Consider the following 56,532-nt stretch of genomic DNA (forward strand, 5'->3'; position numbering starts at 1 on the left):
CACGCAGTATGGCGGGGGGGCTGGCTGGCTGGCGCCGATGATCCGGGATTTTGATGCGCAAGCGGTGCAGGATTGGGCGCGCGGGCTGGGCGCTGAGCTGTTTACCGGCTCGACTGGCCGGGTGTTTCCCAAGGTGATGAAAGCCTCGCCGCTGCTGCGCGCCTGGCTGGCGCGGCTGGAAGGATACGGTGCCGAAGTTCGCACCCGCTGGCGCTGGACGGGCTGGGACGGAGCGGAACTGGCCTTTGATACGCCCGAGGGGGTGCAGCGGATTGAAGCGGCCGCGGTTGTGCTGGCTCTGGGCGGCGCCAGCTGGGCACGGCTGGGCTCAGACGGGGCCTGGGCACCGCTGTTGAAGGACCAGAATGTGGAAACGGCTCCGTTCAAGCCGGCCAACGCGGGTCTGCTGGTGGAGTGGTCCAGCCATATGCAGCCGCAGTTCGGCCAGCCCTTGAAAGGCATTGCACTGCACGCCGGAAGCCTGACGTCGCGCGGCGAAGCGGTGATCTCGGAACGTGGCCTGGAAGGCGGCGGCGTCTATGCCGTCTGTGCAGAGGTACGGGACGGGCAGAACCTGAAGATAGATCTGCTGCCGGATCTGGAGGAAGCCGAAGTTGCCCGCCGCCTGTCCCGGCCGCGCGGCAAGGCGAGCTTTTCCAATCATCTGCGCAAGGTCTTGAAGCTGGGCGCTGCACGCACTGGTCTGCTGCAGGAGTTCGGACGTCCCTTGCCGCAGGAGCCAGAGACCTTGGCGAAGCTGATCAAAGCACTGCCGGTGAAACATGCCGGCTTGCGCCCGATGGATGAGGCCATTTCGACTGCTGGCGGCATATGCCGGACTGCGCTGGACAACGGGCTGATGCTGAAGCAGCTGCCCGGCACTTACTGTGCCGGGGAAATGCTGGATTGGGAAGCGCCGACGGGCGGCTACCTGCTGACCGCTTGCCTGGCAACCGGGCGCTGGGCCGGGCGGGCGGCTGCGGATTACTTGGCGAGTGCCGCGACCCGCTGAAACGCTTCGCGCTCGCGCATCCGCTTGCCGTAGTCCTGAATTTTCTCTCCTTCGACCGGGAACTTGGCGCTGCGCGCCCAGTTCAGGCAATGGGTGCAGATGATATCAGCAATGGTGAACTCCTCGCCCATCAGGAAAGGACCGGCCATCTTGGCCTCCAGCCGGGCCAGGTTATGGGCAAACTCCCATTTCAGGCTGCCTTTCACTTCCGGCACCCGCTGGTCTTCGGGCAGGATGAAACTGTGGCGGGCGGCAGCCCAGAGGACGGCATCGACCTCGTCCAGCAGCAGATGTGTCATCGCGTCCTGCTTGGCGCGGGCCACAGTGCCGGCGGGTGCCGTCAGCGCTCCGTGCTTGTCGGCCAGGTAGGTGAGGATAGCCGTCGAATCGGTGATGGTCTCGCCTTCGGTCTGCAGCACCGGCACCTTGCCCGAGACATTCAGCGCCTGCACCTCCGGGCTGCGGGGGCCGTGCTGCTGCAGCTTGTAAGGTTCCCCAAGCTCTTCAAGCGCCCAGAGCACCCGGAAGGTGCGGGTGAGCGGGATGCCGGTGACCGTATACATCATCTCTCTCCTGTTGTTCTCTGCAAAGATGGGCAGCTTGGGAGAGGGTATCAAGCAGGACGATGGGTTGCGGGGTCAGCGGGCGCGGCTCAGCATGGCGAGACGGATCAGGGCGCGTTCCATCAGCGCCAATGCCGGCGCGGTTTGGCCGGCCGAGCGCAGCGCAAGATCGGTGTCGGTGATGATCGTCAGCGCGGTTTCCAGCCGGTTTGCGCCCCAGTTCTGCGCCTGCCGCAGCATCCGGTCGCGGCGTTTGCCGTAAAGCGGCGGGCGCAGCTGGCCGATGCCCTGGGCCGGGCCGCCAGGCGCTGCGGCGATTGTATAGAGCGTGCGGAAGTGCCGGGTGGCGCCGATGCAGAGCGTCACCGCATTGGTACCTTGCGCCTGCAGGCGGCGGATCAGCGGGCCGATTTCAGCGCTGCGCCCCTCGGCAACCACGTTCAGCACATCATCCAGCGCGGCTTCGGTCGATTGCGGCGCAACTGCGCCGATGTCGTCCAGCGACAGCGGGCTGCTGTCGCCATGCTTGTACAGCGCCAGTTTTTCGATCATGCGGGAGAAATCGCCCGGGCCAATGTCATTGGCGATGTCCGTCAGTGCCGACATGCTGTCGCCGGGCACGTCGCGGATGCCGGCCTCGCCCAGGATGCGTTCGATCTCGGCCCGCGAGGGCGGGTCGTCGTAGATCCCCGCCGCATAGGCATTGTTGTGGCCTTCAAAGGCCTTGCGCAGTTTCGAGGAGGCCTTCAGTTGTCCGGCGGTGACCACGATCTGGGCATCGCCTGGCTGCCATTCCTCCAGCGCCGCGGTGATGGCCGGGGTGGCAGTATCATTGGCGCCTTCGACAAAGACCGCCCGGACACCGGGGAAGAACCCTACCGCTTTTACAGCATCCAGCAGTTGCGCCGGATCCTTGCGCAGGTCGCCGCCGGGCATCCGGCTGAGACGCATTTCTTCTTCAGCGCCGGGGCCAAGCAAGGCAGCGAGCACTTGCTGCCGCTTCAGCGACACCCGCATGGCGTCGGCGCCATAGATCAGAATGCCGGTTTTGCCCGGATCAGGCTTGGCGAAATAGCCGTCCGCCTCGCGCGGGGAGAGCTTCATTCGGCCGGAGCGGAGAGATCCGCGGTTGCCAGGATCTGCGCGGTGATCTGATCGGCCAGAATCACCATCAGCCGCTCATGCGCATCCCGCTCGCCTGCCAGGGTCTCCACGGTGGAGCCGGTGGCGGAGTAGCCGGTGAAGTTCTGCACAGTGCCGCTGGAGGCGACCTTGCCATCTGACAGGCGGGTCAGCGAGTAGCCGGCCGTGCCGATCACCGAATAGCGGGTGATCTCGTTGTCAGCTGTAATGGCCTGGCCTTCTTCTTGCGTGCGCAGGGTCAGGTCGAGCTTGTAGGCTGCGCTGCCGCCGCGGCCCAGGCGCTGCTCCAAGTTTTGCACCAGAAAGTAGGCGTCGGTGCCGCTGGCTGTCTTGATCTCTTCCGGCGCCTGCACCTCGATCCGGCCGTGCAGCGCGGTGCCGGTGCCGCCAGGAGCGTACACCGGGGTAAAGCCGCAGGCCGCTGCCAGCAGGGGCAGGGCCAGCAGCAGGCTTCTGCGATTAAGCAACAACATTCACAATCCGGCCCGGCACCACGATCACCTTTTTCGGAGCGCCGCCATTCAGCGCCTTTTGCACAGCTTCGTGCGCCAGGGCGAGTTTTTCAACCTCTGCCTTGTCCAGATCCTTGGCGACTTCGATTTCGCCGCGGCGCTTGCCGTTGATCTGGATCGGCAGGGTGACGGTGTTCTCAACCAGCATCGCCTCATCCGCAACCGGCCAGGGGGCGGTGGCGACCAGGCCATCGCCGCCCTGATGGCTCCAGATGTCTTCGGCCAGGTGCGGGGTCATCGGCGCCATCAGCTGGGCCAGTGTCATGATCGCCTGCTTCTGCACCTTGGCGCCGGCCTTGGATTTGGCGAGCGTGTTGGTGAAGGCGTAAAGCTTGGCAATCGCCGCGTTGAAGCCAAAGGAATCGACGCCCAGGGTCACGTCGCGGATGCACTTGTGCATCTCGCGCAGCAGATCCTCGTCGCCTTGGCCTGCCGCTTCCGGATCCATCTCGCCGATCCGGTCGCAGAGGTTCCAGACCCGGTTCAGGTGTTTATAGGCGGCCTCGGCCCCTGCTGCGGTCCATTCCACGTCGCGCTCGGGCGGCGAATCGGACAGCACGAACCAGCGTGCGGTGTCGGCGCCGAAGGACGAGATAATGTGCAGCGGGTCCACCACATTGTTTTTGGACTTGGACATTTTGGCGGAGGGGATAATCTGAATTTCGCGCCCAAAGTCGTGGGCTTCGTCATCGGCCTCTGCCATTCTGGTCCAAAGATCGCTGAGTGCGCCGGTGTCTGATGGGTCAATTTCTTCCTTTTCAGCCCAAACTTTTGCGACGGCTTTCTTTTTGCCATCTCCATCATGAAACTCGATGACTTCTTCGGGGTAGAGGAAGACGTCCCGGAGAGCGTTTTTCCAGTCAATTGGTTTGCCGGATGCCGCTCCTGGGTAGTTATCTGCAAGTTTCAACTTGTAGATCGCGTGGGTCACCATGCCCTGGGTGAACAGCGCATCGAAGGGTTCCGAGGATTTCTCGGGCAGGTGGCCGCAGATCTGCATCGCGCGGGCAAAGAAGCGCGAATAGAGCAGGTGCAGAATCGCATGCTCGATGCCGCCGATGTACTGGTCGACGTTCATCCAGTATTCAGCCTCGGCCATGTCGGTCGGGGTTTCGGCGCGCGGAGCGGTGAAACGGGCGAAGTACCAGGACGAATCGACGAAAGTGTCCATGGTGTCGGTTTCGCGCTGCGCAGGCTTGCCGCAGGAGGGGCAGGCGCAGTTGCGCCATGTTGGATGGCGGTCCAGCGGGTTGCCCGGCACCGAGAAGTCGATGGCCTTGCCGTCTTCGTCATAGGGCAGGGCGATCGGCAGATTCTCTTTCTTCTCGGGAACCACGCCGCAGTCTTCACAATGCACCACGGGAATCGGACAGCCCCAATAGCGCTGGCGGGAGAGGCCCCAGTCGCGCAGGCGGTATTTGGTGACGCCCTGGCCCCAGCCGGCCTTTTCCGCAAAATCGACGGTGGCGTTGATCGCTTCTTCGCCGGTGGCCTCGGTCAGCCCGGCAAAGTGATCAACCCAGCGGACTTTCTCGGTTTTCGGCGGCACAAAGGCTTCGTTTGCCACTGGAGAATCATTGTCCAGAGCAAAGAAGGTGTCGGTAACCGGCAGGTCATACTTGCGGCAGAAGTCGAGGTCGCGCTGGTCATGCGCCGGGCAGGCGAAGATTGCGCCGGTGCCGTAGTCCATCAGGATGAAGTTGGCGATCCAGACCGGCAGCTCCCACTCGGGGTTCAGCGGGTGCTTCACCCGGATGCCGGTGTCGTAACCCAGCTTCTCGGCGGTCTCGATGGCTTCCTCGGTGGTACCGCCCTTGCGGCACTCGGCAACAAAGGCTGCAACCTCTTCCGATTCGGCTTCCAAGCCTTTTGCAATCGGGTGGTCGGGCGAAATGCCGACAAAAGACGCACCCATCAAAGTATCTGGGCGGGTGGTGTAGACCTCAATCGGCTCGCCGCCATCGGTGCGCTCAAACGAGAACTGCAGGCCGCGCGACTTGCCGATCCAGTTTTCCTGCATCAAGCGGACCTTGGCCGGCCAGTTCTCCAGCGTATCCAGTGCCGACAGCAGCTCCTCGGACATATCCGAGATCTTGAAGAACCACTGGGTCAGCTCGCGCCGCTCGACCAAGGCGCCGGAGCGCCAGCCGCGGCCGTTTTCAACCTGCTCGTTGGCCAGAACGGTCATGTCGACCGGGTCCCAGTTCACCACTGCGTTCTTGCGGTAGACCAGACCTTTTTCCAGGAAATCGAGAAACAGCGCCTGCTGCTGGCCGTAATACTCCGGGTCGCAAGTGGCAAACATCCGGGACCAATCGAGCGACAGGCCCAGCGGCTTCATCTGTTCGACCATGGTGTCGATGTTGGAGTAGGTCCAGTCCTTCGGATGCCCGCCCGAAGCCATCGCTGCGTTTTCTGCAGGCATGCCGAAGGCGTCAAAACCCATTGGGTGCAGCACGTTATGGCCGGTGGACAGCTTGTAGCGCGCGATCACGTCACCCATGGTGTAGTTGCGCACATGGCCCATGTGCAGCTTGCCCGACGGGTAAGGGAACATCTCCAGCACATAATACTTCGGCTTGTCGCCGGTGCGCTTGGCCTGGAAAATCCCGGCCTTGTCCCAGGCTTCCTGCCATTTAGCTTCGATTTCCGTGGCGGAGTAACGCGACATCAGAGCGGTCCTTTGCATGAAAACGCCGGGCGTGGGGCCCGGCGCTTCTGATAATGGGGTTTGGCTGGCGATTCCAGAGGGCAGCGGGTCAGAACTTCTTGTCTGCAATCCGCAGCTGCCGCGCGCGGGAGAGAATCGCATCTTCAACCGCGCGGGTGGTGCTGGCGCTGACGGGGCCGCCCTTGGATTGCAGCGAAACGTTCAGCGAGCGCGCATCCAGCGCCGGGTCCTTGATATGAACAGTGGCACGGTAGGAGCGGCCGCCGCCGGGCGGGGTGCCGTATCCGGTCACGATGACACCAGTGAAGGGGTCGACCGATTGCACTGGCAGGAAGTTCAGCACGTCCAGACTCGCTGTCCAGAGGTAGCGGTTGACCTGCACGTTCTGGTCCGGTTTGCCCCGGAATGCATCCCATATGGAGGATGGGTTGGTGCCTGCAGCGATTGTATCCCGGTCCTGACGGTCCTTGCCGAGCTGCGTGCCCGGCAACGTCTCTCTGTTGCCGCCGCATGCTGCGAGGCTGAGGCACAAAGCACCGATCAAAGTTGCCTGCAGGGTCTTTGTCTTAGTCATAACCGCTCCCGGAGCCAATTTCTGCGCGAACACCTATCGCAAGCGGCGCAGGCGGAGCAAGAGGCTAGGCTGCTATAGTGTCAATGCAAGGGCGGATTGCCGGGTGATTGCATGTGTTTCGCAGCTTGCGAATGCGGTTTCGGCGGAAGGCAGCGCGCGGACTGTGGCAAAGCTGCACCATCCCGGGGCGCATCGTTTCGCCTGACTTTCCCAAGGCTTGCCAAAACGGGGGTGAAAGAGCGAAACCCCTTGGCATACCCACGCCGGATTCCCCGGTTTGGGCTGAGGAATAGAAAACCGAGGGAAAAACTATGAAAAAGGTTCTCTTCGCGACCACCGCGCTGATCGCCACCGCAGGCATGGCCGCGGCTGAGGTCAAGATCTCCGGCTACGGCCGCTTTGGCCTGGACTATAACGACGCCAACGAAACCGTTGTCGGCCGTGACGAAGTCAACATCACCAGCCGTCTGCGCATCCAGTTCGACATGTCGGCTGAAACCGACGGCGGCGTGACCGTTGGTGCGCGTATCCGTGCACAGGCCGAAAGCCGTGATGGCGTTCCGGGCACCACCTTCGTGACCCCGACCGGCACCACCGGTTCCGGCGCACGCTTCTCCGGTGCTCAGTTCCACGTTGCCTATGGCGGCCTGCGTGTGAACGTCGGCAACATCTGGGGCGCAATCGACTCCATCCCGGGCCTGTACCTGGAAACCCGCGCTGCTGGCGTTGGCATCGACGGTGCCGGCTTCCAGTCGCTGGTTACCCAAACCGGCAACAACAGCTTTGACTGGGATACCTTCACCTCGGCAAACAACGGCCGTAACGGCATCGAAGCTCTGTACTCCGCAGGCGGCTTCTCGGGCCACCTGTCCTACTCGCAGTCCAACGGCGGCACCGTTGCCGGCTCCGCAAACGGCACCGAGCGTACCGGCGTGCACGTTGCTTACACCTTCGGTGACTGGACCGCAGCTCTGGGCTACCAGGACTCCAACGTGGTTGGCGAAGACAAGATCCTTGTGACCGTTCAGGGTGACCTGGGTCAGTTCGGCGTTCGCCTGGCCTATGCCAACAACCAGGACTCCGCTACCGTTGCAGGCGGCGCGCTGGACGACACCGACAAGCTCGGCCTGTACGGCACCGTTGAACTGGGCGCAGCTTCCAAACTGGTTGCTTATGTCACCAACGAAGACAACCCGGACCTGACCACTGGTGCAAACACCGTTGGCAGCACCGACGGCACCGGCTACGGCATCCACTACTCCTACGACCTGGGTGGCGGCGTGTCCTTCGAAGCTGGCGCACGCGAAGCTTCCAACGACAACACCACCGTTCAGGCAGGCCTGTACTTCAGCTTCTAAGCTGAAGCACGCCTAGCGTGACTTCGGGGCGGGTTCCTTCGGGACCCGCCCTTTTCTTTTGTGGCTTAACATTTCCCGGCAAACAGTGTTTTTTGCGGCCAAACAGAGATGAGGCCCCACCCCATGCCGCTTGAAGAGATCACATCCAGGATTGCCAAGGCTGAACAGAAGGCCGACCGCGCTGCCGGCAGTGTGCAGTTGATTGCCGTGTCCAAAGTGCAGCCGAATGAGCGCGTCGAGGCAGTGCTGCAGCAGGGCCACCGCTGTTTTGGCGAGAACAAAGTGCAGGAAGCGGCAGGGAAATGGCCGGGTTTCAAGGAGCAGTTTTCCGGTGTGGATCTGCATCTGATCGGGCCATTGCAAACCAACAAGGCGCGCCAGGCAATGGAGCTGTTTGACAGCATCCATTCAGTGGACCGTCCCAAGCTGGCTAACACTTTGGCCCGGCTGGCTCAGGAGCTGGGCAAGTGCCCGGATCTGTTTGTCCAGGTGAACACTGGCGAGGAAGAGCAGAAGGCAGGCGTGATGCCTGCAGAAGCGGATGGCTTCATCGCCGAGTGCCGCAGCTTGGATTTGCCGCTGAAGGGGCTGATGTGCATCCCGCCGGTGGAAGAGGAGGCCAGCCTGCATTTTGCGCTTCTGGCCAAGATCGCCGAACGCAACGGGCTGGAGGGCCTGTCGATGGGCATGAGCGGCGATTTCGAGAAGGCTATCGCGCTTGGCGCCACCCATGTTCGGGTCGGCTCAGCGATCTTTGGTGCCCGGACGTATTGAGGCGCAAAAGTTTTGTGAAAACTTTTGCCAAGACTTTTCACAAAAGTCTTGGTCCCGTCAGGTCCGGGCTAGTGGCGGAACAATGACCTTTGTTCCCGGCTGAACCCTTGCAGCGAGCCAATGCAGATCGGTGCGGGCAAAGGCGATGCAGCCCTCGGTTGGAAAACCGGGGCGGCGCCATTGATGGATGAAGATGGCAGATCCATTGCCGGGGACAGCGTTCGGCCAGTTCCAGTCCATGATCAGGACCAGATCATAGAGCGGATCCGCGCGGCGCAGTTTCTCATGACTGAAACCGTAAGGCGCACGGACATGCCGGTTGTAGTTCGCATCGTTTGCATCATCCGACCAAAGGTCCCTGGGACCAATAGGCATCGCCCAAGGCGCGGGTGAGGGCAGCCGGTCCGGCCGGTAAAGCATTCCGCCAATACGGTGCACACCGATCGGCGTGGCGCCATCGCCTTCCCGCTTTTGAGCAGACAGCCCGCCTTTGCCGATGGTGCAGGGCAGAATGCGCCCCATGAAACGGACCCCGCGCGGCGTCAGGACCAGATCGGATGGGGCCATTACAGCATATGCCCGGACTTGCGGGCCTTGGTGGCCAGGTAGTGCTGGTTGTGCGCGTTCTCGCCCACTTTCAGAGCCACGCGCTCTGCCACCTTGACCCCGGTCTTTTCCATCATCGCAATCTTGTTCGGATTGTTGGTCAGCAGCCGCACCTGAGAGAAACCCATCTTTTTCAGGATGGCGGCCCCCAGCCGGAAGTCGCGTTCGTCATCCTCGAACCCGAGCCGGTGGTTGGCCTCCACCGTGTCGAACCCCTGATCCTGCAGCGAATAGGCCCGCATCTTGTTGGCAAGGCCGATACCGCGGCCTTCCTGGTTCAGATAGAGCAGCACGCCCGCGCCTTCTTCGCCCATCTGCGCCAGCGCGCCGCGCAGCTGCGGACCGCAATCGCATTTGAGGGAGCCGAGCACATCACCGGTGAAACAAGCCGAATGCAGCCGCGCCAGCACCGGCTTAGAGCGGTCGGGGCGGCCGATTTCCACAGCATAGTGCTCTTCGGCACCGTCTTCGGGGCGGTAAATGTGCAGCCGGCCAGCCTCGGCTGCATCCATCGGCAGCCGGGCCGCGGCAACGGGGTGCAGCGGGGAACTTTCGCTAAGTAAAGGTTCAGCAGCAAGCCGCGAAAGGGTGGTGAGGCCGTGAGCCGCGGCAAAACCGGCCGCATCGCCGATGGGCACAAGTGCTGCGGCCGGCAGCAGCCGGGCGGATTTCACCAAAGCGATCGCCAGCCTGTGCAGATCGGCAGAACCGCCGCGCAGGCTGGACAGCGGGCCCTTCATCGGCGTGTTCAGGTCGTCAGAGGGATCAGCCAGTGCTTGGATCCATTGCAGCCCTTCGGAGACCGGAACCTCGATGCGGGCGATGTCCTCGTCATAGACCCGCGCCTTCAGCGTTTCCGCCCGCCGTGCGGTCAGTGCCAGCGACAGGCTGCCCAAGGCGCGCATGTCGGCAAGGCGCTCGCTGTTCAGGGCCTCTACGCTGATCGCCAGCGCAGCGTCTTGCCCGCTGGTCAGAACAACCGGCAGGCCCATGCGCAGATCAACCCGGGCGCGGGCCAGCAATTCGATCATCGTGGGCATCAGGCTCATGCGGGGAATCCGGTGTTATTTTGTAACAAAGGCTCGCTGTCTTTACGCCTTAATGCAACGGATGTGAAACATTTTCCATGCCATGGACACGTCGGCGTGAGAGTTTTGCAGCAAATCTTGCCGGCGGCGTGAAGGATACGCATGTGTGGTCAGGAGAACAGGAGGGCGAGCCGATGGCGCAACTGAAGAAAATTCTGCTTGTTGATGATGATGAGGACCTGCGCGAGGCCTTGAGCGAGCAGCTGGTGATGACCGAGGACTTTGATGTCTTCGAGGCCGAAAACGGCCAAAGTGCAATGGAGCGCGCCAAGGAAGCCCTTTATGATCTGATCATTCTGGATGTGGGCCTGCCGGATACCGATGGCCGCGAGCTGTGCCGCCTGATGCGCAAACAGGGCGTGAAGGCGCCGATCCTGATGCTGACCGGCCATGACAGCGACGCGGACACCATCCTGGGCCTGGATGCAGGCGCCAATGATTATGTGTCCAAACCATTCAAGTTCCCGGTCCTGCTGGCCCGCATCCGTGCCCAGCTGCGCCAGCACGAGCAATCGGAAGATGCGGTCTTTGCACTGGGGCCCTATACGTTCAAGCCGTCGATGAAGCTGCTGATCACGGAAGACGACCGCAAGATCCGGCTGACCGAGAAGGAAACCAATATCCTCAAGTTCCTCTACCGCTCCAGCGACGGTGTGGTGCCGCGAGACGTGCTGCTGCATGAGGTTTGGGGCTACAACGCAGGCGTCACAACGCACACGCTGGAAACCCACATCTACCGCCTGCGGCAGAAGATCGAGCCCGATCCGTCGAATGCGCGCCTGCTGGTGACGGAATCAGGCGGATACCGTCTGGTTGTCTGAGGTATTGAGCTGTTGACGCAGATCAAAGACGCAACTGGATTGCATCTTTAGTCTGCAGATGATCCCGCGCATATCCGGGTTACGGTATGCACCTCCCTGTTGGACTTGGCCGGGCCGTGCGCCCGGCCTCTTTTCTTTGTGCTTTGCGGCACGGAAAGTTGTGCGCCGGGCTGCGCAATCACCTCTGGCCCTTCCCTGCCCGGACAGGCAGTATCGCGCGGGAAACCCGGAACTCATGATGAGGCGCGCGATGCCATTTACCCTTGCCACCTGGAATATCAACTCGGTCCGCCTGCGTGAGCCGATCGTACAGAAGCTTTTGCAGGAGGAAGGCCCGGATGTGCTGTGCCTGCAGGAGTGCAAGAGCCCGGTGGACAAGATCCCGATGGAGGGATTCGCGGCACTTGGCTACGGCCACATGATTGCGCGCGGGCAGAAAGGCTACAACGGCGTTGCGATCCTGTCGCGGCTGCCGATCGAGGATATCGGGGACAAGGATTTTGCCGGCCTTGGGCACGCGCGCCATGTAGCGGGACGGCTGGAAAACGGTACAGTCATCCATAACTTCTATGTGCCTGCAGGCGGCGACGTGCCGGACCGGGAACAGAACGAGAAATTCGGGCAGAAACTCGACTACCTTACAGACATGCGCGACTGGTTCAAGGCGGAGAAGCCGGAGAAATCGATCCTTGTTGGCGATTTGAATATCGCACCGCGGGAGGATGACGTCTGGGACCACAAGAAGCTGCTGAAAGTGGTGAGCCATACGCCCATCGAGGTGGAGCATTTTGCTGAAGTGATGGAGGCAGGCGGCTGGTCCGACGTGACCAGGAACGACATCCCCGACGGCCGCCTTTACAGCTGGTGGAGCTACCGGGCCAAGGATTGGGATGCTGCCGACAAGGGCCGCCGTCTGGACCATGTCTGGGCCACCCCGGACATCAGGAATGCGGCGCATTCCAGCCGGGTCTTGCGCGATGCCCGCGGCTGGGAGAAGCCCAGCGACCATGCTCCGGTATTCGCAACCTTCGATCTCTGACGGCAGGCGGGCGCTCCCGCCTGATCCCGGGCATCCAGGGATGCCCGACTCAGTTGGGCATGGCACTGCGCTGGCGCGCAGTGCTAGCACGCCGCGCCTCAGCGCGGCGCTCGGCCCAACGCCGCAAGGGGGCTGGCGCAGCCAGGACACGCTGCCGGGGGCGGGAGCGTTCCGCCTAGCGCAGCCAGCTTTTGTAGTCCGGGTGCTGGTCCTGCATGTCCTGATAGAGCCACACCATCCGATCGACGAACCAGAGCTTGCCGCCAATCATCATTGCCAGCCCGCAAAGGGTGAAGCCCGGGTTAAGCTGCCAAAGACCGAAAAGCCAGGGCAGCACACCCAAGCCAGAGACCCAGGCCAGTCCTTTGGCCCAGCGGATGTGATGCGCGGGAATCGGCACCTGCCGGCGATTCAGGAAGATCCTTTCTCCGAAGGTGCCGCGGGAGGCCCAGTTATCTGTACTCGCCGGCAGTCCAAAGGCGCGCGGATTCCACCAGGTCCAGGCCAGGACAAGCGCAATAGGCAGCAGCGCTCCCCAGCCCAGCCAGACGCGGGACCAGACAGCCAGCGTCATCAGCGGCAGCACCGTCATCCGGCTGAACACGCTCCAGGGGCTGGCATGGCGCGACCAGGCGGCTTCATCCATGCGCATGAGCCGTTCGGAGGCAGCAAAGAGATCGAACCGGCGGCGGGCCATGGGCAAACTCCTCTCTTGGTTTCCGGCGCGCAGGATTCCATATAGGGGGCAAGTTCCAAGCGGAGAACAATCTGATGAGCGAAATTCTTGGCAGCGCCGCGCCGGCGGGCGACCTGATCAAAGACGTGACCGAAGCCACTTTCATGCAGGACGTTGTCGAAGCGTCGATGCAGGCGCCGGTGATCGTAGACTTCTGGGCCCCCTGGTGCGGTCCCTGTAAAACGCTGGGCCCGATGCTGGAAGCGGCCGTCGCCAAAGCCAAGGGTGCGGCCACCATGGCCAAGATCAATGTGGACGAGAACCAGCGCCTGGCGCAGGCCCTGGCGCAGCAGGGGCTGCCGCTGCAGTCGATCCCGACTGTTGTTGCCTTTGTTCAGGGCCGTCCGGTCGACATGTTCCAGGGCGCGTTGCCCGCGTCTGAAATCGATGCGTTCCTGAAGAAGGTGATCGAAGCCGCGGGCGGCTCTGCCGACGGCGGGCTGGGCGAGGCATTGGAAGCGGCAGAGCAGATGCTGGCCGAAGGTGCGGTTGCGGATGCTGCTCAGACCTTTGCTGCGATCCTGGGAGAGGACGGTCAGAACGCTGCGGCCTATGGCGGTCTGGCGCGGGCGCACATCGCGCTGGGCGACCTTGACCAGGCGGAAGCTGTCCTGAACGGAGCGCCTGCAGAAATTGCCGAAGCGGCGGAAATCGAAGCGGCTTTTGCTCAGATTGAGCTGGCCCGCCAGGCCGAGAATGCCGGTCCTGTGGCCGAACTGCGGGCGGCTGTCGAGGCCAGCCCGGACGACCACCAGGCCCGTTTCGACCTGGCTCAGGCGCTGCACGCCGCCGGCGATGCCGAAGCCGCCGTAAGTGAATTGCTGGAGCTGTTCCGGCGCGACCGTGAGTGGAACGATTGCGCCGCCAAGACGCAGCTGTTCACCATCTTCGATGCGCTTAAGCCCAACGATCCGGTAGTGCTGAACGGGCGGCGCAAGCTGAGCTCGTTGATATTTGCCTAAGACCGGGGCAGCACTACACTCTGTCCCATGATCCAGGCTGCCGAACTGCCGGACACGATTGCCGTGTTCCCTCTGCCCGGGGCGCTATTGCTGCCCCGCTCGCGGCTGCCGCTGCATATCTTCGAGCCGCGCTATTTGCAGATGCTTGAGGACACGCTGAAAACACGGCAGCGGCTGATCGGCATGGTGCAGCCCTGTCCGAACCCGCATGGCACGGAAGAGGAACTGCACAGCATTGGCTGCGCCGGGCGGGTTACCCAGTTTTCCGAGACCGAGGACGGCAGATATCTGATCACCCTTTCCGGCGTGTCCCGCTTCCGGGTCACCCGCGAAGCCAGCGGCTTTACGCCGTACCGGCGCTGCGACGTCAGCTGGGCCGGGTTTGACAGGGATCTGGGCCGGTCGGAGGCAGATGAGACACTCGACCGTCCGTCGTTTTTGGATCTGCTCGAACGGTTCTTTTCGGCCCGCAGCCTGTCCACCGACTGGGAAGCGCTGAAAGAGGCGGAGGACGAGCTGCTGATCAACTCGCTGGCAATGCTGCTGGAGTTCGACCCGGAAGACAAACAGGCCTTGCTCGAAGCACCTTGCCTTGCGACAAGGCGGGAAACGCTTGTCACTTTGATTGAATTCGCCCTGCGCGGCGGATCCCAGGAGGAAACCCTGCAATGAGCGAAACACAGGCGCCTGCCTTCGACCGGCGGATGCTGGAAGCCTTGGTCTGCCCGCTGACGCAGACGGTGCTGGAATATGACCCGCAGGCGCAGGAGCTGATCTCCCGCGCCGCCAATATCGCCTTCCCGATCCGCAACGGCATCCCGGTGATGCTGGTGGACGAAGCCCGCGAGCTGGACTGAGGCTTTTTTCAGCTGCAGCGTGCCTCCTTCCAGAGGCGGAGCGCTCCCGTGCCCTCAGGTGCACCGGCTGCGCCGGCACCCCTTGCAGGCTTGGGCCTGGCGCCGCGCCAAGGCGCGGCGCAGCTGCGCTCCACAGCAACGCCGCGGGTATCCTCGCGGAATGTCTGCTGCTGCGGTGCTAATTCTCCTGCCGTTGAAGAGCCAATGCTGTGCCTGCGTTTTGCACTGGGGCACCGCGTGGCAGCGCGGTGCCGGGCCCAACTGTGCAGGGACATCCAGGGGATGTTCCGAAGCAGGCGGGAGAGGCCCGGCTTCAGATCGGGCGGCCTTGCAGCAGCCGCGGCATGTCGCCGGTTAGCCCGGCCGCCTCGCGGACAAAGCCGCGGCGCAGGCCAGGAAGCGCGCCTGCAAGCCCCATGCCAATGTCCCGGCCCAGCCGCAAGAGCGGGTTGTCGTTGGAGAACAGGCGGTTGAACACATCGGTCGCCGCCACCAGGGACGCGGTGTCGAAGCGGCGCCATTGCTGATAGCGCTCCATCACCAGAAGCGAGCCGATATCCTCACCGCGGCGGGTGGCTCCGGTGATCACTTCGGCAAGCGCTCCGACGTCGCGCAGGCCGGCGTTCAGGCCTTGGCCCGCAATCGGATGCATTCCGTGCGCCGCGTCTCCGATCAAAGCCATGCGGTCGCCGATGAAGCTGTTGGCGATGGTCAGGTTCAGCGGGTAAGTGAAGCGTTTGCCTGCCAGAGATATCTCTCCCAGGAAATCGCCAAACCGCGGGCGCAGGGCCTGGATGTAACCGTCGTCGTCCAATGCATGGATCGCTTTGGCTGTCCCGGTCCGCTCGCTCCACACAATGGAGGACCGGTTGCCCGGCAGCGGCAGGATCGCTAGCGGCCCCGGCGGCATGAAGAACTGATGCGCGATGCCGTGATGCGGCTTTTCATGGTCGATGGCGCAAACCAGCGCGGTCTGGCCATAGTTCCAGCCGGTGCGCTTGATGCCCGCCCGCTGGGCAGTGCCGCTGCGCCGCCCGTCCGAGCCGACCAGAACCTGGCCGCGCAGCTCGCCGCCGTCATCCAGCGTGGCGGTCACGCCGGTTGCATCCGGCGTCTGCGCCACCACGGTGCGGCCTGATACCAGCGTGACGCCGGGCGCATCTTCCATCGCCTGCAGAAAGGCGCGGCGCAGATAGCGGTCCTCGACCATGTATCCCATCGGGCCTTCTTCCAGTTCGGCATGGTCGAAATGGATGAAGAAAGGCGAGGGACCCTGGCCGGCATGGCCGTCAGTGACCTTGATCTCCAGCATGGCCTGCGCGTTGTCTCCAACGTGCTGCCAGACGCCGATTTGCTGCAGCAGCCGCTGTGAGGCCAGCGCCAGTGCATAGCCCCGCCCGTCAAATGCCTCGTCTGCCAGCTTGTCCGGTGTGAGCGAGTCGACCACGGTGACGCTGTGCCCGGTCTGCGCCAGGGCCAGGGCAAGAGCCGGGCCGTTCAGCCCGCCGCCCACGATCAGGATATCGGACGCGTTTTTCATGCCCCGCAATATGCGCCTGCTGGCAGGATTGTCCATGCCGGAAGCGCGGGATTGTACCTGTGTCTTACTGCCGCTACCGTCGGCGGCAACGGCTTACGGGGAGAGGGTTCATGCAAGACTGGCTGACAATGACGGCCGCCGATCTGGGGCGGGGGATCGAGGCGGGTGAAATCAGCCCTGTGGCGCTGACCCGCTGCTATCTGGATGCAATAGACGCCCATCCGCTGAAAGACCGGATCTACACCCAAGTCACGCATGACCGGGCCCTGGCCGAGGCGGAAGCTGCTGAGGCGCGCGCCGGTCTGGGACTGCGCCGCTCGCTGCTGGACGGGGTGCCCATCAGCTGGAAAGACCTGTTCGACAGTGCAGGCACGGCAACCGAATCCGGTTCGGACCTGCTGAAGGGCCGGGTTCCGGAACAGGACGCAACAGTGCTGCGCAACGCTACGCTCATGGGCACCGTCTGCCTTGGGAAGACCCATATGAGCGAGCTGGCGTTCTCCGGCCTCGGCTTCAACCCGGTCAAGGAAACCCCGCCTTGCGTCAACGATCAGGACGCCGCGCCGGGCGGGTCGTCCTCCGGGGCTGCAGCCTCGGTGGCTTACGGGCTGGCAGCGGCGGGCATTGGCTCGGACACTGGCGGTTCGGTCCGCATCCCGTCGTCCTGGAATGATCTGGTGGGGCTCAAGACCACCTCTGGCCGGGTCACCCTGGAAGGCGTGGTGCCGCTGTGCCTGAAGTTCGACACAATCGGCCCGCTGGCGCGCTCCGTCGAGGACGCGGGTCTGCTGCTGGGCGTCTTGGAAGGCACCTCCGGCCCGGATCTGCGCAGCCCGGCCTCACTCAAAGGGCGCCGTTTCGCCGATCTGCAGACCGTGGCGCAGAATGATCTGAACCCGAAAATAGCGGCAGCTTACCAGGAGACGCTTCAAAAGCTGAAAGATGCCGGCGCCGAAATCGTGCCGCTGGACGTGCCCGCGCTGGAGGAGGCGATGGGCCTCAGCCCGATTCTCTACACCACCGAAGCTTACGGGTTGTGGAAGGATGTGATCGAAGCTTCCCCGCAGCTGATGTATGCAGAAATCCTGGAGCGCTTCCGCTCCGGCGCCCAGTTCAGCGGCTCGGACTACGTCGCTGCCTGGGGCAAGCTGGAGCAATGCCGGATGGCTTGGGATCAGGCGGTGGCAGGCTTTGATGCAGTCCTCAGCCCGGTCTCCCCGATCCTGCCGCCGAACATGGAGCGGCTGCAAAGCGACCACGACTATTATGTCCAGTCCAACCTGCTGGCGCTGCGCAACACCCGGATTGGCAATCTGATGGGGCTCTGCGGGCTGTCGCTGCCGACCGGCACGCCAAGCTGCGGCCTGCAGGTGCTGGGCCAGCCGGATTGCGAAGAGGCGCTGCTGCGCACCGGCGCGGCGATCGAGGCCGCCTTGGCCTGAAGACTGGGCCCGAAGACTTGGCCTGAAAGCCACATTCGGCCCGCCGGGCCACTCACCGGGTGGACGCATCCGCCCGCCCTCTGTAACCTAAGGCGCAAACGGGGCGCCAATGATCCCGTGACCGAGGCATAAGACATGGATTTTCCTGAGCGGTTTTCGAACCTGCCAGCCTACGCATTCCCGCGCCTGCGGGCGCTGTTGGACCATCACACTCCCGGCGGGGATGTGGTGCATATGACCATTGGCGAGCCGAAACATGCGTTTCCGGCCTGGGTCACCGATGTCATCACCGAAAACGCCGCCGGATTTAATCAGTACCCGAACAACGACGGCACGCCTGAGCTGCGCGGTGCTATCTCAGACTGGATCAGCCGCCGCTATGGCGTGACCACAGACCCCGAGACCCAGATCATGGCGCTGAATGGCACCCGCGAGGGGCTTTACAACGCGGCCATGGCTTTGTGCCCGGAGCAGAAGAACGGGCAAAAGCCGGTGGTGCTGATCCCGAACCCCTTCTACCAGGTCTATATGGTGGCCACGCTCTCGGTCGCGGCTGAGCCGGTGTTTGTGCCGGCAACCGCCGCCACTGGCCACCTGCCGGACTATGAAAACCTGCCTGAGGAAGTGCTGAACCGCACCGCTGTGGCCTATATCTGTTCGCCCGCCAACCCGCAGGGGGCGGTGGCCTCGCGCGACTACTGGACCCGGCTGATCCAACTGGCGGAAAAGTACGATTTCCGCATCTTCGCGGATGAATGCTACTCCGAGATCTACCGCGACGAGGCGCCCGTCGGCGCGCTGACCGTGGCGCAGGAGCTGGGTGCGGACCCCGAACGCGTGGTGCTGTTCAACTCGCTGTCCAAGCGGTCGAACCTGCCGGGCCTGCGTTCCGGCCTGATAGCCGCCGGTGCTGGCACCATCAAACGCGTCAAACAGCTGCGCGCCTATTCCGGCGCCCCGCTGCCGGCTCCGCTGCAGGCGGCTGCGGCCAAGGTCTGGGCGGATGAGGCGCATGTGGTCGAGAACCGTGCGCTCTATCAGCAGAAATACACCATCGCCGACGAGGTCTTTGCCGGCCTCAACGGCTATATGGCGCCCGAGGCGGGTTTCTTCCTGTGGCTTCCGGTGGAAAACGGCGAGCAGGCCGCGCTGAAGCTGTGGCAGGAGACCGGCGTGCGTGTGCTGCCCGGCGCCTACCTGGCGCAGGGCGAACCGGGGCAGAACCCGGGCGAGACATACATAAGGGTGGCGCTGGTCGCCCCTGCCGAGGACACCCGCAAGGCGCTGAGCACGCTGCGCGGATGCCTCTACTGAATTCTGCTGCGCGGCCCCATGAGCAGGGCGGGCCGCACAGCCAAAACCAATAATCGGGCGCGCAGACCTGCGGTGAACAGCGGGCAGCGCCGTAAGATACGGAACTGAGGTAGGCATGGCATTTCAAACCCGCAGCCGCGATCCGCTGCTCGACAGCAACATGCAGGCGGCCATTGAGAAACGCGGCAAGGAATTGATCGGGCTCGCATTGATCCTGGCAGGGCTGGCGGTCGCCGCCATGCTGGGCTCCTACACGCCTGAGGACCCGAACTGGACTGTCTCCACCGATGCGCCGGTGCAGAACTGGCTGGGCCGGCCCGGCGCCTCTGTATCTTTCATTCTGATCACCCTGTTCGGCAAGGCCAGCTGGGCACTGCCGCTGTTCCTGTCCGCCTGGGGTGTGCGCTTTGTTCTGCACCGGGGCGAAGACCGGGTGGTCTGGCCGCTGCTCTTGTCGGTGCCGTGGCTGCTGGTGGTGGCGCTGCACATGGAAACCCTGAACGCCAGCAGCAGCTGGCAGCAGAACTACGACTTCGGCCTCGGTGGCATGGTCGGCTATACCTTCCTGGGTGCGCTGCTCGCGCTGCTGCCAGTCAGCCTGCATTTCATGGTCAAGATCATGTCCCTGCTCAGCGCCGCCGGCATGCTGGCGCTTGGCTGCGCCGTGCTGGGCTTCACCTGGCCTGAGGTGAAGAAGGGCCTGCACAAGGTGATGGTCGGGCTGATCCTGGCCTATGGCGCTGTCGCGGGCTTGCTGGGCCGCGGAGCTTCGAACGGTTTGCAGGCAGCCCTCACCTACCGCAAGGAACGTGCCGCCCGGGCAGAAGCGGCGGAGGAATACGCAGATGCCGCGGCTGAACCGGAGATGTTTGAAGACTACCCGGACGGTGACTGTGCGGATGAAACCGTTCAGGAGGAGCCTGAAGCCCCCGCTAAGGGCGGCCTGCTGTCGCGGGTGCCTGGTCTGATCCGCCGCACCGCACCGGAAGCCGAGGCAGAAGATCCATACGCGGCCGAGACGCAAGCGTTTGAAGCAGAAGAGCTTCAGGAAGACGGGTCCACTCCCGAAGATCGCGTGTCGCAGAAAATCGCCAATGCGGTGCGTATCCGCCGCGCTGCTGAGGTGCCGCCGGAAGAAGATCCCAACCTGCCGCTCACCAAGGGCCGCGGACAGCGTCCGGCGCCGTTGATCTTCAACCCTGCAGCGGCAGACGACGGCCTGCCGCCGGAGCCGCCGCTGACGGCTGCGCAGATGCCTGCAGCCCCGCTGCCGGAAGAGCCGCCGCTGACCTGGCAGGTGCCGGAAGAGGATGCTTCTGAGCCGGAAGCTCCGGTGCCTGCCGCGCAGACCGGCGTTGAAACAGAAGACTTCGCAGCGGGTCATGGCATGATCACCCCGGACCGCGTGCCGTCCGAAGCACTGCCGGATACTGCTGAGCCTGCCGCTCCGGCCGTTGCCGCATCTGCCGCTCCGGCCGCCGCTGCGCCTGCGGCTCCAGGCCCGCGCCTGACGGTGGACCTGCCCGTGGCAGAGCCGCGCAAGGCGGTGGTTGAAAAACCGGCCCGCAAGGCCGTGCAGCCGTCCGCCCGTGCCAAGGCAGAGGCCCAGCCCAAGCTGGCCTTTGAAGACAGCAGCAGCGATTTTGAACTGCCGCCGCTCAATCTGCTGACCAACCCGATGAGCATTGAGCGCCACCACCTCAGCGATGAGGCGCTGGAGGAAAACGCGCGGATGCTGGAAACCGTGCTGGACGACTATGGCGTAAAGGGTGAGATCGTCTCGGTCCGCCCGGGCCCTGTTGTCACCATGTATGAGCTGGAACCGGCGCCGGGCCTCAAGGCGTCCCGCGTGATCGGCCTGGCCGACGACATTGCCCGTTCCATGTCGGCGCTGTCTGCGCGGGTCTCGACTGTGCCCGGCCGCACTGTGATCGGCATCGAACTGCCGAATGAGAACCGCGAGAAGGTGGTGCTGCGCGAAATCCTGTCTTCGCGCGATTTCGGCGACGGCAACCACGCGCTGCCGCTGGCGCTGGGCAAGGACATCGGCGGTGACGCCATGGTCGCAAACCTTGCCAAGATGCCCCACCTGCTGATCGCGGGCACCACCGGCTCGGGTAAGTCGGTGGCGATCAACACGATGATCCTGTCGCTCTTGTACAAGCTGACCCCGGACGAGTGCCGCCTGATCATGATCGACCCCAAGATGCTGGAACTGAGCGTCTATGACGGTATCCCGCATCTTCTGTCACCGGTTGTGACCGACCCGAAAAAGGCGGTTGTCGCCCTGAAATGGGTGGTGGGCGAGATGGAAGACCGCTACCGCAAGATGTCCAAGATGGGCGTGCGCAACATCGCAGGCTACAACGGCCGGGTGAAGGAAGCGCTGGCCAAGGGCGAGCTGTTCTCGCGCACTGTTCAGACCGGGTTTGACGACGACACCGGCGAACCGGTGTTTGAGACCGAAGAGTTCGAACCCAAGGCGCTGCCCTATATCGTTGTGATCGTCGACGAGATGGCCGACCTGATGATGGTTGCGGGCAAGGAGATCGAAGCCTGCATCCAGCGCCTGGCGCAGATGGCGCGGGCCTCGGGCATTCACCTGATCATGGCCACCCAGCGCCCCTCGGTGGATGTGATCACCGGCACCATCAAGGCCAACTTCCCGACCCGGATCTCCTTCCAGGTGACGTCCAAGGTCGACAGCCGCACCATCCTGGGCGAAATGGGCGCCGAGCAGCTCTTGGGCATGGGCGACATGCTGTACATGGCAGGCGGTGCCAAGATCACCCGCTGCCACGGGCCTTTCTGCTCGGACGAAGAGGTCGAGGAGGTGGTGAACCACCTCAAGCAATTCGGCCCGCCGGATTATGTAGGCGGCGTGGTGGATGGGCCGGAAGACGAGAAAGCCGGCGACATCGACGCGGTATTGGGGCTGAACACCGGCGGCAATACCAATGGCGAAGATGCGCTCTATGACCAGGCGGTGGCGATCGTGATCAAGGACCGCAAGTGCTCGACCTCTTACATCCAGCGCAAGCTGGCCATCGGCTACAACAAGGCCGCGCGGCTGGTGGAGCAGATGGAGGATGAAGGTGTGGTTTCCGCTGCCAACCATGTCGGCAAGCGGGAAATTCTGGTTCCCGAACAATAAGCTGACGGAATACTGCCGATGCCGGAACCTTGAAGGTTCCGGCATCTTCACTTCTGCAGCAGCATACCTATGTTGGACCCATGAAACGGATAGCACTTGCCCTTGCGCTGACCCTTGCCGCGCCCGCTTCCTGGGCAGCGGAACAGCTGAGCCTTAACGAGATCTCCCGCTATTTGAACGGGATCTCCACGGCGTCATCGCCTTTCACCCAGATCAACGACGATGGCAGCCTGTCCACCGGCAAGCTGTACATGCACCGGCCGGGCCGGATGCGGTTTGAATATGACGGAAAGGGCGGCGGCACCGTGGTTGCCGGCAGCGGCGCAGTGGAGATCCACGATCCCAAATCGAACCAGCCGCCTGAAACCTATCCGCTGAGGCGGACGCCGCTTTCAATCATCCTGGCCCGCAATGTGGATCTTGGACGCGCAAATATGGTGGTGGGGCATAGCTTTGACGGCACCTCGACCATCGTGCGGGCTCAGGACCCGGAGCACCCGGACTATGGCAGCATTGAGCTGATGTTCACCGGCGATCCCGTCGAGCTGCGTAAATGGGTGATTCATGACAGCGCCGGCGGCCAGACAACGGTCATTCTCGGCGCCATGGAGACCGGCCAGCGCCTCTCCTCCAGCCTGTTCGAGACGGGTGGCGGCGGAACCTCCCGCTAGGAACAATGGATGCAGGCTCCCGCGCCAGCAGGTGCAGCTGCTGGCGCAGCCTGCCCCTTGGCAGCCTTGGGCCCCGCGCCGGGCTGGCGCCCGCCGCGGCAGCTTTCAGTCTTCAGTAAGTAGCGTGTTGGCACGCAGCAGTGCACAGGGCAAAGAGCACCTTCGGTGCAGTTGTACTGCAGCCGCACCGCGCGTCAGCGCGGTGCGCGGCCCAACGGCCGAAGGCCTTTCGCTGGAAAGGCCTTGAGGCGGGCGGGAGTGTCCGGCCTAAAAGCCCCTCAGCGGAACTTGCGGCAGGTGGCGAGCTGCGCCTGATAGGTCTGGGAGCGCGACTGGACCTGGCCGGCAACCCGCAGCAGCCAGGATTTCGAGCGGTAGCTGCCCCGCGCGTAGCCGGTGTGGCCTTCGTGATAGGCCAAGTACTGATTGCGCGCGTCATAGAGCGGAATGCCGTTCTTCTCGTAACTCTTGCGCATGTACCAGCCCATGAAATCGGCGGCATCGCCGATCCGGTCGCGCTTGGCCCGCCGCCGCCCGGTGTCGCGGCGGTAATCGTCCCAAGTGCCGTCCAGGGCCTGGCTGTAGCCATAGGCGCTGGACTGCCGCCCGATCGGGATCACCCCCAGCACGAACTGGTGCGGCGTGCGGGCATCGCCGCGGAACCGGCTTTCGTGGTAGATCGTTGCCATCTGCACATGCACCGGCACCCCCCAGCGGCGCTGGGTGGCGCGGAAGGCCTTCAGGTATTCCGGCCGCTCCTTGATGATGCTGCACGCATTATCCAGATTGCGCGGCGGCGCCTTGTGCCCGCCTCCGCAAGACGCAACCGCCAAGAGGAGAACGAGGGCGCTGATGAGTCTGCTCATTGCCTCTGCCCATTATCTTGTTTTGGCCAAGTTTAGCGGATTGGAGCGCGTGTGGAAATCACAATTCCAGAAGCTGGCTCAGCAGCAGCGGCAGCAGGACTGCGGACATCAGAGTGGAAACCACCACCAGGCCCGCCACGGCACTGGAATCGGCCTCAAACTTCTCTGCCAGCAGGTAAGCGGTCACAGCAACCGGCGTTGCCAGCTGCAGGATCAGCACGCCGGAAGCAACAGGGTCCAGCCCGAACGCCATCGCCAGCCCCCAGCCCGCGGCGGTGCAGACCAGGAACTTCACCAGTGAAAACGCAACGGCGGTTCCGGTCTTTCCAGGTGTCAGCCTTGCAACGGCCGTGCCCAGGGTGATCAGCATCAGCGGCACTGCCATCTGCCCGGTCAGCTCCAGCGCGTTGGTCAGAAACCGGGGTGTTTCCCAATCCTGCCACAGGAACAGCCCGCCCAAGAGAGTCGCCCAGACCATCGGCTCCCGGACCGCCTTGCTGCCGGCACTGCGGCCCGCCACCAGATAGATGCCATAGGTGAACGACAGGATGGCCGACACGGCCAGCATGACCACGGCATAGCCAAGACCGGCCTCGCCGAAGGCAAACAGAGACAGGGGAATGCCCAGGTTGCCGGTATTGCCGAATACAAACGGCGCCAGATAGGTCTGCCGGTTCAGCCGCCCTATACGGCACAGCACTTCACCCGCAACCGCCAGCATCAGATGGCCCGCCAGGGCGGCCAGCATGAAGGTGCCGAGCGCGCCCTTGTCCAGCTCGGTGTTCATCAGCGCGGTGAAGATCAGGCAGGGTACTGCCAGTGTCATTGCCAGCCGGGTCACGAACTGGGTGCGGTATTCAAATCCCAGCTTCACCCAGATAAAACCGGCCGAAGCCAGCAGGAACACCGGAGCGGTGATTTCGAGCACTGTCAAAGCGAGGTTCACAGTCTGTTTCCCTGAAAATTTGCGTCAAGAGTTGGACAATCCCTGCGCGAGCGCGCTATTTAAACAGGACGGGGGCTGCAAGACCATGTTGAGAACACGAGCAAAATACAATCTTGGACAGGTCGTCCGCCACCGGAAGCATCCCTTCCGCGGCGTGGTGTTCGACGTCGACCCCGAGTTTGCCAATACCGAGGAATGGTATGAAGCCATTCCCGAGGACAGCCGGCCTGTGAAAGACCAGCCGTTCTACCATCTTCTGGCGGAAAACGACCAATCCTACTACGTGGCCTATGTCTCGGAGCAGAATCTGGTCGCCGACTATTCCGGAGAGCCCATCGGCCATCCGGATGTGCCTGAAATGTTTGGCAATTTCGATGGCGGCGCCTATGCGCTGCATTACCAGCTGAACTGATCGCCGCACCTGTCCTTTCCGGTTTCAATAGCCGACTGCACAGCCGTCCTTGCGCGGGTCGCTGGCGCCTTCCAGCACGCCCGACGCATTGATCAGGACCGCCTGCGCCCCTCCAAGGGGCGTATCCGGCACCTCTACCTTGTGGCCCATCTCCGCCAGCTCCCGGTGAACAGACGGCGCATAGCCGCGCTCAACCTTCAGCACGCCGCCATCGGCAAAGCAGCGCGGCGCGTCGATGGCAGACTGCAGGTCCATCCCGAAATCGCTGAGGTTCGACACCAGCCGCGCATGGCCCGTGGGCTGATATCCGCCGCCCATCACGCCAAACGGCATGATTACGCCGCCGTCCTGTTTCAGCATGGCGGGAATGATCGTGTGCATCGGACGCTTGCCCGGCGCGAACTCGTTCGGATGGCCTTCTTCCAGGGTGAACCCCGCGCCGCGGTTCTGCAGCAGGATGCCGAATTTCTCTGATGCAATACCGGAGCCGAAGCCATGGAAGATCGAATAAATCAGCGACACCGCCATGCGGTCCTTGTCGACCACGGTGATATAGACCGTGTCCTTGTGCACCGCCTCTGTCAGGGGGGCTGCAGCCGGCATGGCGCGTGTCAGGTCGATCAGGGCTGCCAGCCGGGCTGCCGTTTCCGGTGCCAGCATGTGTTCCAGCCGGGCAGTGTGGTCCGGGTCGGCCAGGAACCGGTTGCGTGCATCATAGGCAAGCTTGGCCGCTTCAGCTTCGATGTGCGCCCGTTCGCTTCCAAACGGCGCCATCCCGGCGATGTCGAAATGCTTTAGAATGTTCAGCAGCAGCAGCGCCGTGGCCCCCTGGCCGTTGGGCGGATGCTCCACCAGATCCAGTCCCTTGTAACATCCCTCCACCGGCTGGGTGGCAAAGCTTCCGGCAGCGGCAAAATCCTCCAGTGTGTGGACACCGCCAAGAGATGACAGCCCGCTAGCCATATCTTCGGCCACTTCTCCGGTGTAGAACGCATCCCGCCCATGTTTGGCGATACGGCGCAGGACTTCGGCCTGACCGGGCGCGCGGAAGACATCACCGGAGCGCAGCGGTTCGCCGCCCTTCAAATAGTGCTGGCGGGCCGCCCCCTGCAGGACCGCGGCACTGTTGTGCCAGTCAAATGCGGTGCGCGGCGCCACTGGCACGCCTTCTTCGGCATAATGAATGGAGGGTTGCAGCAGCACATCCAGGCCCAGGCACCCCTCTGTCTCTGCCAGGTGGCAGAAGGCATCAATGGCACAAGGCACGGTGACTGCATCCGGGCTGTCCAGCGGCACAGCCGTCAGCCCCTGCGCCCGCAAATTTGCGGCACTGGCGCCAGCCGGCGCGCAGCCGGACCCGTTCAGTGCTTGAATGCCGCTGCCGGGGCGTGAGTAGAGAACAAAGCAATCACCGCCGATGCCGGTCATCTGCGGTTCGCAAATCCCAAGCAGGACCGCGCCAGCCAGCGCGGCATCCATCGCATTGCCGCCGCGCTTCAGAATATCCACCGCCACGCTGGCCGCCAGCGGGTGCGAGGTTGCGCACAGGCCGTTCTGAGCAAAGACCGCTGACCGGCCGGGAAGGTGGAAATCGCGCATCATCCTGCTCCTTGCATTTGCCGCGCCGAGCCTAGGCGCATGGGGCGGGAAGGCAACTCAAATCCCCGGCAGACCGGTTGGAACGATGCGTAACAAGTTCAGGAAGGGGCGTGCTGAAAAGAAGTGTCCCCGGTGCCGCGCTCTGGTGGGGGCTAGGATACGCGGCACCAGGGGAAGCTCGTTTCAGCTACAGGTAAGGTTTCGCATATCTGTTGGGCTGCGGTTGGCCGGGAATGCGGCGCGAATGTGGCGAAGCGTTAAAATTGCGGGCAAAGCAATTTGCGGAATGGCGGCGTGCGCGCCGTGTCAGACTTTCGCCGGGGGGCTGGTCACTTGGATTTCAAAGCAAAGCGACAGGTTGTTGCTGCCGTCGGTGCGTTCGTACTGCACCTGGCTGGCAAGCTCCCGGATCAGGAACCAGCCGAACCCGCCTTCGGGAAGGTTTTCGGTGGCGACGCTGACGTCTGCAGGCTTGCCTTCCGGCAATTCGCCGTCAGGGAACGGAGCACCGGCATCCTGGATGCTGATCCACAGCCGTTCCGGGTACAGCTCGCCCCGGATCCGCACATCGCCGGGCGCGGCTCCCTCATAGGCGTGTTCGACCACGTTGTTCACGGCTTCGGTCAAGGCGATTTGCACCTCGTCCACGCGGGCGCCCGGGATCCCGAGAGTCCGCAACTGGGTCACGACGGAAGAGATGCCGGAGCGGGCATCCAGATTCGTGGCCGTGAACGAGCAGGCAAAGGTTTTTACCATCAAATTCTCGCTTTGCGCCGCCAGCGCATTCGTCTTCAGGAGTTTGCGCCAGCCGGTGCGGTTGCGTCGCTTAGTGTGCCGTAAAGGTCAAAAACTGTGTCCATCCGGGTCAGGCGGAAGACTTTCTCTACCATCGGAGTCAGCCCGGCGAGATCCAGCTTGCGGGCGCTGCCCAGCTGCTTCATCGCGGCGACAATGGCGCCCAGCCCGCTGGAATCGATGAATTGCACGTCGGAGAGATCCAGGATGACCCGGTCCGGACCGCTTTCGGTTTCCGTGCGCATGTCCTCCTTGAACTGGATGGCCATGGCGGCATCAATGCGCTCGGCATTGACTTTGACGATCTGTGCATCGTCCGTCATGGTGGTCGTCAGGCTCATTTTTGTCCCCCGGGATGTAACGTCATTTGGCAGTACTCTAGACCGCAAAGCTTACTATTCTGTAGGTATTATTTGGACGATTGGAGGAAAATTGCATGAAAGATGTTGTTATCGCCGGAGCGGCCCGGACGCCGATGGGCGGGTTCCAGGGCATGTATGACGGGGTGACAGCAGCGGAGCTGGGCGGTGCCGCCATCCGGGCCGCGCTGGAAGGCGCCGGGGCTGCTTCTGTTGATGAGGTGCTGATGGGCTGCGTGCTGCCGGCTGGCCAGGGGCAGGCGCCTGCGCGCCAGGCGGGGTTTGCCGGGGGGCTTGGCGAAGACGTTCCCGCAACCACGCTTAACAAGATGTGCGGCTCGGGCATGAAGGCGGCGATGATCGCCTTTGACCAGATCGCGCTGGGCCATGCAGACACAATGATTGCCGGCGGCATGGAGAGCATGACAAACGCGCCCTATGTGCTGCCCAAGATGCGCGGCGGCGCCCGCATCGGCCATGGGCAGGTGATTGACCACATGTTCCTGGACGGGCTTGAGGATGCCTATGACAGAGGCCGGCTTATGGGCACCTTTGCCGAGGACTGCGCCGAGAAATTCCAGTTCACCCGCGAAGCACAGGATGAATATGCGCTGAAATCTCTGGCCAATGCGCTGGAGGCGCAGGAGAGCGGCGCCTTTGACGGGGAAATCGCGGCGGTTACGGTGAAGACCCGCAAGGGCGAGGTAGTGACCGATTCAGATGAGCAGCCCAAATCTGCCCGTCCTGAAAAGATCCCCACACTGAAACCCGCCTTCCGCAAGGATGGCACTGTGACGGCGGCAAATGCCTCCTCCATTTCCGATGGTGCCGCGGCGCTGGTGCTGGCCTCGGCTGAGGCCGCCGAAGCGCAAGGTCTGCAGGTCCGTGCCCGCATTCTGGGCCACGCCAGCCACGCACAGGCACCAGGCTGGTTTACGACGGCGCCAGTGCCGGCTGCGCAAAAGCTGCTGAAAAACATCGGCTGGCAGGTGGAAGATGTCGACTTGTGGGAGGTGAACGAAGCCTTCGCAGTGGTACCAATGGCCTTCATGCATGAAATGGGTATCCCGCGGGACAAGGTGAACGTGAACGGCGGCGCCTGCGCGCTCGGCCATCCGATCGGCGCCTCCGGGGCGCGGATCATGGTCACTTTGCTGAATGCTTTGGAAAAGCGTGGCCTGAAACGGGGTGTGGCTGCCATCTGCATTGGCGGCGGCGAAGGCACGGCGATTGCGATTGAGCGGGTCTGAGCGGCTTTCCTGTTGCCGCAAATATCCTCGGGGGTGAATTGACCGTGAGGTCAAGAGGGGGCAGACAGCCCCCTCAATACGTTGAAGGAGAGCTGTCCATGCCGGCTGATTATGAAACCCTCGCCAAGACCATCGCGGCACTCACCGAAGGCGAAACGGATGAAGTGGCGCTGATGGCGACCGTCACCTGCGAAGTGCATCATTCGGACAGCCGTTTCGACTGGACCGGATTTTACCGCGCGGTTGCACCGGAACTGCTGAAGATCGGCCCCTACCAGGGCGGCCACGGCTGCCTGCAGATCCCGTTTTCCCGCGGCGTCTGCGGCGCAGCGGCGCGCACCGGCGAGGTGCAGCTGGTGCCGGATGTGGAAGCTTTCCCCGGCCATATCGCCTGCGCCTCCTCGACCCGCTCGGAGCTGGTGCTGCCGGTTTGGAACGGGCAGGGAAATCTGATCGGTGTCTTTGACATCGACAGCGATCAGCCGGATGCCTTCACCCAGGAGGATGCGGAGCAGCTGGCGGGGATCCTGGCCCAGGTGTTCGGCCGGTTGTGATTCGGGACTGAAGGGGCTTGGCCCCTCGGCCTGGCGGCCTCACCCCAGGGTATTTGGAACCAGAAAGAAGCAGCCCGGCGCCTTTATGCGCTGGGTTTTTTCATGGGGTGTCCCGGCCCGTGAAAAAATGCTTGGAAATTTCACGGATTCGGGGCATCGTGAAAAACGAGGAGATTTTTTCATGGACGGGAGAGAGCTGGTGAACGACCAGGCGCTGGCAGCGGCCACATTGGGAGCGGACATCCGGGCCTTGCGCAAGGCGCGCGGGCTGACGCTGGCGGATCTCGCCGCGGTGCTGAACCGCTCGGTCGGCTGGCTGAGCCAGGTGGAGCGGGACATGTCCGATCCTTCGATCTCCGACCTGCGCGAGCTGGCTGAGGCGCTGGGCGTGCCGATGTCGATGCTGTTTGCCCATTCCGAGGCGCCGGCCGAGGAGCATGGCTATGTGGTGCGTGCAGGCAGCCGCCGCCCAATGGGCTCGGGCGAGGAAGGTCTGATCGAAGAGCTGCTGTCGCCGGACCTGACCGACGAATTCGAGATGGTGCACTCCACCTTTCAGCCGAACTCGCGGATGCAGACCCCGGCGCACCGTCCGACGCAGGAAGTCGGCTACATGATCTCGGGCAAGCTGGACCTGCTGATCGGCGGCCGCGCCTTCACCGTTGGCCCGGGCGACAGCTTCCGGATCAAGCATGAACCCTATCAGTGGTCGAACCCTTATGACGCGCCCGCCGTGGCTGTCTGGGTCATCGCCCCGCCGGTCTACTGACATGAGCTTTGAGGCCTGGACCATATTCGCACTGTTCTGGGTGGTCTTTGTGACCACGCCGGGTCCCAATGCCGTCAATTGCATCTCCAATGGCATGGCGCTGGGGTTCCCAAAGGCGATGGCGGGCGTGCTGGCCATCCTGACGCAGGCGTCGGTCTTCCTGATCCTCTCCGCCCTTGGCGTGACGGCCCTGATTGCGGCCTCTCCTGCCGGGTTCCTGATCGCCAAGATTGCCGGTGCTGGCTTTCTGATCTGGATGGGGGTGCGCGGCTGGATCAATGCGGCCCGTCCGGCCCCGGCGGCAGAGCGGCCAGCCCGGCATGTCTATCTGCACGCGCTGGCGGTGGCGGTGATCAATCCCAAAAGCGTGGCAGGCTACCTAGCGGCATTCTCGCAGTTCGTGCAGCCCGGGGTTCCGGTCTGGGAGCAGATGGCCGTGATCATGCCGACCGCGCTGGTCATCACCGGACTCAGCTACAGCGGTTTCACCGCTCTGGGCGCAGGCCTTGGCCGTGCGGCCATGAGGGCCGTGTTCAACACTTGGCTGCGCCGGGCCATGGCGCTGTGCTTTATCATCTACGGCGTGCTGCTGGGCACCAGCGCTGCGCCTCAGCTGGAGACTGCACGATGATCAAAGGTTCCTGCCTCTGCGGCGACATCCGTTTTGAAACTGCGGCCAAGCCGCAAGGCGCGTCCATGTGCCATTGCAGCCAGTGCCGCAAGCAATCGGGCGGCATCTGGTCCTCGGCCTATGTCAAGGACAGCGAGCTGACCATCACCGGCCCCGTCAGCTGGTATGAAGCCAGCCCTAATGCCAAACGCGGCAGCTGCCCGCGCTGCGGCTCCTTCCTGTTCTGGAAGGCGCATGACGAAGACACCACCAGCTTTGCGCTTGGCGCCGTCGACGGCGCCACCGGGATGAAGATCGAAAAGCACATCTTCACCGCCAGCAAAGGCGATTTTTACGAGATTGCGGACGGCGTGCCGCAAAAGGACTGAGACTAGGGAGCTATCATGTCTGATTTTCCAACCAAGGCCCGCGTGGTCATCATCGGCGGCGGCGTTGTCGGCTGCTCGTCGCTCTTTCACCTGGCCAAGAAGGGCTGGACCGATTGTGTGCTGCTGGAGAAGAACGAGCTGACTGCCGGCTCGACCTGGCACGCGGCCGGCAACGTGCCGACCTTCTCGACCTCCTGGGCGATCATGAACATGCAGCGCTACTCGACCGAGCTGTATTCGGGCCTGGCCGAAGAGGTCGACTACCCGATGAACTACCATGTTTCGGGCTCGATCCGTCTGGCGCACAGCAAAGAGCGGATGCAGGAATTCGAACGCGCGATGTCCATGGGCCGCTACCAGGGTATCCCGATGGAGATGTGGACCCCGGAAGAAACCAAGGAGCACTATCCGTTCCTGGAGACCCATGACCTGGCAGGGGTTCTCTACGACCCGACCGATGGCGACATCGACCCGGCACAGCTGACCCAGGCCCTGGCCAAGGGTGCGCGCGACATGGGCGCGAAGATCCTGCGCTTCACCCCGGCGACCGGTGTGACCCAGCACGAAGACGGCACCTGGACCGTGCACACCGAAAAGGGCGACATCGACTGCGACTATGTGGTGAACGCCGCCGGTTACTACGCGCAGCGCGTGGGTGAGATGTTCAAGCCCTACGGCGGCCGGACCGTGCCTGCCATGGTGATGGAGCACCAGTATCTGCTGACCGAACAGATCCCCGAGGTCGAAGCCTGGTCCAAGGAGCACGGCGGCAAGCTGCCCCTGATCCGCGACGTGGACGTGTCCTACTACCTGCGTCAGGAAAAGCACGGCTACAACCTCGGCCCGTACGAGCCGAACTGCAAAGGCCACTGGCTGACCGAAGACGATCCGATGCCCGAGGACTTCTCGTTCCAGCTGTGGCAGGAAGATCTGGACCGGATCGAGGACATCGTCACCGATGCCATGGAGCGGGTGCCGCTGATGGCCTCCTCCGGTGTTTCCAGCGTCATCAACGGCCCGATCCCCTATGCCCCCGACGGCCTGCCGATGATCGGCCCGATGCCCGGCGTTGCAAACGCGTTTGAGGCCCACAGCTTCACCTTCGGCATTGCCCAGGGCGGCGGCGCCGGCAAGGTGCTGGCCGAATGGATCGTCGATGGCGCGACCGAGTGGGATATGTGGGCGGTCGATCCGCGCCGCTACACCGATTACACCGACCAGGACTACTGCAACCAGAAGGGTATGGAGGTCTATGGCAACGAATACGCCATGCACTTCCCGCACCACGAATGGCCGGCTGCACGGGACAAGAAGGTCAGCCAGGTGCATGCGCAGATCAAAGAGCTGGGCGGCGTGATGGGTGCCTACAACGGCTGGGAACGCGCCAACTGGTTTGCGCAGGCCGGTGACGACACCTCGGAAGAGGCCACGCACACCTGGGGCCGCTCCGGCCCGTGGCAGCAGCGCATCAAGGAAGAATGCGAAGCGGTCCGCGACGGCGTCGGCGTGCTGGACCTGCCGGGCTTCTCGCGCTTCAACCTGGAAGGCGAAGGTGCAGCGGAATTCCTGCGCGGCCTGGTGACCGGCGGCCTGCCGAAAGTGGGCCGGATGAACCTGGTCTACTTCTCGGACGACCGCGGCCGCATCCTGACCGAGATGTCCTGTGTCCGTCATGGCGAAGACCACTTCACCATGATCACCGCAGGCTCGGCCCAGTGGCACGACTTCGAGATCCTGAAGAAGGCGCTGCCCGCAGGCCTGACCCTGACCGACCGCACCACCGAGTTCGCGACCATGATCGTCACTGGTCCGAAATCGCGTGAGCTGTTCGCTGGCATCTCCGACGCCGATCTGTCGCTGGGCTGGCTGACCCACCAGGAAGCCACCGTCGCAGGCAAGCCCGCCTTCCTGGCGCGCGTATCCTACGCCGGTGAACTGGGTTGGGAAGTCCACTGCGCCAACGAGCACCAGGGTGAGATCTACGCAGCGCTGATCGAAGGCGGCGCCAAGCCGTTCGGCATGTACGCGCTGAACTCCTTGCGGATCGAAAAGGGCTACCGCACCTGGAAGGGCGATCTGTCGACTGACTACTCCCTGCTCGAAGGCGGGCTGGAGCGTTTCGTCAAGCTGGACAAGCCGCAGGACTTCCCGGGCAAGGCTGCAATTCAGAACGAAAAGCAGCAGGGCGTGAAGAAGACCTTCGTCACCCTGATCGTCGAAGCCGGCGATGCCGATGCGCCTTACATGTCCTGCATCTGGAAAGACGGCGAGATCGTGGGCGAGACTACTTCGGGCGACTGGGGCTACCGTGTGAACGCCTCCATCGCGCTGGGCATGGTGCGTCCTGAGCTGGCAGAGCCGGGCACCGAGCTGGAGGTCGAGATCTACGGGCAGAAATGCCGTGCGGTGGTTCAGAAAGACGAACCGCTGTGGGATCCGGCCAACGAGCGCCTGCGCGCCTGATAACGGGCAAAGACCCGGGCTGTTACAGGCCCGGGCTCATGCTCTGGCAAAAGACAGCCTGCGCCGCCGGATCGTTTCATGTATCCTGGCGGCGCAGGCGCTCCAAGGAAAGGTCACTGTGTTATGGCTGAGATCACGCTTCTGGATGGCTCGATCGGGCAGGAGGTTGTCAAACGGTCGGGCGACCGGGCAACGCCCTTGTGGTCCACGTCGGTGATGATCGAAAAGCCCGAGGTGGTGGGCAGCGTCCATGCCGACTACTTCGCCGCCGGTGCCACTGTTGCGACGATGAACACCTATGCGGTGCTGCGCGACCGCCTGGTCCGCGCCGGTATCGAAGAGTATTTCGAAGAATTGCTGACCAAGGCAGCCACCCAGGCCGCCGCCGCCCGCGAAACCCATGGCGCGGGACGTGTCGCAGCCTCGCTTGGCCCGCTGATTGCCTCCTACCGCCCTGACATCTGCCCTCCGGCGGAGGAGGCGGAACAGGCCTATGCCGAGCTGGTTCAGCTGCTGGACGCAAATGCGGACCTCTTCCTGATCGAAACCGTCTCCTCGCTGGAGCAGGGCAAGGGCGCGCTGCTGGGCTGCGCGGGCACGGACAAACCCGTCTGGCTGGCGGCGTCTGTCTCGGATGAGGACGGCACCTTGCTGCGCTCCGGTGAACCCTTGGAAGATCTCGCCCCGCTGATCGAAGAGTTCCAGCCCGAGGCGGTGCTGCTCAACTGCTCCCGCCCTGAGGTGATTGGTTCGGGACTGGAGATCGTGAAAGCTTTCGGCAGGCCATTTGGCGCCTATGCCAATGGCTTCACCCGGATTTCCAAAGGTTTCCTCAAGGATGCCCCCACTGTGGACGCGCTGGAACAGCGCCAGGACCTGGGGCCGGAAGCCTATGCGGAATTTGCGATGGGCTGGGTTGGCCAGGGCGCCAGTATCGTGGGCGGCTGCTGCGAGGTTGGCCCGGACCACATCGCCGAATTGGCCCGCCAGCTGCGCGCGGCCGGGCACCGGATCGTCTGACGAAAGGGGGATCAGCATGGCAACTTCGGAAAAACTCAAGGTTTCGGATCCGGGCCGGGTCTGGACCATAGACATCGTGGTCTGCGAAGGCTTTGTGCTGACCGAGATGTCGGCCGTGGTCGAAGTGCTGCGGATTGCCAACCGGGTGCTGGCCCAGCCGCCGTTCAAATGGACCATGCGCTCTCTGCAAGGCGGGCGCGTTGGCTGCAAGGCGGGCCTCAGCGTTGATACCGAGCCTTTTGCGACCAAGCCTGACGCTGATTTTGCCTTCTTCCTTGGCAACTCCGATCCGGACCACCCGGGGCTTTCCATGGGCCGCACAATTTCCAGCTACACCTCGCGCGGCGGCAAGGTCTATCTGCTGGCCGAGGCCGCTGCCCGCTACATCCGCGACCAGGGCGGTGCTGCCGGGCGGCTGACCACCCATTGGGAAAACTCGGCCCTGCTGCGTGAACGCATGGGGCTGAATGACGCCAGCCATGCGCTGGCCAGCGAGGACGGGCTGGTCGTCACCTGCGCGGGCATGGGTTCCACCGTCGATATCGTGCTGGCGCTGGTCGGACGGTTGACCTCAGCGGCGGCGCAGATGACCGTTGGCAACATCATGCTGCACGAACAGGTGCGCGACTTCTCCTCGCTGCAGCCTTTTGCCGGCGCCAAGCCGACGATCACCGGCGACAGCGATCTGGACCACTGCATCCGCATCATGCAGGACAACATCGAAGAGCCGGTGCCGATCAGCGAAATTGTTGATGAACTTGGCATTTCTACCCGTTCGCTCGAGCGCAAGTTCAAAACCTTCCTGGGCACCACCCCCAACGGCTTCTACCGTGAAATGCGCCTGTCCAAGGCCAACAACCTCCTGCTGAACACCACCATGAGCGTGCGGGAAATCGGCCTTGCCTGCGGCTTCCCGAATGGATTCTCCAGCCTTTACAAGAGCTTCTTCGGAATCACCCCCTTTGTCCTGCGCAAACGCCGCCGGCTGGGGGAAGACGGCCCCGAAAATATCCTTAAGGCCGGAGAATAGCTCTGGAAGCCTGACGCTTTTGATGCATTTTTCGCCGTCTATTCGTGATAATCAGGCGCAAATACTCATTCTGGAGCGATGACATGAGCGATCTTCCCAACAAGGCCCGCGTGGTCATTATCGGCGGCGGCGTGATTGGCTGCTCGGTGGCCTATCACCTGGCGAAACTGGGCTGGAAGGATGTGGTGCTGCTGGAGCGCAAGCAGCTGACCTCCGGCACCACCTGGCACGCCGCGGGCCTGATCGCCCAGCTGCGCGCCACCGCCAACATGACAAAGCTGGCGAAATACTCGCAAGAGCTCTACGGCTCGCTGGAAGAGGAAACTGGCGTCGCCACCGGCTTCAAACGCTGCGGCTCGATCACCGTGGCCCTGACAGACGAGCGCAAGGAAGAGATCTTCCGCCAGGCCGCCATGGCGCGTGCCTTCGGCGTTGAGGTCGAGGAAATTTCCCCCGAGGAAGTCAAAGCCCGCTACGAGCACCTGAACGTCGGTGACGTGACCGGCGGTGTATGGCTCCCGAAGGACGGCCAGGGCGACCCGGCCAACATCGCACTGGCCCTGGCCAAAGGCGCCCGCCAGCGCGGCGCGCTGGTCAAGGAACGGATCAAGGTCACCGGCATCTCCAAGGAAGGCCGCCGCGTCACCGGCGTCGACTGGGCCAGCGACGACGGCCAGTCCCAGGGCCATATCGAAGCCGATATGGTGGTGAACTGCGCCGGCATGTGGGGCCACGAAGTCGGCCGCATGGCTGGTGTCAACGTTCCGCTGCACGCCTGCGAACACTTCTACATCGTCACCGAAGGCATTTCCGGTCTGACCCAAATGCCGGTGCTGCGGGTGCCCGACGAATGCGCCTATTATAAAGAAGACGCAGGCAAAATCCTGCTCGGCGCCTTTGAACCCAACGCCAAGCCCTGGGCGATGAACGGCATTCCTGACAGCTTTGAATTCGACCAGCTGCCCGAGGATTTCGACCACTTCGAGCCGATCCTGGAAGCCGCCTGCAACCGGATGCCGATGCTGGCCGAGGCAGGTATCCACACCTTCTTCAACGGCCCGGAATCCTTCACCCCGGACGATGCCTACCACCTGGGCCTGGCGCCCGAGATGGACAACTTCTGGGTTGCTGCAGGCTTCAACTCGATCGGCATCCAGTCCGCAGGCGGCGCCGGCATGGCACTGGCGCAGTGGATGGAAGACGGCCAGAAGCCGTTTGACCTGGGCGACGTGGACATCTCCCGTATGCACCCGTTCCAGGGCAACAAGCACTATCTGTTCGAGCGCTCCAAAGAGACTCTGGGCCTTCTCTACGCCGACCACTTCCCCTACCGCCAGAAGGCCACCGCCCGCGGCGTGCGCCGCACCCCGTTCCACCACCACCTGCTGGAGCAGGGCGCGGTGATGGGCGAGATCGGCGGCTGGGAACGCGCCAACTGGTTTGCCAACGAAGGCCAGGAGCGTGAGTACCAGTATAGCTGGAAGCGCCAGAACTGGTTCGAGAATTCGGCGGCTGAGCACAAGGCTGTGCGCGAAAACGTCGGCATGTACGACATGTCCTCCTTCGGCAAGATCCGCGTCGAAGGCCCCGATGCAGAGACCTTCTTGAACTACATTTGCGGCGCCAACCTGTCGGTACCGGCGGGCAAGATCGTCTACACCCAGTTCCTGAACTCCCGCGGCGGCATCGAGGCCGACGTGACCGTCACCCGCCTGAGCGAGACCGCCTACCTTGTGGTGACCCCGGCGGTGACCCGTCTGGCCGACCAGACCTGGATGATGCGCCATGTTGGCGACCACCGTGTGGTGATCACCGATGTGACCGCAGGCGAGGGCGTGCTGGCCGTAATGGGTCCGAACGCCCGAGAGCTGCTGCAGAAGGTCTCGCCGAACGACTTCTCCAACGAGGTGAACCCCTTCGGCACCGCGCAGGAGATCGAGCTGGGCATGGGCCTCGCCCGTGTGCACCGCGTGACCTACGTGGGCGAACTCGGCTGGGAGATCTATGTCGGCGCCGACATGGCCGGCCACGCGTTTGAGACCCTGTGGGAAGCAGGCCAGGACATGGGGCTCAAGCTCTGCGGCATGCACATGATGGACAGCTGCCGGATCGAGAAGGGCTTCCGCCACTTCGGCCATGACATCACCTGCGAAGACAATGTGATCGACGCAGGCCTGGGCTTTGCCGTGAAGACCGACAAGGCGGATTTCATCGGCAAGGCTGCGGTGCTGGAGCGCAAGGAAACCGGTCCCAAGAACCGCATGCTGCAGTTCAAGCTGACCGATGCCGAGCCGCTCTTGTTCCACAACGAGCCGATCATCCGCGACGGCAAATACGTGGGCTACCTCAGCTCCGGCAACTACGGCCATACCCTGGGTGCCGCCATCGGCATGGGCTATGTGCCCTGCGAAGGCGAAAGTGCCGCCGATGTGCTGGGCTCCACCTACGAGATCGACGTCTGCGGCGTGAAGGTGAAGGCAGAGGCCTCGCTGAAGCCGATGTACGATCCGAAATCGGAGCGGGTGAAAGCCTAAGCACCTCTCCAGTGCATTCACCTGCCCGTATCACGCCCCGGCCCTGTGCCGGGGCGTTTTTCTTTATATTCCCCGCGGAGACAGCTTGGGCATCTCAATCCAGGGTCTGGTGCGCCGATTCATTTCGCCCCGGATCGCTTGCGATCCGGTTCGCGCCCGACCCCGCCCCCCAGGGCGGGCGCGAAACGCCCACCCTCGGTGCCGGGCGCGAACCGCCGTCGGCAGGAGTGCAGAAGTAATAGGGCTACACCTCAGGTTTTGCCGCCCTGTCCCCGCGGGAACAGCCCCGGGTTCTGCTGCAACGTTTGCCCCGGTTTGGCCCTTATGCCGCGCAGCGCCTCTTGACCCCGCCGGAAATCCCTTGGAGAAATCCATAAAAAGCCTTGTGCGGCAGGGGTAAACAGGTAGGTTGCTTGTCCCGGCTACTGACACGGGCGCCTGACGAAGAGGATTTGGGACATGAAGATCAGCATCGAACGCGGCACGCTTCTCAAGGCTGTGGCTCAGGCACAGTCGGTGGTCGAGCGCCGCAACACCATTCCGATCCTGGCAAATGTGCTGATTGAAGCCGAAGGCGACAGCGTCCAGTTCCGCGCCACCGACCTGGATATCGAGGTGGTCGACAAGGCCCCCGCCCAGGTCGAGCGCGCCGGCGCCACCACCGTTGCCGCCACCACCCTGCACGAGATTGTCCGCAAGCTGCCGGACGGCGCGCTGGTTACCCTGACCGCCGACGCCGCAACCGGCCGCCTGGCGGTGGAGGCCGGCCGGTCGAACTTCTCGCTGGCCACCCTGCCGCGCGAGGACTTCCCGGTGATGGCATCGTCCGAGTACCACTCGAACTTTGCCGCCAAGGCCGCAGTGCTGCGCCGTCTGTTCGACAAGTCGAAATTTGCAATCTCCACTGAGGAGACCCGGTACTATCTGAACGGCGTCTACCTGCATGTGTCGTCTGCCGATGGCGGCAAGGCGCTGCGTGCCGTGGCCACCGACGGCCACCGCCTGGCCCGCATCGACGCAGAGCTGCCGCTGGGTGCTGAGGACATGCCGGGCGTGATCGTACCGCGCAAAACCGTGGGCGAGCTGCGCAAGCTTCTGGACGAAGACGACATGGACATCGCAGTCTCTGTCTCGGAAACCAAAGTGCGTTTTGCCACCCCGAACATCACCCTGACCTCCAAGGTGATCGACGGCACCTTCCCCGACTACACCCGCGTGATCCCGGCCGGCAACACCCGCCGCCTGGAAGTGGATGCGTCGGAATTCGCACAGGCCGTGGACCGGGTGGCAACGGTTTCATCAGAACGCTCCCGCGCGGTGAAACTGCAGCTGGAGGAAGACCGGCTGATCCTGTCGGTTAACGCACCGGACAGCGGCGCTGCGGAAGAAGAACTGGGCGTTGCCTACAATGACGAACGGTTGGAAATTGGCTTTAACGCCAAATACTTGCTGGAGATCGCCAATCAGGTGGACCGCGAAAACGCGGTGTTCATGTTCAACTCTTCCGGCGATCCGACCCTGATGCGCGAAGGCAATGACGAAAGTGCTGTTTACGTCGTGATGCCGATGCGGGTCTGAAGCGCCTGACGGCGCTGCCTGCGGCGCGAGTATTTTGGGCAAGATGAAATAGGGAGCGCGCAGCGTGCTGGCTCTGACTGCCTTGACCCTGTCGCATTTCCGCTCGCATTTGCGGGCGGAAATGCATTTGGACGGGCGTCCGGTGGCCATTCACGGCAACAACGGCGCGGGCAAGACCAATATCCTGGAGGCGGTGTCGCTGTTCTCGCCGGGGCGCGGTTTGCGCCGCGCCAGCGCGGCTGACATGGCGCGCCAGCCGGAAGCGCTGGGGTGGAAACTGAAGGGGGAGCTGCGGGCTCCATCGCAGGCCTATGAGGTGGAAACCTGGTCCGAGGGCGGCAATGCCCGGCAGGTGAAGATCGATAACAAATCCGCCAGCCAGGTGGCGCTGGGGCAGGTGGCGCGGGTTGTCTGGCTGATCCCGGCGATGGACCGGCTGTGGATCGAAGCGGCCGAGGGACGGCGGCGGTTTCTGGACCGGATTGCGCTCAGTTTCGAGCCCTCCCATGCCGAGGCCTCGCTGGCCTATGAAAAAGCAATGCGCGAGCGCAACCGGCTGCTGAAGGAGCAGATCCGTGATGCCGCCTGGTACCGGGTTCTGGAAGACCGCATGGCCGCCGCCGGGCACCGGATTCATGCTGCGCGGGTGCAGGCCGTGGATTTTCTGCAACTGGCGCAGGCGGAGGCGGAAACCGCGTTTCCGGCGGCGGAGCTGGAGCTCATGCAGTCGGAAGGCAGCATGCCCGCGAGTGAAGAGGATTTCCGCGAGGCGCTGGAGGAAAGCCGGTTCCGCGATCTGGCGGCGGGCCGCACCCTGGTAGGGCCGCACCGCACCGATCTGATCGGTACCTACCGGACCAAGGGAGTTCCGGCCAAGGATTGCTCGACCGGTGAGCAGAAGGCGCTGCTGGTGTCGCTGATCCTGGCCAATGCGCGGGCGCTGGCGCAGCGCGAGGGGGCGCCGCCGATCCTGCTGCTGGATGAGGTCGCTGCGCATTTGGATGCCGGCCGCCGGGCCGCGCTTTATGACGAGATTTGCGCCTTGGGAGCGCAGGCTTGGATGACCGGAACCGGGCCCGAATTGTTCATGGAGCTAGGCGGCAGGGCGCAGGTGCTGGAAGTTGCCGAAACCGGCGGCATTTCAGAGGTAAGGGAAGCAGGATGAGCGTAGCCGTCAATGCGCAGATGAAGGCCGTAATCACCGCCCGGCTGCGGGAGATTGAAGCCGAGGAGAATGTGCGGCTCCTGTTCGCGGTGGAATCCGGCTCGCGTGCCTGGGGCTTCCATTCGCCGGACAGCGATTATGATGTGCGGTTTGTCTATGCCAGGCCGCTGGACTGGCATTTGCGCCTGGATCAGACCCGGGACGTGATAGAGCGGCCGATCAGCGATGACTTGGATCTGTCAGGTTGGGAATTGGGCAAGGCATTGAAACTGGCCTGCAACTCCAACGCTGTGATTGCAGAATGGCTGCAGTCGCCGGTGGTCTATATCGCGGATCAGGCAGCAGTTGAGGCATTGAGCGGTTTCTGCCGCGAAGTGCTCGACCGGCGGGCAGTGACCTGGCACTATCTGCAGCTGATGGGCCGGCAGCAAAGCCGGTTGGCCGGGCCGGGCGGCGGCGTGCGGCTGAAGCGTTACTTCTATGTCCTGCGTCCGGCGCTGTGTTTGCGCTGGATGCGCTTGCAGAATGCGCCAGTGCCGCCGATGGACATGACGCGGCTGGTATCCGGCTGCGGGCTGGCGCAGGAAGAGCTGCAGGCAATCGAAGCGCTGACTGCCCGCAAGGCCAAGGTCCGCGAGGCGGCAGAGGAGGCTGCTTCGGAACCCGTTTTGGATGTTTTGATAGCTGCGGAAGCCAGGGCAGCGGAAGATTGGCTTTCCTCAACAGCAGGCCAGCGCAGGCAGGCCGATTGGCAGGCAGCCAATGCGCTGCATCTGAAGCTGAGCGGGCTTGGCTGATGAGTGTGTCTTCCTGGGATCTGCTGCTTTATGCGGGGGCCCTGCTGATCCTGTTTCTGACGCCCGGCCCGGTCTGGCTGGCGCTGATGGCGCGGTCGGTCTCGGGCGGTTTCCAGGCGGCCTGGCCGCTGGCGCTGGGGGTGGCCTGCGGCGATATCCTGTGGCCGCTTGTGGCGGTGGCTGGCATGTCGTGGGTGGTGTCCGAATTCACCGGTATCATGACCGGGCTGCGCTGGGTGGCCTGCGCGATGTTCCTCGGCATGGGATACCTGCTGATCCGCCATGCGGGCGAGGCGGTGCAGGAGAACAGAGCGCTGACAAGACCTGGCATCTGGGCCGGCTTCATGGCGGGGATTGCCGCCATCCTGGGCAATCCCAAGGCAATCCTGTTCTACATGGGCGTGCTGCCCGGCTTCTTTGACCTGTCCGGGACCTCCAAGGCGGATGTGGCGGCCATTGTGACGCTGTCATTCGTAATCCCGCTGATCGGCAATCTGGCATTGGCCGGCATGGTGCACCGGGTGCGCAAAGCGATTACCTCCCCCCGCACCCTGCGGCGGATCAATCTGGTGTCGGGTGCGTTGCTGATTTGCGTCGGGGTGGCGATTCCCGTCCTCTAACCGGGCGGTTGCAGCCATGTTTGCAGGTACGGTTCCAGCGCTTGCGCCGGAGATGGGCCGGTTTCATGCGCCATGCAGAATCCCAGCGCCAGGACATGGTTCAGGAAGGCCTGCACCCCTTCTGCCAGTAGTTGAGGCGGCTGGTCCTTGCGGATTGCTCCGGCGGCTTGCATGTAATCGAGCCAGCGTGTCAGAAGCGCGACCTGGCGGATGAAGCTGGCTTCGACCACCTCATCCGGTTCTGCTGCGGTGGTGCCCGAATACCGCAGCAGAAGGTCGAAGATCACCCGGTCCTGCGCGACAAAGTCGAGATGCGGTGCGAGGCGGGACGTCAGTTCCGCAACGTCCAAAGGAGCTCCCGCCGCTTCCATCCCGTCCAGAAGCCGGGTCACCTGATCCCCGATCAGCACCGCCAGCAGCCCGTCCTTGTCCTTGAAGTGGGAAAACAGCGTGCCCTTGGCGACACCGGCCTGGTGGACCACTTCTTCGACCCGCAGGCCGCTGTACCCCTGCTCTTGAACGATAGCGGCAGCAACACTCAGCAGTTTTGTCCGGGTCTCCAGCCGCCGTTTCTGGGGTGCGCGTGTCATTTACTGGCCTCACGGTTTTGTTATTGACCGTGGTCATTTTTATAATTGACCACGGTCATTTTCGATCTGATAAAGTGACCATGGTCAACTTAACCCAAGGAGGCGAAAATGTCTGCCCGGAAAATTCTGATTTTGAACGGTCATCCTGGCGAAACATCACTGTCCAAGTCGCTCTGTGCCGCCTACCGAACGGCTGCGGAAGAGAATGGGCATGAGGTCCGCAGCCATGATGTCTCGCAGATGCAATTCGACATGGATTACGGACAAAGCGGCTATAAGGATCCCAAGCCGCTGGAACCCGATCTGGCAGCCTTTCTGGAAGATCTGGAGTGGGCAGAGCATGTGATGATGGCCTCGCCGCTGTGGTGGGGCGCGGTGCCGGCCAAGCTGAAGGCGGTGTTCGACCGGGCGCTGCTGCCGGGGCGGGCATTTGATACCAGGAAGGTAAATGTTTTTGGCCTGCCGGCGCCGATGCTGGCAGGCAAGACGGCGCGGGTGCTGCTGACGTCGGACACGCCGGCGCTGCTCTTGAGGCTGTTTTACGGCAATGCAGTGAAGAAGTTCATCAGCCGTCAGATCCTTGGTTTTGTGGGGATCAAGCCGACGCGGTTCACGACATTTGCCCCGGCCACGGCTGCGCCGGAGGCCAAGGTGAAATCCTGGCTCAGGACAGCAGGGGTTCTGGGTGGCAAGGCAGCTTGATTCCGCCAAGAAAAATAGGGCGCTGCGGGTGACATTCCCCCTGCGGTCCCGTATAAAATCCTGAAGCAAAGACAGGAAGATGTGAATGTCCGGAAACGAGCAGGCCCCCGCAGAATATGGCGCGGATTCCATCAAGGTTCTCAAAGGTTTGGAGGCTGTTCGCAAACGCCCCGGCATGTACATCGGGGACACGGATGACGGCTCGGGCCTGCACCACATGGTCTATGAGGTGGTGGACAACGGCATCGATGAGGCGCTGGCGGGCCACGCCGATCATGTGACGGTGAAAATCCACGCCGATTCCAGTGTCTCGGTCAGCGACAACGGCCGTGGCATTCCGGTGGACATTCACCCTGAGGAAGGCGTCTCGGCGGCGGAGGTCATCATGACCCAGCTGCACGCGGGCGGTAAGTTCGACAGCAACTCCTACAAGGTTTCGGGCGGCCTGCACGGCGTGGGTGTTTCGGTGGTGAACGCGCTGTCGGATTGGCTGGAGCTGCGCATCTGGCGCAACGGCAAAGAGCATGTCGCCCGGTTTGAGCGCGGCGACACCGCCAAGCACCTGGAGGTGGTCGGCGACTGCGGTGATCAGACCGGTACCGAGGTCCGCTTCATGGCCTCGACCGACACGTTTTCTAATCTGGAGTACTCCTTTGAAACTCTGGAAAAACGCCTTCGCGAGCTGGCCTTCCTGAACTCTGGCGTGCGGATCATCCTGGAAGACGAACGTCCGGCTGAAAAACTGTCGACGGAGCTATTCTATGAGGGCGGCGTCAAGGAGTTCGTCAAATACCTTGACCGGCACAAGACCCCGGTGATGGAAGCACCGGTCTATATCGTCGGTGAGAAGGACGAAATCGGCGTTGAAATCGCCATGTGGTGGAACGACAGCTACCACGAGACGGTGCTGCCCTTCACCAACAACATCCCGCAGCGCGATGGCGGCACCCATGTGGCGGGCTTCCGCGGTGCGCTGACCCGGACCATTAACAATTACGCGCAGTCTTCCGGCATCGCCAAGAAAGAGAAGGTCTCTTTCACCGGTGACGACGCCCGCGAAGGCCTGACCTGCGTGCTGTCGGTGAAGGTGCCGGATCCGAAATTCTCCAGCCAGACCAAGGATAAACTGGTTTCGTCTGAAGTCCGCCCCGTGGTCGAGAGCCTGATGGGTGAGAAGCTGGCCGAGTGGTTTGAGGAAAACCCCAACCAGGCTAAGCAGATCGTCGGCAAGATCGTTGAGGCCGCACTGGCGCGCGAAGCCGCCCGCAAGGCGCGCGAGCTGACCCGCCGCAAGACGGCGATGGATGTGAACTACCTGGCGGGCAAGCTGAAAGACTGCTCCGAGAAGGATCCGTCCAAGACCGAAGTCTTCCTGGTCGAGGGGGACTCGGCTGGCGGTTCCGCCCAGACCGGCCGGGACCGGATGACCCAGGCGATCCTGCCTTTGCGCGGCAAGATCCTGAACGTGGAACGCGCGCGCTTTGACCGGATGCTGTCCTCCCAGGAGATCGGCAACCTGGTGATGGCGCTTGGCACCGGCATTGGCCGGGACGAGTTCAACATCGAGAAGCTGCGCTACCACAAGATCGTCATCATGACCGACGCGGACGTTGACGGCGCCCACATTCGGACGCTCTTGCTCACCTTCTTCTACCGGCAGATGCCGGAGCTGATCGAAGGCGGCTATCTCTACATTGCCCAGCCGCCGCTTTACAAGGTGGCGCGCGGCAAGTCCGAGGTCTACCTCAAGGATCAGGCGGCATTGGATGACTACCTGATCAACCAGGGGGTCGACGGCGCGGTGCTGAAGCTGGGCAACGGCTCCGAGATGGCCGGTGCCGACCTCACCCGCGTGGTGGACGAGGCGCGCCAGTTGAAGCGCGTGCTGGATGCCTTCCCGACCCATTACCCGCGCCACATCCTGGAGCAGGCTGCCGTTGCCGGTGCCTTTGTGCCGGGGGCGGTGGATTCCGACCTGCAGGGCGTGGCTGACAAGGTGGCCGCACGCCTGGACGCCATTGCGCTGGAGTATGAGCGCGGCTGGCAAGGCCGGATCACTCAGGACCACGGCATCCGCCTGGCCCGCATCCTGCGCGGCGTTGAAGAAGTGCGGACCCTGGACGGCCCGATGCTGCGTTCCGGCGAGGCCCGCAAGACCGGCAGTTTCACCCAGAGCCTGCAGGAAGTCTACGGCACCACCGCCCAGCTGGTCCGCCGAGACCGCAGCCAGATCATCCATGGACCGCTGGACTTGCTGAAGGCGATCCTGGAAGAGGGCGAAAAGGGTCTGACATTGCAGCGTTACAAAGGCTTGGGCGAGATGAACCCGGATCAGCTGTGGGAGACCACCCTGGACCCGGACGCCCGCACGCTCTTGCAGGTGCGCATCGACGATATGGTCGAGGCGGACGATCTGTTCACCAAGCTGATGGGCGACGTGGTGGAGCCGCGCCGGGAGTTCATCCAGAAGAACGCGCTGAGCGTAGAGAACCTGGATTTTTAAGACGGTGTAGGGTCGCCCAAAAGCGTGTTTTAGCCCCATACTTTTGCGCAAGTTGCCCATAGTTTTGATTCTGACACACGTCAAAGGTGAGGCGAAGGTCGAGAGCTACGAAAATCTCTTGCATGAGTTTATGGCCCGCTGCCGTTCTCTACTCGTCATTTCGTGATTTCCGGTCCGTCCGCCGTACGCATCATGCGAGCGGCGAACTGTGGCTTGTCGAATAAAGCTTTTGAGTTGTGCTTTGCGGCAACTGACGCACCATGCGTGGAAGCAAACTGCGTCACGGTTGCTTCTGGGAAGCTTGCACCACTCATTCGAACGACAGGTTCGCTGATCGCGCAAAGCTGCGGGCAAAAAGTACAAAACTATGCGCAAGTGGTGCGCAATGTTATGGGCGAGTGACCTGGAAATTTGTGAATAAAATCAATGAGTCTGACACGGCTCTATGGGCGACCCTACAACGGTTTGCCCCCCAAAGAAGTGGCGGCCATGCACGTGCGGGACCGGATTAAGACCCAGCCGGTTCATATCAGTTTGGGCGGGCAGGTCAGAGTCTTAGGTTCGGATTGCCGATAGATCTGCGGTCCGGATCGCGTGAACCGGCAGATGGATGGAAAAATTCCGGCGGACCAAATCCGGTCCGAGTATGGTGATTTGAGTGGCCGGTCCCGGGCAACTGGGATCTTTGCAGTCCAATTCGACAACGGTAATCAGGGCAAGCTGCCCGGCACCGGCCATTTCACGCACCATGCGCCTTACGCGCTGGATATGCCAAAGCGTGGCAGCCTTCCCTTTGATCTGGGCAGCATAGCTCACAGTTGCGTTGGGTTCGGCGCGTCGCCGTAAGCGGCAACCGGATCAAAACTCTTGCGGTCTTCCTTGAAAACCAGCGGGGCGCCAGCATCGCTGCCAGTGGGAACTGCACGGTAGAAGCAGGAGCGGTAGCCCACATGGCAGGAGGCACCTGAGCCTGCGACCGACACGCGCAGCCAGATGGCGTCCTGGTCGTCATCGATACGCGCTTCGACAACCTGCTGGACCAGGCCGGACGTTGCTCCCTTGTGCCAGAGAGTCTGACGGGCGCGGCTGAAGTAGTGCGCCTCGCCGGTCTCCAACGCCAGCCGCAGGGCCTCTGCAGTCATCCAGCCCAGCATCAGAACCTCGCCGCTGTCCGCGTCAGTGGTGATGCAGGGCATGAGCCCGTCGGGACCGAACTTGGGTGCCAGCACGCAGCCCTCTTCGACTTCCTCGACCGATAGGCGGGGGGCGAAACGAATTTTGTCCACTTGGATACCTTGTTATTGGATATGTTATACCATAACAAACATGATCATTCATGCATCGCAACCCGAAAGAGCGGCACGACATGCAAAGCCAGACCCCTGTCACCTTGCTCACCGGCTTCTTGGGCGCGGGAAAAACCACTTTGCTGAACCGTTTGCTGCACGATCCAGCAGCGGGCCGCATTGCGGTTGTTGTGAATGAATTCGGCGATGCAGGCCTGGATCATGACCTGATCGAGGAAACCGCCGAAGATGTGGTTCTGATGGCAGCCGGATGCATCTGCTGCTCAATCCGCGGTGATTTGTCGAGGACGCTGATGTCCTTGCTGGAACGCCGCACAAACGGGGAACTGGCGTTTGACCGCGTGGTGATTGAAACCACCGGGCTGGCGGATCCGGGGCCAGTCCACCACACCTTGCTGATCGACAAAAACCTCGCGCTGAATTTCGCATTGGACGGCATCGTCACGGCTGTCGATTCCGTTCTGGGCGAGGACACTTTGAACCAGCATGCCGAAGCGCAAGCGCAAGTTGCCATGGCGGACCGGATTGTTCTGACCAAGCGGGACCTGGCAAACCGGGCTGTCAAACGTGCGCTGGCACGGCGGCTTGACCGGCTGAACCCGGGTGCCCAGCGGATTGAAGCTGAGCATGGAGCCGTTCCCTCAGGGTCTTTGTTCGGGCTCAGTGCCATGCGCAAGAAGACATCGCACAGCGATGCCCTCGATTGGCTTGCGGCGTCTGCCGCAGCTGCCCCGGCAGATCCTTTGGCGGGACTATCCGGGTTTGATCTGCCGCAGCCGGAGCCGGTGCTGGAAATCGGCGGCCCATCGCACCATGCGGCGGACAGCAGGATCGTCACTGCATCAGCAGCAATCGACACGCCGATTCCGGCCCGGGTTTTTGATTTCTGGCTGGACACGCTCATCGCATTGCGTGGCGCGGACATCCTGCGGCTGAAGGGTATTGTCCATATCGAGGATGTACCCACCCCCTTTGTCTTTCACGGCGTCCAGCACATTTTTGAACCTCCCGTGCCTCTGAAGGACTGGCCGGCAGGCGACCATACCAGCCGTGTTGTGGTGATCGCCCGGGATTTCCCCCAGGAGGATCTCGAGCAAAGCCTGGCCATGCTGCGCATGCGTCCAAAGGAAGGGGACGAGACCCAGGGCATAACCGTTCACACCCTGAGCGCCGAGGCTTTGTGACCCTGCGCTTGTTTTCCACCAATGTTTCGCGCCGATGAAGCGCTGCAACCCATGGGGCGAGCCAGGACACCCCCCGGCACCGCCCGCACGACCCAGGAAGCAATCACTATGATCCATGTTCACTTGCCCGACGGGGCTGCCCGCGCGCTGGCCGCTGGCGCAACGGCTGCCGATCTGGCCGCAGCGATCAGCCCCAGCCTGGCCAAACGCACCGTGGCGGCCTCGGTCGACGGGTATCTGGCTGACTTTTCCGCACCGCTTCCCGACGGTGCCGCCGTGGAGCTTGTAAGCCGCGATGATCCCCGTGCGCTGGAGCTGATCCGCCATGACCTGGCTCATGTGCTGGCCGAAGCGGTACAAACGCTCTGGCCCGGAACCCGGACCGCTATCGGCCCGGCAATCGAACATGGCTTCTACTATGATTTCGAGCGTGAGACGCCCTTCACGCCCGAGGACCTCCCGGTGATTGAAGCCAAAATGCGCGAGATCATCGCAAGCCGCACGCCTTTTGTGCGCGAGACCTGGACCCGCGGCCAGGCGCGCGCGCATTTCGAAGCCGCAGGCGAGAGCTACAAGCTGGCCCTGCTGGATGCGATCCCCGAGGGCGAGCCGGTGACCATTTACCGGCAGGGTGATTGGCTGGACCTCTGCCGCGGCCCGCATATGCGCCACACGGGCGACGCCGGGGCTGCCTTCAAGCTGACACGTGTTGCCGGGGCCTATTGGCGCGGCGATGCCAACAACCCGATGCTCAGCCGGATCTACGGCGTGGCCTTCGCCTCCAAGGCTGATCTGGACGCACATCTCACCATGATGGCCGAGGCGGAAAAGCGCGACCACCGGCGGCTGGGCCGCGAGATGGACCTGTTCCATTTCGAAGAAGTCGCGCCGGGTTCCATCTTCTGGCACCCGAAGGGCTGGCGCCTGTTCCAGACCCTGATCGGCTACATGCGCGACCGTCAGGAGGCAGCGGGCTATCTGGAAGTGAACTCGCCCGACATCATGGACCGCGCGCTGTGGGAGACCTCAGGCCATTGGCAGAACTACCGCGCCAACATGTTCCTGGCGCAAACCGAGGACGACCGCGACTACGCGCTGAAGCCGATGAACTGCCCCGGCCACATGCTGATCTACGGGCAAGGCACCAAAAGCTACCGCGATCTGCCGCTGAAGCTTGCCGAATTCGGCAAGGTGCATCGCTATGAGCCTTCCGGCGCGCTGCACGGGCTTTTGCGGGTGCGCAGCTTTACCCAGGATGATGCACATATCTACTGCACGCCCGAGCAGCTGACCGAAGAGTGCCTGAAGGTCAACGATCTGGTTCTGTCCATCTACCGTGACTTCGGCTTTGAGGATGTCCGCATCAAGCTCTCCACCCGGCCGCAAAACCGGATCGGCAGCGAGGAGAGCTGGGACCGCGCCGAAGATGCGCTGCGCAGGGCGCTGGACGTTTCAGGGCATGAATACACTCTGTTCGAGGGTGAAGGCGCGTTCTACGGGCCGAAACTAGAGTATGTCCTGCGCGACGCCATCGGACGGGACTGGCAATGCGGCACGCTGCAGGTCGATTTCAACCTGCCTGAGCGCTTCGGATCCTCTTATGTGGCGGCTTCCGGAGAAAAACTTCCGCCGGTTATGCTGCACCGGGCGCTGTTCGGGTCCCTGGAACGTTTCACCGGCATCCTGATCGAACATCACGCGGGCCATCTGCCGCTGTGGCTGGCGCCGGTTCAAGTGGTCGCCGCAACCATCACCGGTGCCGCCGATGACTGGGCCAAGGAGGTTGCCCAGGCCATGCGCGCCGCCGGATTGCGGGTGGAGACAGACCTGCGCAACGAGAAAATCGGCTACAAGGTGCGCGAACACGCGCTAAAGAAAATCCTCGTTCAGATCGCACTTGGCATGCGCGAGGCAGAAGAGCGGACGGTCACCATCCGCCGCCACGGCGAGGCCAGGACGCAGACGCTGCCTTTGTCCGAAGCCATCACACTATTGACGCAGGATGCAGTACCTCCTGCAGCGGCCCAGGCGGAGCGCTTCATGCCATGAACACGCGCTTCAGAGGCAAAGCAATGCAGTCTGCTGCCCCATGTTTCCCGACGGCATCCCCAAAGGGTTTCGAACCATGAGCATTGTTGATTTTCCCATTCGCGGCGAAGCATGTTCCGTGCTGCAGGCGCGCGATGCATCGGCCTTATCCGGTATCAAGCAGCCGGGTGTCGCGGCCGCAATCTGGCAGCGCGAGCCTGCGCCAGAGTTTGTCAATTGGATTTCCGGACTGCCGCCGGACAAGCTGCCGAAGCTGCGCAGCCTTGTTGGCGCCGATGCGCTGGAAGGGTGCATTCAGGCGGCCTGCAGCCTGGCCGGAACGCCTGCCGGCCCAGAGCGGGACATGCTGGCAGGCGACATCGCCGCGCTTGGATACCTCATGAGTGAAATCATGGAGACGCCGCTTCTGCATGTGCGTCTGGAAGCGGTCTCCACGAACGCCTGCCGCAGGTTCCATGTCGACAACATGACGGCCCGGATGCTGTGCACTTACCGCGGGGCAGGGACCCAGCTTACCCAGCCCGGTACCGAAGCTGCGCCGCTCTCTGTGTCGCAGGGCAGCGCGGTGCTGTTGCGCGGGCGCTGCTGGCCCGGGGAGGAGCAGACAGTGCTTCTGCACCGCTCGCCGCCCATCGAAGGAACGGGAGAAACCCGCCTGCTGGCCGTTATTGATCCAGCTTTCGACTATAAGCCGGAGGGCCGCTTGCACTGAGCGCGCTGTCCGCAAGTTGCGGTGCTTTGCCGGAATGGCGCAGCAGCTGTTTGCTGTGTTCCCAAGAAGAAAGGTATCAGATGCTGGAAGACCCAACTGCTGTGCTCCCAAAGGACGGTCCGGATACTGAAACCGGCACGCACTCATGCCTGGCAGGGAGCCGTGCACTTCTGCTCCGCTGGATCGAGGCTCTTGGCACGAAAGACATTGACGCCCTGCTTGCGCTTTACTCCGAAACGGCAATCCTCGTGCCGGCTATGCAAAACTACATCTGCAGGGACACAGCCGAACGCCGCGCCTACTTTGAAAAGCTGCTGGCAAACCCCGGTCTGACGTGCCAGCTCAACACTGTTTGCATGAGCGCTGGCCGCACCGCTGCAACCGCAACTGCTGCCGGGCACTACACGTTCTCGTTCGAGCGTGACGGTGAGGATGAAATTATCCCGGCACGCTTCCTGTACTGTTTTGAAGAAATCGGTGGTGTCTGGCTTATCGCAAGCCACCATTCGTCCAAATTCGTGTGAACGGCTGCCTGCGGCGGGAATGGCATCAGCGGCTCCGGCCCTCAGTCTGCCGACAGCCGAATGACACCATGCTGGTCAACGATCCCCTGCTGATCAGGAGCCGGAGAGGATTTCCGGGTATCGCCAGATTTGAGGATCCAGGCAGCCGGTATGAGCATGCCCCGCAAGTGCCGGCGGACCACGCGCATCCAGAATCTGACGGGTGCTTCAACGCAACCTGCAGCACTTTTTGCAAGTGCCGCAGAACTATGGAGTGTTTGAAATGCCATTTGGTTCCGTGCAGCTGTGATTGACCACCGGAAGCGCCGCGATCTGTTCCCTCGATTGCAAGAGAAACCCGGAGGCTGGCCACCAAGACTCTATGCCAATACCGTGCAAAGTTCTGGCGCAGACCCCGGATGCACGGCTGACGCATCATGTTCCACACGAGCTAAGCTTCCGCTGCTGTCCCGGATCCAGCCGCACTTGCGGATGGGCTCTTAAAAAAAGAACTTATTACTGCCTGGTACGAGGGTATCAGTCAGATGCGCGGCACCTCATTCTGCCGCCTCTACTGGTTTAGCCCAATCCTCCCACCCCGTGCCGGCAGTCAGGACAGGCCCGTTCCAGGCAAAGGGGATCTGATGAATGGTCGTGTCTTGCCCATCAATCAGCAGCACGAAATAGGCCGGGTCCATTGGGGCACCTTTCAGCAAGTCGGTTTCGCTCAGGTCCGGGATCGACTGGTTGCCGGTCGAAGGCACACTGGCAAAAGGAACACCTGCCAGGCGTCCGTGGATTGGTGCGTGGACATGGCCGAAATGGATGTAGTCGATTTTGCGGGCATGTTCCTTGATCAGGTCCCGGAATGGGCCGCGATCGTCCTGGACCAATGCGATCCTGTCTTCTGCGGGCAGCCCCACCAGCATTGGGTTGTGATGCAGAAAAATGCGAGCGCGTTCGCAGCTTTCCAGCTCAGCCCTCAGCCAAGCGCGCCGGGCAGCGCAGAAATGTCCGGCATGGGTCCGCTCGCCAATGCTGTCGAGATAGATGAATTGCGTCCCCCCGACTGTTTCGGAGTGATTGACGAAGCCGTTTTTGTCCACGGGATGACCTGTGAAGACGGAGCGGAAGGTTGCCCGGTCGTCGTGGTTTCCAATCATCAGCCGCACCGGAATTGGCAGGTCGGCGATGGCAGCTTGCAGCGCTTCATAAGCCGCGCGTTCCCCCCAATGAGCCAGATCGCCGGTGATGATGACGCGTGCAGCGTCGGCATGATTTTCCATCACATGGGCCAAGGCGAGCGCAAATCGGGCATGGGGGTCCAGCCCGCCCATTTCTTCGCCGGGGACCGTCAGGTGAATGTCTGAGATTTGGATGATCTTCATATCTGTACTCTGCCCGGAGGAGAACCGGCCGCGCGCGAACCGGCACGCAGCCGGAAAGGTGTCTTTAGCCGTTAGGCATCAGGTCGGCGACTTCTTCGACCATGTCCTGCTGCAGCTCTTTCATGTCGGCGGCGTCGCCGGTGACAATGCGCTCGATGCCGTCATAGATCACCTGGGTGATCGCCAGGCCATTGTCGCCCGGATAAGCCAGCCAGTCGCGCAGCAGAGGCAGCTGGTCCACGGCGGTCTGCTTGTTGGGGTTCTGGTCATAGAAATCAGCCAGGATAACTTCGTTTGCGGCCTTGTTCGGCGGCATGTAGCCAGTGGTCTTGGCCACTTCTGCGGCGCCTTCACCGCTGGTGATGAATTTCAGCCAGGTCCAGGCGGCTTCCTGCACTTTCGGATCATCCGAGGCTGAAGTCAGCATGGCGGCATTGCCGCCCGCCGGCAGACCCTTGGGTGTTTCATCCATCCCGGGAAAAGGACCCGTTTTCAGCTCAAACTCACCCTGCGAGCGCTCAACAGCACCCAGGGCGGAAGTCGACCAGAATATCATGCCGATTTCGCCTGCCGAGAAGGACGACAGGGCCGCTTTCCACTCAAGGTTCTGCATCTCGCACTTGGTGAAAATCTTCTGCATTTGCTCCATTGCGGCCAGCGCTTCGGGGCTGTCCAGAGTCACGACGCCGTTTTCAACGATGGCTTTGTCCTGCGACCACATCAGCGCCTGCATGAACCAGTTGCCGGTGATGTTCCAACCCCAGAAAATCGGGTTATCGATGCCGTTGGCCTTCATGGTTTCACACATGCCGATCACCTCGTCCCAGGTGGTGGGCAGGGTTTCAACTCCGGCTTCTTTCAGCAGATCCATGTTGTAATAGCCAACCGGCAGCGAGACCGAGAACGGCAGGCCGTGAACGTTTTCACCAAAGGTCGACAGCGACAGCATGGCGTCGTGATAGCCGTCCTTGGCAAAGTCGGTTTCTTTGGCGATGAAAGGTTCCAGCGACTTGGCAATGCCTTTGTCCACCAGGATCTGCTGGCGGTTCAGGCCCTGCATGGTGACGTCGGGCAGGTTGCCGGACACCGCTTCACGCAGAATGGTGTTGGTGCCGTCTTCGTAGGATTCATAGGTGGCGCGGAATTTCACATCGATGTTCGGATGCGCTTCCTTGAAGGCCGGCATCATGGCTTCATAGGTGACGTCAAACAGATGGCTGTAGGGATAGGCGAATTCGATGGTCACGGTGTCTTCGGCCACCACGGCGGTGGCGGTCAGCGCCAAAGCCATTGCAGACAGGGCGGTTTTCATGGAAATCTTCCTCTCATTCCTGACGTGGAGCGCTTGTGTTTGGCGATGCACGCTCCGGGTTGATCCCTGACGGGATATCGGGAGGGTGCGGGGCGGCCCGCACCCGAAACTCATTTCATGCCGTTCAAGGTGATTCCTTCGATGAAGCGCTTCTGCGCCACCAGGAAAGCTACGATTAATGGGGTGACGATCACGGTCGCTGCGGCCATCATCGGCCCAAAGAACGACCCGTCGCCGTCGCCTTTGAATTCCCGCAGTCCCAAGGGCGGCGTGAACAGGTCGCGGTTGCCGGTGACCACGATGCGGGGCCAGAAGTAGTCGTTCCAATGGGCCACGATTGAGAAAATCGCAAAGGCCAGAAGTGCGGGGATTGCGGTGGGCAGCATCACGCGCCAGACAATGGCGAACTCTCCCATCCCATCCATGCGTGCCGCATCAATCAGATCATCCGGCACCGTCATGAAGAACTGGCGCATCAGGAAGATGCCAAAGACCGAGATCGTCCAAGGCACAACAAGCGCGGCATAGGTATTGGTCAGCCCCAGCTTGGCCAGCATGATGTAAAGCGGCAGCGCAATGGCGTGGACTGGGATCAGCAGGCAAAACAGAACCAGGCCAAACACCGCATCTCGCCCCCAGAATTTCAGCTTGGCCAGCGCATAGGCGGCGGGCAAGGCGACCACGACCTGGATCAGAAAGATCGACGCCGTCACGATGACCCCATTCAGCAGGTAACGCAGCAACGGTGCCTCGGTGAATGCTTTGGTGTAATTGAACACCACGGGCCGCATGGAGCACTCTGCCGTGGCCTCAGCAGCCAGCGCATCGCGGATCGTGCTGTCGCTTTGCCCCGGGAAGCGGTCTGCGGCGGCAGCAATGTCGTTGCGGTCAGGGTCGCGCAGTTTGACACAGCGCTCATCCACCATCAGCTGCTGCTGCCCGAAAAAGCCGCCCTCTCCCCGGTCAATTTCTCCAGGAGATTTGAAGGAATAGCTGACCATCATATAAAACGGCGCCAGGACGACGATCACACCAAGGATCAGGATCAGGTGCTTCCACCAGTCGCGGGTCATTTGTAATGGACCTTTCGTTCCACCAGCCAGCGCTGGATCAAGGTGAGGAACATGACGAAGGCAAGGAACAGCATGGTGATCGCCGAGCCGACCCCGATCAGGTTCTGCTGGATGCCCTTTTCAAAAATGGCGAACATCATCACGTAGGTGGATTTGTTCGGCCCGCCGCCCTGCGGCCAGAAGGCTTCGATCGTGTCAAAGACCTGAAAGGCACGGATGCAGGTAATGGTGACAACAAAGACCGTAGTCGGTCCCAGCGCAGGCCAGGTCACCAGACGGAACCGCTCCCACGCAGATTTTGCTCCATCCATTTCCGCGGCATGATACAGCTCCCGGTGGACGCTCGTCAGCCCGGCCAGATACAGCACCATGTTGAAGCCGAACCCCTGCCAGACGCCGATAAAGCAGATTACCCAGATCGCATAACGCTTGTCGCCCAGCCAGACTGGAAACCGGTCGGCACAGCCGTCAGCCATGAAAGGCCAGATCTGTTCCAGGAATGTGCCGCAGCCCATTTCCAGTGTGCGGTTCACCATTCCGATTGACGGGTGCAGCATGAACTCCCAGGCAATGGCCATTGCCAGAAGCGTCGCCATCACCGGCAGGAAATAGATCG

The 56,532-nt window shown here is 62.6% G+C and carries 52 protein-coding genes (1 of these 52 only partly in view); 32 read left to right on the forward strand and 20 right to left on the reverse strand.

Annotated elements, in window-relative coordinates:
* A partial coding sequence (locus RA20_RS11190) for a TIGR03862 family flavoprotein (RefSeq protein ID WP_039128324.1) occupies positions 1 to 1,012 on the forward strand: 1,012 nt, incomplete at its 5' end.
* On the opposite strand, the gene RA20_RS11195 is transcribed toward RA20_RS11190, so the two are convergent.
* The 5 genes from RA20_RS11195 to RA20_RS11215 all read right to left on the reverse strand — a co-directional run bounded on the left by RA20_RS11195 (position 985) and on the right by RA20_RS11215 (position 6,475).
* Complete coding sequence (locus RA20_RS11195; protein WP_039128327.1) at positions 985 to 1,575, reverse strand: glutathione S-transferase family protein; 591 nt, start codon at positions 1,573 to 1,575, stop codon at positions 985 to 987. The two genes, RA20_RS11190 and RA20_RS11195, sit on opposite strands and share 28 nt — an antisense overlap.
* Before the next feature lie 75 nt (positions 1,576 to 1,650).
* Complete coding sequence (gene holA / locus RA20_RS11200; protein WP_039128330.1) at positions 1,651 to 2,679, reverse strand: DNA polymerase III subunit delta; 1,029 nt, start codon at positions 2,677 to 2,679, stop codon at positions 1,651 to 1,653.
* Entirely contained in the window at positions 2,676 to 3,191 is a 516-nt protein-coding gene (gene lptE / locus RA20_RS11205) for an LPS assembly lipoprotein LptE (protein WP_039128333.1), read from the reverse strand. The genes holA and lptE overlap by 4 nt, the downstream gene beginning before the upstream one ends.
* The gene (gene leuS / locus RA20_RS11210) at positions 3,178 to 5,901 is read right to left on the reverse strand and encodes a leucine--tRNA ligase (protein WP_039128334.1); all 2,724 of its coding nucleotides are present in this window, start codon (positions 5,899 to 5,901) and stop codon (positions 3,178 to 3,180) included. Before leuS ends, lptE begins: the two co-directional genes overlap by 14 nt.
* 88 nt (positions 5,902 to 5,989) lie before the next feature.
* The gene (locus tag RA20_RS11215) at positions 5,990 to 6,475 is read right to left on the reverse strand and encodes a DUF3576 domain-containing protein (RefSeq protein ID WP_039128337.1); all 486 of its coding nucleotides are present in this window, start codon (positions 6,473 to 6,475) and stop codon (positions 5,990 to 5,992) included.
* Positions 6,476 to 6,786: 311 nt separating this feature from the next.
* Here RA20_RS11215 and RA20_RS11220 point away from each other — a divergent pair, with 311 nt between their 5' ends.
* Both RA20_RS11220 and RA20_RS11225 read left to right on the forward strand, forming a co-directional pair.
* Positions 6,787 to 7,833, forward strand: coding sequence for a porin (locus RA20_RS11220; protein ID WP_039128340.1), 1,047 nt, complete (start codon positions 6,787 to 6,789; stop codon positions 7,831 to 7,833).
* Between the two features lie 123 nt (positions 7,834 to 7,956).
* Positions 7,957 to 8,607 (forward strand): YggS family pyridoxal phosphate-dependent enzyme, encoded by a 651-nt coding sequence (locus tag RA20_RS11225; protein WP_039128342.1) that lies wholly within the window; start codon positions 7,957 to 7,959, stop codon positions 8,605 to 8,607.
* Positions 8,608 to 8,664: 57 nt separating this feature from the next.
* On the opposite strand, the gene RA20_RS11230 is transcribed toward RA20_RS11225, so the two are convergent.
* Both RA20_RS11230 and ribA read right to left on the reverse strand, forming a co-directional pair.
* Entirely contained in the window at positions 8,665 to 9,174 is a 510-nt protein-coding gene (locus RA20_RS11230) for a L,D-transpeptidase family protein (protein ID WP_193748825.1), read from the reverse strand.
* Entirely contained in the window at positions 9,174 to 10,262 is a 1,089-nt protein-coding gene (ribA, locus tag RA20_RS11235) for a GTP cyclohydrolase II (RefSeq protein ID WP_039128345.1), read from the reverse strand. The genes RA20_RS11230 and ribA overlap by 1 nt, the downstream gene beginning before the upstream one ends.
* Positions 10,263 to 10,435: 173 nt before the next feature.
* Between ribA and RA20_RS11240 the strand changes: the two genes are divergently transcribed.
* Positions 10,436 to 11,122, forward strand: coding sequence for a response regulator transcription factor (locus RA20_RS11240; RefSeq protein WP_039128348.1), 687 nt, complete (start codon positions 10,436 to 10,438; stop codon positions 11,120 to 11,122).
* Positions 11,123 to 11,372: 250 nt separating this feature from the next.
* Positions 11,373 to 12,161: an exodeoxyribonuclease III gene (locus tag RA20_RS11245; RefSeq protein ID WP_039128351.1), complete on the forward strand. Its 789-nt coding sequence runs from the start codon at positions 11,373 to 11,375 to the stop codon at positions 12,159 to 12,161.
* A 175-nt stretch (positions 12,162 to 12,336) separates the two neighbouring features.
* On the opposite strand, the gene RA20_RS11250 is transcribed toward RA20_RS11245, so the two are convergent.
* Positions 12,337 to 12,858 (reverse strand): DUF6653 family protein, encoded by a 522-nt coding sequence (locus RA20_RS11250; protein WP_039128353.1) that lies wholly within the window; start codon positions 12,856 to 12,858, stop codon positions 12,337 to 12,339.
* A gap of 74 nt (positions 12,859 to 12,932) precedes the next feature.
* Between RA20_RS11250 and RA20_RS11255 the strand changes: the two genes are divergently transcribed.
* The 3 genes from RA20_RS11255 to RA20_RS11265 are packed head-to-tail and all read left to right on the forward strand — an operon-like array spanning position 12,933 to position 14,716.
* Positions 12,933 to 13,859 carry a tetratricopeptide repeat protein gene (locus tag RA20_RS11255; RefSeq protein ID WP_039128356.1) on the forward strand — a complete coding sequence of 309 codons (927 nt, stop codon included), beginning with the start codon at positions 12,933 to 12,935 and terminating at the stop codon, positions 13,857 to 13,859.
* 27 nt (positions 13,860 to 13,886) lie between these two features.
* Positions 13,887 to 14,531 carry an LON peptidase substrate-binding domain-containing protein gene (locus tag RA20_RS11260; RefSeq protein ID WP_039128359.1) on the forward strand — a complete coding sequence of 215 codons (645 nt, stop codon included), beginning with the start codon at positions 13,887 to 13,889 and terminating at the stop codon, positions 14,529 to 14,531.
* On the forward strand, positions 14,528 to 14,716 hold the full coding sequence (locus RA20_RS11265; protein ID WP_039128361.1) for a Trm112 family protein: 189 nt from the start codon (positions 14,528 to 14,530) through the stop codon (positions 14,714 to 14,716). Before RA20_RS11260 ends, RA20_RS11265 begins: the two co-directional genes overlap by 4 nt.
* Before the next feature lie 313 nt (positions 14,717 to 15,029).
* Here the strand turns inward: RA20_RS11265 and RA20_RS11270 are convergent, their stop codons facing one another.
* Positions 15,030 to 16,256, reverse strand: a complete 1,227-nt coding sequence (locus tag RA20_RS11270) for an FAD-dependent monooxygenase (protein ID WP_039128364.1) — start codon at positions 16,254 to 16,256, stop codon at positions 15,030 to 15,032.
* A gap of 110 nt (positions 16,257 to 16,366) precedes the next feature.
* Between RA20_RS11270 and RA20_RS11275 the strand changes: the two genes are divergently transcribed.
* From RA20_RS11275 to RA20_RS11290, 4 genes are all read left to right on the forward strand, one after another.
* The gene (locus tag RA20_RS11275; RefSeq protein ID WP_039128366.1) at positions 16,367 to 17,698 is read left to right on the forward strand and encodes an amidase; all 1,332 of its coding nucleotides are present in this window, start codon (positions 16,367 to 16,369) and stop codon (positions 17,696 to 17,698) included.
* 135 nt (positions 17,699 to 17,833) lie between these two features.
* Positions 17,834 to 19,012: an aminotransferase class I/II-fold pyridoxal phosphate-dependent enzyme gene (locus RA20_RS11280; protein WP_039128370.1), complete on the forward strand. Its 1,179-nt coding sequence runs from the start codon at positions 17,834 to 17,836 to the stop codon at positions 19,010 to 19,012.
* 115 nt (positions 19,013 to 19,127) lie between these two features.
* Positions 19,128 to 22,166 (forward strand): DNA translocase FtsK, encoded by a 3,039-nt coding sequence (locus RA20_RS11285; RefSeq protein WP_039128373.1) that lies wholly within the window; start codon positions 19,128 to 19,130, stop codon positions 22,164 to 22,166.
* Positions 22,167 to 22,246: 80 nt separating this feature from the next.
* Entirely contained in the window at positions 22,247 to 22,837 is a 591-nt protein-coding gene (locus RA20_RS11290) for a LolA family protein (protein ID WP_039128376.1), read from the forward strand.
* A 278-nt stretch (positions 22,838 to 23,115) separates the two neighbouring features.
* Here RA20_RS11290 and RA20_RS11295 read toward each other — a convergent pair whose 3' ends face one another.
* The gene (locus RA20_RS11295; RefSeq protein WP_039128379.1) at positions 23,116 to 23,703 is read right to left on the reverse strand and encodes a transglycosylase SLT domain-containing protein; all 588 of its coding nucleotides are present in this window, start codon (positions 23,701 to 23,703) and stop codon (positions 23,116 to 23,118) included.
* A gap of 58 nt (positions 23,704 to 23,761) precedes the next feature.
* Positions 23,762 to 24,649 carry an AEC family transporter gene (locus RA20_RS11300; protein WP_039128382.1) on the reverse strand — a complete coding sequence of 296 codons (888 nt, stop codon included), beginning with the start codon at positions 24,647 to 24,649 and terminating at the stop codon, positions 23,762 to 23,764.
* Positions 24,650 to 24,734: 85 nt separating this feature from the next.
* Here RA20_RS11300 and hspQ point away from each other — a divergent pair, with 85 nt between their 5' ends.
* Positions 24,735 to 25,061 carry a heat shock protein HspQ gene (gene hspQ / locus RA20_RS11305; protein ID WP_039128385.1) on the forward strand — a complete coding sequence of 109 codons (327 nt, stop codon included), beginning with the start codon at positions 24,735 to 24,737 and terminating at the stop codon, positions 25,059 to 25,061.
* A gap of 24 nt (positions 25,062 to 25,085) precedes the next feature.
* Here hspQ and RA20_RS11310 read toward each other — a convergent pair whose 3' ends face one another.
* The 3 genes from RA20_RS11310 to RA20_RS11320 form a co-directional block, all read right to left on the reverse strand.
* Positions 25,086 to 26,660, reverse strand: coding sequence for a gamma-glutamyltransferase family protein (locus tag RA20_RS11310; RefSeq protein ID WP_039128619.1), 1,575 nt, complete (start codon positions 26,658 to 26,660; stop codon positions 25,086 to 25,088).
* Positions 26,661 to 26,966: 306 nt separating this feature from the next.
* On the reverse strand, positions 26,967 to 27,416 hold the full coding sequence (locus RA20_RS11315) for an ATP-binding protein (RefSeq protein WP_039128388.1): 450 nt from the start codon (positions 27,414 to 27,416) through the stop codon (positions 26,967 to 26,969).
* A 35-nt stretch (positions 27,417 to 27,451) separates the two neighbouring features.
* Positions 27,452 to 27,796, reverse strand: a complete 345-nt coding sequence (locus RA20_RS11320; RefSeq protein WP_039128390.1) for an STAS domain-containing protein — start codon at positions 27,794 to 27,796, stop codon at positions 27,452 to 27,454.
* 95 nt (positions 27,797 to 27,891) lie between these two features.
* Here RA20_RS11320 and RA20_RS11325 point away from each other — a divergent pair, with 95 nt between their 5' ends.
* From RA20_RS11325 to RA20_RS11385, 13 genes are all read left to right on the forward strand, one after another.
* On the forward strand, positions 27,892 to 29,064 hold the full coding sequence (locus tag RA20_RS11325; RefSeq protein ID WP_039128392.1) for a thiolase family protein: 1,173 nt from the start codon (positions 27,892 to 27,894) through the stop codon (positions 29,062 to 29,064).
* 98 nt (positions 29,065 to 29,162) lie between these two features.
* Positions 29,163 to 29,618, forward strand: coding sequence for a GAF domain-containing protein (locus RA20_RS11330; RefSeq protein ID WP_039128395.1), 456 nt, complete (start codon positions 29,163 to 29,165; stop codon positions 29,616 to 29,618).
* Positions 29,619 to 29,799: 181 nt separating this feature from the next.
* A complete protein-coding gene (locus RA20_RS11335; RefSeq protein ID WP_446720152.1) occupies positions 29,800 to 30,387 on the forward strand; it encodes a helix-turn-helix domain-containing protein in 588 nt (195 codons plus the stop codon).
* Position 30,388: 1 nt separating this feature from the next.
* Positions 30,389 to 31,018 carry a LysE family translocator gene (locus RA20_RS11340; protein ID WP_039128398.1) on the forward strand — a complete coding sequence of 210 codons (630 nt, stop codon included), beginning with the start codon at positions 30,389 to 30,391 and terminating at the stop codon, positions 31,016 to 31,018.
* Positions 31,015 to 31,386: a GFA family protein gene (locus RA20_RS11345; protein ID WP_039128401.1), complete on the forward strand. Its 372-nt coding sequence runs from the start codon at positions 31,015 to 31,017 to the stop codon at positions 31,384 to 31,386. Before RA20_RS11340 ends, RA20_RS11345 begins: the two co-directional genes overlap by 4 nt.
* Before the next feature lie 15 nt (positions 31,387 to 31,401).
* Positions 31,402 to 33,849, forward strand: coding sequence for a GcvT family protein (locus RA20_RS11350; protein ID WP_039128403.1), 2,448 nt, complete (start codon positions 31,402 to 31,404; stop codon positions 33,847 to 33,849).
* A gap of 123 nt (positions 33,850 to 33,972) precedes the next feature.
* Positions 33,973 to 34,869 (forward strand): homocysteine S-methyltransferase family protein, encoded by an 897-nt coding sequence (locus tag RA20_RS11355; RefSeq protein ID WP_039128406.1) that lies wholly within the window; start codon positions 33,973 to 33,975, stop codon positions 34,867 to 34,869.
* Positions 34,870 to 34,885: 16 nt separating this feature from the next.
* Entirely contained in the window at positions 34,886 to 35,899 is a 1,014-nt protein-coding gene (locus RA20_RS11360) for a GlxA family transcriptional regulator (protein WP_039128409.1), read from the forward strand.
* An 83-nt stretch (positions 35,900 to 35,982) separates the two neighbouring features.
* Positions 35,983 to 38,433, forward strand: a complete 2,451-nt coding sequence (locus RA20_RS11365) for a GcvT family protein (RefSeq protein WP_039128412.1) — start codon at positions 35,983 to 35,985, stop codon at positions 38,431 to 38,433.
* 459 nt (positions 38,434 to 38,892) lie between these two features.
* Complete coding sequence (gene dnaN / locus RA20_RS11370; protein WP_039128414.1) at positions 38,893 to 40,011, forward strand: DNA polymerase III subunit beta; 1,119 nt, start codon at positions 38,893 to 38,895, stop codon at positions 40,009 to 40,011.
* A 64-nt stretch (positions 40,012 to 40,075) separates the two neighbouring features.
* Complete coding sequence (gene recF / locus RA20_RS11375) at positions 40,076 to 41,176, forward strand: DNA replication/repair protein RecF (RefSeq protein ID WP_039128415.1); 1,101 nt, start codon at positions 40,076 to 40,078, stop codon at positions 41,174 to 41,176.
* Positions 41,173 to 41,973, forward strand: a complete 801-nt coding sequence (locus RA20_RS11380; RefSeq protein WP_052248964.1) for a nucleotidyltransferase domain-containing protein — start codon at positions 41,173 to 41,175, stop codon at positions 41,971 to 41,973. Before recF ends, RA20_RS11380 begins: the two co-directional genes overlap by 4 nt.
* Complete coding sequence (locus tag RA20_RS11385; RefSeq protein WP_039128418.1) at positions 41,973 to 42,593, forward strand: LysE family translocator; 621 nt, start codon at positions 41,973 to 41,975, stop codon at positions 42,591 to 42,593. Before RA20_RS11380 ends, RA20_RS11385 begins: the two co-directional genes overlap by 1 nt.
* On the opposite strand, the gene RA20_RS11390 is transcribed toward RA20_RS11385, so the two are convergent.
* Positions 42,590 to 43,183, reverse strand: coding sequence for a TetR/AcrR family transcriptional regulator (locus RA20_RS11390; RefSeq protein ID WP_039128421.1), 594 nt, complete (start codon positions 43,181 to 43,183; stop codon positions 42,590 to 42,592). The genes RA20_RS11385 and RA20_RS11390 overlap by 4 nt on opposite strands.
* A gap of 108 nt (positions 43,184 to 43,291) precedes the next feature.
* On the opposite strand from RA20_RS11390, the gene RA20_RS11395 reads away from it, so the two are divergent.
* Together RA20_RS11395 and gyrB are read left to right on the forward strand one after the other, a co-directional pair.
* Positions 43,292 to 43,885: an NAD(P)H-dependent oxidoreductase gene (locus RA20_RS11395; RefSeq protein ID WP_039128424.1), complete on the forward strand. Its 594-nt coding sequence runs from the start codon at positions 43,292 to 43,294 to the stop codon at positions 43,883 to 43,885.
* An 85-nt stretch (positions 43,886 to 43,970) separates the two neighbouring features.
* Positions 43,971 to 46,388: a DNA topoisomerase (ATP-hydrolyzing) subunit B gene (gene gyrB, locus RA20_RS11400; RefSeq protein ID WP_039128427.1), complete on the forward strand. Its 2,418-nt coding sequence runs from the start codon at positions 43,971 to 43,973 to the stop codon at positions 46,386 to 46,388.
* A gap of 812 nt (positions 46,389 to 47,200) precedes the next feature.
* On the opposite strand, the gene hisI is transcribed toward gyrB, so the two are convergent.
* Complete coding sequence (hisI, locus tag RA20_RS11410; RefSeq protein WP_206540108.1) at positions 47,201 to 47,674, reverse strand: phosphoribosyl-AMP cyclohydrolase; 474 nt, start codon at positions 47,672 to 47,674, stop codon at positions 47,201 to 47,203.
* 80 nt (positions 47,675 to 47,754) lie between these two features.
* Here hisI and RA20_RS11415 point away from each other — a divergent pair, with 80 nt between their 5' ends.
* From RA20_RS11415 to RA20_RS11430, 4 genes are all read left to right on the forward strand, one after another.
* Positions 47,755 to 48,879: a CobW family GTP-binding protein gene (locus tag RA20_RS11415; RefSeq protein ID WP_052248965.1), complete on the forward strand. Its 1,125-nt coding sequence runs from the start codon at positions 47,755 to 47,757 to the stop codon at positions 48,877 to 48,879.
* 108 nt (positions 48,880 to 48,987) lie between these two features.
* On the forward strand, positions 48,988 to 50,928 hold the full coding sequence (gene thrS / locus RA20_RS11420) for a threonine--tRNA ligase (protein ID WP_039128436.1): 1,941 nt from the start codon (positions 48,988 to 48,990) through the stop codon (positions 50,926 to 50,928).
* Positions 50,929 to 51,004: 76 nt separating this feature from the next.
* The gene (locus RA20_RS11425) at positions 51,005 to 51,640 is read left to right on the forward strand and encodes a DUF1826 domain-containing protein (RefSeq protein ID WP_152618489.1); all 636 of its coding nucleotides are present in this window, start codon (positions 51,005 to 51,007) and stop codon (positions 51,638 to 51,640) included.
* 80 nt (positions 51,641 to 51,720) lie between these two features.
* Entirely contained in the window at positions 51,721 to 52,164 is a 444-nt protein-coding gene (locus RA20_RS11430) for a nuclear transport factor 2 family protein (protein WP_039128439.1), read from the forward strand.
* Between the two features lie 536 nt (positions 52,165 to 52,700).
* Here RA20_RS11430 and RA20_RS11435 read toward each other — a convergent pair.
* The 4 genes from RA20_RS11435 to RA20_RS11450 all read right to left on the reverse strand — a co-directional run.
* Entirely contained in the window at positions 52,701 to 53,531 is an 831-nt protein-coding gene (locus RA20_RS11435; RefSeq protein WP_039128442.1) for a phosphodiesterase, read from the reverse strand.
* Positions 53,532 to 53,595: 64 nt separating this feature from the next.
* Entirely contained in the window at positions 53,596 to 54,843 is a 1,248-nt protein-coding gene (locus tag RA20_RS11440) for an ABC transporter substrate-binding protein (RefSeq protein ID WP_039128444.1), read from the reverse strand.
* A gap of 110 nt (positions 54,844 to 54,953) precedes the next feature.
* Positions 54,954 to 55,916 (reverse strand): carbohydrate ABC transporter permease, encoded by a 963-nt coding sequence (locus RA20_RS11445; protein ID WP_039128447.1) that lies wholly within the window; start codon positions 55,914 to 55,916, stop codon positions 54,954 to 54,956.
* Positions 55,913 to 56,532: the 3' portion of a carbohydrate ABC transporter permease gene (locus RA20_RS11450; RefSeq protein WP_446720153.1), read on the reverse strand. It continues 253 nt past the right edge of the window; 620 of the gene's 873 nt are visible here — the last part of the coding sequence; its start codon lies off the right edge, out of view; it ends in the stop codon at positions 55,913 to 55,915. Before RA20_RS11450 ends, RA20_RS11445 begins: the two co-directional genes overlap by 4 nt.

The sequence above is a fragment of the Leisingera sp. ANG-Vp genome, assembly GCF_000813725.1.
GTDB lineage: Bacteria > Pseudomonadota > Alphaproteobacteria > Rhodobacterales > Rhodobacteraceae > Leisingera.

Bases quoted from the DNA above. Each gene is read 5' to 3' on its own strand.
- RA20_RS11195 (WP_039128327.1), bottom strand. From the start codon at position 1,575: ATGTATACGGTCACCGGCATCCCGCTCACCCGCACCTTCCGGGTGCTC.
- holA (WP_039128330.1), bottom strand. From the start codon at position 2,679: ATGAAGCTCTCCCCGCGCGAGGCGGACGGCTATTTCGCCAAGCCTGAT.
- lptE (WP_039128333.1), bottom strand. From the start codon at position 3,191: ATGTTGTTGCTTAATCGCAGAAGCCTGCTGCTGGCCCTGCCCCTGCTG.
- leuS (WP_039128334.1), bottom strand. From the start codon at position 5,901: ATGTCGCGTTACTCCGCCACGGAAATCGAAGCTAAATGGCAGGAAGCC.
- RA20_RS11215 (WP_039128337.1), bottom strand. From the start codon at position 6,475: ATGACTAAGACAAAGACCCTGCAGGCAACTTTGATCGGTGCTTTGTGC.
- RA20_RS11220 (WP_039128340.1), top strand. From the start codon at position 6,787: ATGAAAAAGGTTCTCTTCGCGACCACCGCGCTGATCGCCACCGCAGGC.
- RA20_RS11225 (WP_039128342.1), top strand. From the start codon at position 7,957: ATGCCGCTTGAAGAGATCACATCCAGGATTGCCAAGGCTGAACAGAAG.
- RA20_RS11230 (WP_193748825.1), bottom strand. From the start codon at position 9,174: ATGGCCCCATCCGATCTGGTCCTGACGCCGCGCGGGGTCCGTTTCATG.
- ribA (WP_039128345.1), bottom strand. From the start codon at position 10,262: ATGAGCCTGATGCCCACGATGATCGAATTGCTGGCCCGCGCCCGGGTT.
- RA20_RS11240 (WP_039128348.1), top strand. From the start codon at position 10,436: ATGGCGCAACTGAAGAAAATTCTGCTTGTTGATGATGATGAGGACCTG.
- RA20_RS11245 (WP_039128351.1), top strand. From the start codon at position 11,373: ATGCCATTTACCCTTGCCACCTGGAATATCAACTCGGTCCGCCTGCGT.
- RA20_RS11250 (WP_039128353.1), bottom strand. From the start codon at position 12,858: ATGGCCCGCCGCCGGTTCGATCTCTTTGCTGCCTCCGAACGGCTCATG.
- RA20_RS11255 (WP_039128356.1), top strand. From the start codon at position 12,933: ATGAGCGAAATTCTTGGCAGCGCCGCGCCGGCGGGCGACCTGATCAAA.
- RA20_RS11260 (WP_039128359.1), top strand. From the start codon at position 13,887: ATGATCCAGGCTGCCGAACTGCCGGACACGATTGCCGTGTTCCCTCTG.
- RA20_RS11265 (WP_039128361.1), top strand. From the start codon at position 14,528: ATGAGCGAAACACAGGCGCCTGCCTTCGACCGGCGGATGCTGGAAGCC.
- RA20_RS11270 (WP_039128364.1), bottom strand. From the start codon at position 16,256: ATGAAAAACGCGTCCGATATCCTGATCGTGGGCGGCGGGCTGAACGGC.
- RA20_RS11275 (WP_039128366.1), top strand. From the start codon at position 16,367: ATGCAAGACTGGCTGACAATGACGGCCGCCGATCTGGGGCGGGGGATC.
- RA20_RS11280 (WP_039128370.1), top strand. From the start codon at position 17,834: ATGGATTTTCCTGAGCGGTTTTCGAACCTGCCAGCCTACGCATTCCCG.
- RA20_RS11285 (WP_039128373.1), top strand. From the start codon at position 19,128: ATGGCATTTCAAACCCGCAGCCGCGATCCGCTGCTCGACAGCAACATG.
- RA20_RS11290 (WP_039128376.1), top strand. From the start codon at position 22,247: ATGAAACGGATAGCACTTGCCCTTGCGCTGACCCTTGCCGCGCCCGCT.
- RA20_RS11295 (WP_039128379.1), bottom strand. From the start codon at position 23,703: ATGAGCAGACTCATCAGCGCCCTCGTTCTCCTCTTGGCGGTTGCGTCT.
- hspQ (WP_039128385.1), top strand. From the start codon at position 24,735: ATGTTGAGAACACGAGCAAAATACAATCTTGGACAGGTCGTCCGCCAC.
- RA20_RS11310 (WP_039128619.1), bottom strand. From the start codon at position 26,660: ATGCGCGATTTCCACCTTCCCGGCCGGTCAGCGGTCTTTGCTCAGAAC.
- RA20_RS11315 (WP_039128388.1), bottom strand. From the start codon at position 27,416: ATGGTAAAAACCTTTGCCTGCTCGTTCACGGCCACGAATCTGGATGCC.
- RA20_RS11320 (WP_039128390.1), bottom strand. From the start codon at position 27,796: ATGAGCCTGACGACCACCATGACGGACGATGCACAGATCGTCAAAGTC.
- RA20_RS11325 (WP_039128392.1), top strand. From the start codon at position 27,892: ATGAAAGATGTTGTTATCGCCGGAGCGGCCCGGACGCCGATGGGCGGG.
- RA20_RS11330 (WP_039128395.1), top strand. From the start codon at position 29,163: ATGCCGGCTGATTATGAAACCCTCGCCAAGACCATCGCGGCACTCACC.
- RA20_RS11335 (WP_446720152.1), top strand. From the start codon at position 29,800: ATGGACGGGAGAGAGCTGGTGAACGACCAGGCGCTGGCAGCGGCCACA.
- RA20_RS11340 (WP_039128398.1), top strand. From the start codon at position 30,389: ATGAGCTTTGAGGCCTGGACCATATTCGCACTGTTCTGGGTGGTCTTT.
- RA20_RS11345 (WP_039128401.1), top strand. From the start codon at position 31,015: ATGATCAAAGGTTCCTGCCTCTGCGGCGACATCCGTTTTGAAACTGCG.
- RA20_RS11350 (WP_039128403.1), top strand. From the start codon at position 31,402: ATGTCTGATTTTCCAACCAAGGCCCGCGTGGTCATCATCGGCGGCGGC.
- RA20_RS11355 (WP_039128406.1), top strand. From the start codon at position 33,973: ATGGCTGAGATCACGCTTCTGGATGGCTCGATCGGGCAGGAGGTTGTC.
- RA20_RS11360 (WP_039128409.1), top strand. From the start codon at position 34,886: ATGGCAACTTCGGAAAAACTCAAGGTTTCGGATCCGGGCCGGGTCTGG.
- RA20_RS11365 (WP_039128412.1), top strand. From the start codon at position 35,983: ATGAGCGATCTTCCCAACAAGGCCCGCGTGGTCATTATCGGCGGCGGC.
- dnaN (WP_039128414.1), top strand. From the start codon at position 38,893: ATGAAGATCAGCATCGAACGCGGCACGCTTCTCAAGGCTGTGGCTCAG.
- RA20_RS11380 (WP_052248964.1), top strand. From the start codon at position 41,173: ATGAGCGTAGCCGTCAATGCGCAGATGAAGGCCGTAATCACCGCCCGG.
- RA20_RS11385 (WP_039128418.1), top strand. From the start codon at position 41,973: ATGAGTGTGTCTTCCTGGGATCTGCTGCTTTATGCGGGGGCCCTGCTG.
- RA20_RS11390 (WP_039128421.1), bottom strand. From the start codon at position 43,183: ATGACACGCGCACCCCAGAAACGGCGGCTGGAGACCCGGACAAAACTG.
- RA20_RS11395 (WP_039128424.1), top strand. From the start codon at position 43,292: ATGTCTGCCCGGAAAATTCTGATTTTGAACGGTCATCCTGGCGAAACA.
- gyrB (WP_039128427.1), top strand. From the start codon at position 43,971: ATGTCCGGAAACGAGCAGGCCCCCGCAGAATATGGCGCGGATTCCATC.
- RA20_RS11415 (WP_052248965.1), top strand. From the start codon at position 47,755: ATGCAAAGCCAGACCCCTGTCACCTTGCTCACCGGCTTCTTGGGCGCG.
- thrS (WP_039128436.1), top strand. From the start codon at position 48,988: ATGATCCATGTTCACTTGCCCGACGGGGCTGCCCGCGCGCTGGCCGCT.
- RA20_RS11425 (WP_152618489.1), top strand. From the start codon at position 51,005: ATGAGCATTGTTGATTTTCCCATTCGCGGCGAAGCATGTTCCGTGCTG.
- RA20_RS11430 (WP_039128439.1), top strand. From the start codon at position 51,721: ATGCTGGAAGACCCAACTGCTGTGCTCCCAAAGGACGGTCCGGATACT.
- RA20_RS11435 (WP_039128442.1), bottom strand. From the start codon at position 53,531: ATGAAGATCATCCAAATCTCAGACATTCACCTGACGGTCCCCGGCGAA.
- RA20_RS11440 (WP_039128444.1), bottom strand. From the start codon at position 54,843: ATGAAAACCGCCCTGTCTGCAATGGCTTTGGCGCTGACCGCCACCGCC.
- RA20_RS11445 (WP_039128447.1), bottom strand. From the start codon at position 55,916: ATGACCCGCGACTGGTGGAAGCACCTGATCCTGATCCTTGGTGTGATC.